Origin of the sequence: Arcobacter sp. CECT 8989 (genome assembly GCF_004116715.1) — a bacterium.
Lineage (GTDB): Bacteria > Campylobacterota > Campylobacteria > Campylobacterales > Arcobacteraceae > Halarcobacter.
In genome coordinates this window covers 288358-346028 of the sequence record NZ_PDKE01000001.1, presented here as the reverse complement: position 1 = coordinate 346028, position 57671 = coordinate 288358, and the positions used below count along the sequence as shown (strand labels likewise).

Below are 57671 nucleotides of genomic sequence, written 5' to 3'. Positions count from 1 at the left end.
GTTATAATTTCTGCTTTGGATATTTTTGTAAATGAGACTATCTCAAATGGTTCAAATATTTTAGATTTAAATGCTTCTGGAAATATATATTATGATTTAAATGAGCCGACAAATGAAGAATCTACAAATACAGATACTACATCTACAATTTCTGAAAATACTTATTATACAATTAATGACTTACCAACTTCAGATAATATAAACACTAAGCCTATATCTTCAACTGATAAGTTATTTGATTCATCTAGTTTTGAAGAAAATACTATTGATACAGAGTCTCTTAGTTTAAATGAAGTTTTTGGTGAAAAGATAATAGAAAAAAAGATTAACTCAAAAAGCTTTGTTTCAAACTCAAATAGTTCAAATAAAAACCTTACAGAACAAAAAACAGAGACGAAGAAAGATGTTACTTCGAACAAGTCAATTGAAAATAAAGTAAATATTCAAACTAAAAAAGATTCAACACAAACTTCAAATTCAAGTCAAACTGAACAAAGTAGTGAATCAAATACTTTAAGTGAGAATTCAACTGAAAATAAAACTAAAGAAAATAGAAGTTCAAAGAGTTCTTCAAAAAATTTGAGTGAAAATGAACCTACTCAAAATAGTTATGAGTTAGATGAAGCTCAAATTGAAATTCTTGTTGATGAAAATGGAAAAATAGTTTTCAGTAAATCTGAGATTGAAGTACAAGTTAAAGATACAGGAAGATTAATCTTTTCAAGTAGTACAAAAGATGTATTAGCCACAATGGGCTTAGCAATAAAGAAAATATCTTTAAAAGGCAATAGAATTGAAATTGCAATTACAGATAAAAAAGCTAAGTCTAAATACAGTGCAACTTTAACAAATGGTAAACCTTTACCAAAATATTTAAAACTAGATACTAAAACAGGGAAGATAATTGGAGTTTTACCTAAAGATGTGAAAGAAACAAAAATTAGTATAAAAGCAATAGGTAAAGACGAAACAGTTAGAGTTTTAAATTTAAATATAAAATTAGAAAAATAACATTTAAATAAAAAGCTTTGCGAAAAAACATTATTATATCAATATATAAAAAGTAAATTTAAAAATGGAGATTAAAATATGAATAGAAAAAATTATCTAATTTTTTCAGGAATTTTAATATTATGTATTATTGGTTTTGTATATTATAAACTTCAATATTCAAAAGATATATTTGCTCAAATTGTTTCTAAAGTAGGGGAAGTTAATTTAGTTGATGAAAATGGAGAACTACTAAAAAAGATTGAAACAGGGTATAAAATAAAAACAGGAGAATTTCTTGAAACAAAAGATAACTCTTCTGCAACAATAAAATTTGTTGATAACTCAATAGCAATTATTTCAGAAAAATCATTAGTTGAGATGAAGAAGTTAAAGTATGATGAAGCTTCTAAACAATCAATTACAAATCTACTGCTTTTAAAAGGGAAGGTTGAATCTACTGTAACCAACCAAGACACTTTTGGTTCAGAATATAAAGTTATAACTCCAACACTACAACTTGCAGTTAGAGGAACTATATTTAATGTAATAGTTGAAGGTGATGAGTCAAGAGCTTTTGTAACAGAAGGGAAAATTGTAGCTTCAGATGGAAATAAATCTTTAACTTTAAATACTGGATATGGTGTAGTTGTAAATGATAAGATTAAATTAGACTCACCAATTAAACTTCTAAATAAACCAACAGTTGATTTAAATGAATTAAGTATCAAGTATTATAAAAAGTACATATCATGGAAAGAGCTTGAAAATGCAGTTAAATATCATGTTCAAATCTATGCTGCCACAAAATACAAGAGTTTGATTCATGATAAATATGTAAATGGTACAGAGCTAAGTATAGATGATTTAAAAGATGGAAAATATAAAATAAGCATACAAGCTGTTGATAAGTATGGATTAGAAGGGTTTAAAATTGAAGAAGATTTTGAGGTAAAATCTAATCCTCTTCCTCCTAAAATAAAAAGTGCAAAAATTAATGAGCAAACAAGATTGACTCTATTTAACTGGGAAAAATCACAAGAAGCTAATAAATATATCTTAGAAATATCAAGAACAAGAAGTTTTGAAAATGTATTAATTAGAGTAACTAATTTAAAATCCTCATTAGATAGTATGTCATTACCTTTACAAAAAGGAAACTATTTTATAAGAATGTCTAGTATTGATGACGCAGGGATAAGAGGACCTTATAGCCAAATGTACCCTTTTAAAGTAGAAAAAAGATGAGAAAATCAGATAGTATATATTGGAAACATCAGCTTTGGATAGTACTTCTATCTTTAGCTATTACATATGTTTTTACTTACACTGCATTATATGATGGTTTAAAAAACTATTTTAATGATACAGTTCAGTACATATCATCAGAAGAAAAGTATTTTACTGATAGTGTAGTTGTTGATGTAAATGACAGCTCATTGAAAATCTTACAAAAAGATTTTGGGCATTGGCCTTATACAAGAGATAAGTACGCATTGATAATTGAGTTTTTACAATCAATGGGTGTAAAAAATATAGTTTTTGATATTAAGTTCGTAGACCCAAGAGTCGGTGATAATATTTTTAAAAGTACAGTTAATAAATATAACAATATTTTCTTTGTAACAAGTGCTTTATATGAAGATATTCCTATTAGTGTAGATGAAAAAAATAAATTAGAACAAATGGCTTGGAGCAAAGACTCTAATATTCCTGCACTAAGATATAGTAGTCTTCTTCTTCCTCATGAAAGTGTATTTAGTACTAATACAATCTACAAGCTTGGAATAACTGCTGTTTCAGAAGATAGAGATGGTTTAATTAGATCTATTCCTTTATTGTATAGTGTTGATTCTAATATTCTTCCTTCTTTACTTCTTAGGGTTAAATCACCAAATATAGATATACCAAAACTAAATTATAATTCAAATACAAATGAACTTACAGTTAATGATAAAACATGGAATGTTGATAGAGAAAACAGAGTTAAATTGTTTTACCCTAAAAATGCAAACTCTATTATCTCTATTCCTTTTTATAAAATTACTAAGGTAGCATTAAATAAAAAATCAATTTCAAATAAAGATTTTCTAAAAGACAAAACAGTTTTTATAGGTAGTTCCGCATTTTTATCTGATAGAATAAGTACTCCAAGAGGAGCAATGTCAGGTTCTTATTTACTTGCAATTGCATATGAATCACTAAAAAACAATCTAATAGTAAAAACTGATAATAAAGTATTAAACTCTATATTATTATTGATTGCTGTTTTATTCTCTTTTTATTTAAGTAGTAGAAAAGAGATTTACAATAAAAAGGTATTTATAGTTACATCATTAACTATAGTTGCAGTTTTTTTATATGGACTTATTTCTTTAAAGTACTTTTACCTAGAAACAAATCTATTCTTTTCTTTACTTGTAATTATTTTTTCAATCATGTTTACAGTGATAAACTATCAACTATCTTTATCTAAATATAATCAAAAGCTAATTGAAGAGACTAAAAAACTTTATAATGAAGCAAATTGTGATACTTTAACTACTTTATTAAATAGACGTGGTTTTGATGAACAGTATAGAAAATATAAAGAAATCATTGCTAAAACAAACTCTTCTCAATCAGCATGCTTAGCAGTTATGGATTTAGACCATTTTAAAAGTGTAAATGACACTTATGGTCACGATATCGGAGATATAGTTTTACAAAAGTTTGGAAAACTTTTAAAAGAGCATTTAAGAGATATTGATGTTCCTGCTAGATGGGGTGGGGAAGAGTTTGTGATACTTTTACGAAATACAACAATAGATGAATCAATCATTGTCTTAAATAGAGTTAGAGAACTATGTGAGCAGATGCAAATCCAAACTCCTCAAGGACAACTAACTGTTACAATTAGTATTGGAGTAACACATATAGAAGACCTAAATGAGACAATAGATTTATATGTAAAAAAAGCTGATATTGGCTTATACCAAGCAAAACAGAGTGGTAGAAATAGAGTTTGTATTTCATAAATATTAAATAATTTAGCACTTAGAAATAAAAAGTGCTAATTTTTATTAAAACTTTAGCTTCCTTTTATAAAGTTGTGATAAAATTCTTCTATAAAAAATTAAAAACTATAGGAGAAATTAGTATGGCAAAACATCAATTTCAGACTGAAGTAGGTCAGTTATTACATTTAATGACTCACTCTTTATACTCAAACAAAGAGATTTTTATTAGAGAGCTTGTATCAAATGCAAGTGATGCTATTGATAAATTAAACTATTTAAAATTAACAGATGACGAAATCAAGTCAAAGTTACCAGCAGATTGGTCAGGTGAGATTAATATTGCTTTTGATGAAGCAGATAAGTCTTTAACAATCGTTGATAATGGTGTTGGTATGAACCAAGAAGATTTAATCGCTTCTATTGGTACAATCGCAAAATCAGGAACAAAATCTTTTGTTGAAGCTTTAACAGGTGATGCAAAAAAAGACTCAAACTTAATTGGACAGTTTGGTGTTGGTTTTTATTCTGTATTTATGGTAGCTGATAATGTAGATGTTATCTCTAAAAAAGCAGGTGAAGAACAAGCATACAAATGGTCTTCAAATGGTTCTGGTGAGTTTGAAATTATCCCTGTAACTAAAGAGTCATCAGGTACAGTAATTTACATCAAACTAAAAGATGAAGAAGCAGAAGAGTTTGCATCTAAACCAAGAATTGAAAATATCGTTGGAAAATATTCTGACCATATCGCTTATCCAATCTTCTTAAACTATAGTGAAGAAGTAGAAGAAGAGCTTTCAGAAGAAGATAAAAAAGCTGGAAAAGAAGCTAAAAAAACAACTGAAAAAAGACACGAGCAAATCAATAAAGCAACAGCTTTATGGACTCAACCAAAAGCAAAAATCAAAGAAGAAGAGTATAATGATTTCTATAAATCAATCTCTCATGATTCACAAGATCCATTAGCAACTATTCACACAAAAGCTGAAGGTGTAAACGAATATACTACACTTTTCTATATCCCTAAAACTGCACCAATGGATATGTACAGAGCTGATTATCAGCCAGGTGTAAAACTTTATGTAAAAAGAGTATTTATTACTGATGATGATAAAGAGTTATTACCAACTTACTTAAGATTTGTTAGAGGTATTATTGATTCTGAAGATTTACCATTAAACGTTTCAAGAGAAATCTTACAAGAAAATAGAATCTTAGCAAATATCAAACAAGCTTCTGTAAAGAAAATCTTATCAGAAATCAAAAAACTTTCTAAAGATGAAGAGAAGTACAAAGAGTTTATTGAGCAATACAATAGAGCTCTTAAAGAGGGTGCATACCAAGACTTTACAAACAAAGATAAGTTATTAGAGCTTATTAGATTTAAGTCAACTAAAACTGAAAAAGATACAATGACTTCTTTAGAAAAATATAAAGAAAATGCAGATTCAGAACAAAAAGCTATCTTCTATATCGTAGGTGAAAATGAGAAGGTTCTTAGAAACTCACCACTTCTTGAAGCATACAAGAAAAATGATATTGAAGTTCTTATCTTAGATGACAAAGAAATCGATGAAATCGTAACTCCAATGTTTGGTGCATATAAAGAGTGGGAATTTAAAGATATCACTTCTTGTGAAGCTCCAAAAGTAGAGCAAACAGAAGAAGAGAAAAAAGAAGTTGAAGAGAAGTTTGAAGATATCACGAAAAAAATCAAAGATATTTTAGGTGAAGCTGTAGCAGATGTAAAAGTTACAAACAGACTTTCAGAGTCACCTTCTTGTGTAGTAAAAGATGCAGGTGATGCTCAAATGGCACAAATGGCTCAAATGATGAAAGCTATGGGACAAGAGATGCCAGAAACTGCTCCAATCTTAGAAATCAACCCTGACCATGAGATTGTTAAGAAGTTAAATGGTTGTGCTGATGATAAAATGATTGATGATGTATCATGGGTACTGTTAGACCAAGCAAAACTGTCTGAAGGTATGGAAATTACTGATGCCGTTTCTTTTGCACAGAGACTTTCTAGAATCACTGCAAAAGCACTATAAAATAATGATTTAGGTTCGTCTTCGTCGTCGAAGAGAACCTATCTCTCAGTCACTTACTTTGTGTAAGCTTCTTCAAACTAGAACCTCTTCTTCTAGAATTTAAACCAAACATTATTCTATATAAGCTTTTCTTTTTTATATCACAGTTTACTTCACTACTAGTATATTTTTGTTTTTTAATAATGTAATAATTTATATATAAAATTATTTATATTATAATTATGAAAATATTAAGGAAATTACATGAAAAATAAAATTATCTTGTTTGTGTTAGGTTTGAGTTTAGCAACATCCCTTTATGCAAAAGATTCTGGCTTCTACATAGGTGGTTTGATAGGTACATCTAAAACAAAAGATTATGGAAAAGAGACTTTTACTGCTACAGGTATAGATAATGGTTATAGCCAAAGCATTGAGGAAACTGATTTGATTTATGGTGGGTTACTTGGATATGACCAATATTTTGATAATTTCTTAATTGGATTAGAATTCGATGGTTATAAAGTTAATTCAGATGAAAAAAGAGATACTCAAGCAGGAGGTGCAAACCCTTGGCACTACACATCAGAAATTAATAAAGTTACTTCTTTGAAATTACGATTAGGCTATTTATTAAATGAAGAAAATTTATTTTATATTTCTCTTGGTAAAGCAAAAGCAGATATTAGAAGAAAAATGTATGACACTAATGGTATAACATTACTCAAAGAATTAAATGATAGTGTAGATGGAAACTTATATGGTCTTGGTATTGAGCATTTTTTAGAGAATAATCTTTCACTTCAAATAGATTTTAGATACATAAAGTATGATCAGGTATCATTTACAGTCCAAGATAAAACAGAATATGAAGATTTAACTGAAAGAGCCTTCACTTTATCTTTTAAGTATAAATTCTAACTCAGTTTTCGCACATAAAACCAAGCTGTTTTATGTGTGAAGATATTTTTATATTAATTCTCTTATTGACTTTTTTTTGATTTAGTTGTTATATATAATGATTATCAACCAATTGATTACTCTAATTACACCCTTTATAACTATATAAATGCTTCCATAGATTGTGTAAAATATGCAAACGAAACTTTTATGGAGATAGATGTATTAAGAAAATAATAGTTACTAACTTTTATTTTAACCACACACATAGAAAAATAATAATAAAATATGATTCAAAAGCTTTAGATTTGTATTTTGAATTAGTGAAAGATAAAAAAGATGAACTTATTTATTATGAAATTCTTACTCTTTTAGAGAAAGCTAATCACAATAAAAGTGTAGAGGAAAACTAATCTTAGATTAGTTTTCTAAAGTATCCTCATCTTCTTATTCAACTTCTTCAGTTTCCTCTTCTTCTTTCTCAGGTCTTTTTTCTGCTCTTGCAAGTATTTCTAAGTAAAAAGTTTCAGCTTCAGATTTAGCTGCTTCATCAATAGATTTTGTGATATCAATAAAATCAATCACTTTAGGCTCATCATCACCTATTGCAAATTTACAATTGAAAAACCAAAAATCTTTATCTTCTGGAAGAGTTTTTCTTTTTTCTCTTTTGATATATTTTCTTACTTCATATTTAATAGAATCTACAACTCTATCAGGGTGTTTGTTTTCTTGCTTTAATTTAAAAGTCTTTTTCAAGTCTTACCTTTGATTTTTTATATTTTTGCAATTGTATCTAAAGTTTTAGTGTATCGGAGTATTTTTGAATATATATTCAAAATTTTGTAAGTTTTTTATGTGAATACAATTATGACATAATAGATTTAAAATATTCTTTCAAATAATTTTACCTTATATAAATAATTATTTAACAAATAACTTAAGCTAATATTACATTTTTAAATTTGGAGAATAAAATGAACACATATACAAATATTGAACAAATAGAAAATTATCTATCTATATTAAAAAACAGTACATTTAAAAAAGAGCTATTTTTAAAAGAGTTACTTTTAAATGCAAACAAAGCTTTACATACAAAACAAAACTGTGAAGACAAAGAAGTAGACTTTGAAGCTATGATGGAAGTATATTTTGAACCAAGTGATAGTTCTATAACTATTGTTGATAATGGTATCGGTATGAGCAAAGAGGAGCTAAACTCTTTTGTAACTGAAAGCTCATATAAAAAAGTAGAAAAGGTACTTTTAGATAACTCTTTAATAGAAAAAGAGCTTGGTTTATATTTTATTTTTGCCTTAGCACAAAAAATAAGTATCATCTCAAAAAAACACAAAGAAGACACAGCACACAAGTTTATCTCAGACCTAAATAGTTTTGATATAGCACCTTGTATAAATGAAGATTATTCTGGAACTGTTATTTATATCAAGTTAAAAGATGAGTTTGCAAAAGAGTTTACAAACAAAGAAAATCTAATCACATATTTAAATGATATAAAAGAGTTTGTAGATTTTGATTTATTCTTAAGTTACTATGATGAGAACTTTCAAGAGAAAGTAGAAAAAATCAACTAACAAATTATATTTTAGGCTACCTTTATAAAACTCAGATATAATACTTAGTAATACTATTTGGTATTACTCATAGTTATATGTAATATTAAAGGTAGTCATATGGAAACAGATTTCATAATCGTTTTTACCCTAGTTATTCTTATCTCTTCTTTTATACATGGAAGTATAGGTTTTGGTTTTGGTCTTATTTCAACTCCAGTAGTTGCACTTTTTACAGATATTCAAACAACAATTACATACATAATAATCCCAACAATGATAGTAAATCTTGTAAGCATACTAAGCGAGGGCAAGTTTTTTGAAGCTTTACGGAAGTTTTGGCTTATCATTTTACTTATGGTTATAGGAAGTGTAGTTGGAACATATATCTTGGTTTATTACAACTCTGAGTATTTTAAACTTATTCTTGCATTTATAATATTCTTTTATCTTTTCCAATCACTAGTTAAACTAAGAGCTAGCTTTATAGCAGATTATCCTAAGTCTTCAACTTATGGATTGGGACTTGTAGGAGGAGTTGTATCAGGACTTACAAATGTAGTTGCTCCACTTACTATTATGTATACTTTGGAGTTAAAATACTCAAAAAAAGATACAATTCAACTATCAAATTTATGTTTTCTTTTTACAAAAGTAGGGCAGGTTGCTACTTTTGTTTATTTTGGAGAGTTTAGTTCCCAAGCAGTACAAATATCATTTGCAAGTATGTTTATAGTTGCTATTGGTCTTTATTTTGGAATAAAAATAAAGAAAAAAATAGATGCAAAATTTTATGCAAAGATATTAAAAGTCTTATTGTTTATTATTGCATGGGTATTAGTTTTTCAAACAGTTGAATTTTAAAGGTTAAAAATGGACTCAAATTTATTAAAAGTTTTTATAACAGTTGCAAATACAAACTCTATTTCACAAGCAGCTAAAGAGTTGGAGTTTACTCAATCAAACGTAACTTTACGAATTAAACAGCTAGAAAAAAATATAGGCTACTCACTTTTTCATAGAACAAACAGAGGAGTTATTCTTACAAATGAGGGAGAAAAGCTTTTCCCCTATGCCATCGATATCATAAAAAAAGTTGAAGAAGCTCAAGTTCATATGAGAAATATAGACTACCAAGAAGTACTTAAAATAGGGGCAACGCAAACATTTACAACAAGTAGCTTGATGCCATTTTTAGAAAAACTAAATAGTGACTTTAAAGAAATGAATTTAGAGTTTACCGTAGATAGTAGTTTAAACTTGATAGATAAACTATTGGATTATAAACTTGATGTAGCCTTTGTAAATGGAAACCCATATCATAAAGACATAGAGGTTTTAAATGTCTTTGAAGAGAAAATGGTTTTAGTAGAACCAAAAGATAAAGAGCCTCAAAAGACTTGTTTTGTATTTAAAAAGTCTTGTGCAAACTGTGCTACTTTAGAAAGTTATATTAAAAATACAAGAGATGAAAACTACAAAACAGTAGAGCTAGAAAACTTTGAGTTGATACTTGGTTGTATAAAAGCAGGTTTTGGAGTTGGCTTATTATCTCCAAAGATTATAGAAAAGTTTGGTTATACAAATAAAGTGAAAACTACAGATATAGAAAACCATCTTGATGCACATTTGATTTGTAGAAAAGATTATCTTCCTATTATCCATGAATACCTAAGAAATAGAAGTTTATAAAATAACTTTAAAATTATTTGATAAACAGTACAAAATCAGTCAAAATAATTTTTAGATAATAAATATACAATTTTATTGACAAAATGTAACTTTTACCTAGTAAAAATAGCAAATTCCAAGCTAGTTTAAAAAACTCTTGTTATAATTTTTCACATTTTATGACAGGGAGAAACATGAAATTATCTAAAATACTATCAATAGCTACTATTTTCGCAGTAGCAGTATCTGCAAATGCAGCTGAAAGATTGACACTAAAAGCAGCGAAATCTTCATCTTCATACTACCAAATGGCAGTACAAGTTGGAGAAAATGCAACTAGACTTACTAACAAAGAGTTAAGTATCACAATTGAAGAGAGTCAAGGTTCTGTTCAAAACGTAAAAGAAGCAAGAAAAAGAACTGGTAACTATGTGTTTACAACACCTCCTGTTTTACTTAAACTAGCTAAGTCACAAAAAGCAATGTTCAAAAGAGACAATCCTGCTGATTATGAAAAAGTAAGATCACTATTTCCTATTCCATACCTTACAATGCACATGGTTGTAAAAGCTGATTCAGGAATTAACAGCTTTGAAGATTTAAAAGGTAAGTCTTTACTTATTGGTAAAGGAAGTTATGGTGCAAGAGAAGCTAAAAAATATATAGAATTATTTGGTCTAAAAGATGATGTTAAACTTGTAGGTGCAGAACTTTCAGGTGCAGTATCAGCACTTAAAAATGGTCAAATCGATGGATTTGCAACATCAGGTTCGTATCCAGCTCCAAATGTTATTGAAGCAGCAGCAAGTACAAAAATCAAACTTCTTTCTATGAGTGATGAGCAAATTGCTCTTACAAAAAGAGATAAACTTATTATTCCATCGGGAACTTATTCTGGTGTTGAAGAAGAGATTGCAACAACAACTTTACCTGTTGGAGTTTATACAACTACAAATATGAGTGAAGAGACAGCATACAAACTTACAAAAGCATTTTGGGAATCAAAACCTGCATTAGAAAAACAAAATATCTGGTGGAAAGCTATTACTTTTAACAACCTAGATATGTTTAAAACTAAACTTCATAAAGGTGCATTAAAGTACTACAACGAAGTAAATGCAACTATTCCTGAGAGTATTAAATAAGAGTTTAGTATATGCAAGAAACAAATAAAAAGTTACTATCACCAAAGTACGTGATAGTAGCTGCTTTAGCTTTATTTACCGTTGGATTTCATATCTATTTAATTTTTACAGGTCTAATGCCAAATTTAGTAAGTAGACCTATTCACTTGGCATTAGTATTACCTTGGGTTTTTCTGCTTACAACTGATGAAAACATATCAAAGTTTACTAAATATATAGGATATATCTTATTAGTTTGTGCTATGTTTTCTTCTTATTATATAGTTACTAACTACTCTTATTTAGAAGAACAATATGGTTCACTAGAAGGCAATTTACAATACTTTGTTGCAATAAGTTTAATCTTAGCTGTTTTAGAAATGGCAAGACGTGCAGTAAAATTAGCACTTCCTTTAACTGCTGCAATTGCTTTAGCCTATGGATTTTTTGGTCATCTTATTCCTGGTGATTTTGGTCATCAAGAAATACCTATGGATAGTTTCTTAGGAACACTTGTTATTGCAGAAGGTGGTATTTATGGAAGTCTTACAGGGGTTTCTGTAAATGTTGTTGCAGTATTTGTTATCTTAGGAGCTTTTGTTGGAGTAGGTGAGGGTGGAAATGCTTTTATGTCCTTATCAACAAAAATAGCAGGAAGACTAAGAGGTGGAGCAGCTAAAGTATCTGTTTTAGCATCTGCATTTTTTGGTTCTATTTCTGGTTCTGCATCTGCAAATGTTGCTTCAACAGGAGCCTTTACAATTCCAACTATGAAAAAATTAAAATACCCTTCAAGCCTAGCAGGTGCTACAGAAGCAGTTGCTAGTACTGGTGGACAAATTATGCCTCCACTTATGGGAGCAGGGGCTTTTATTATGGCTGAGTTATTAGGAGTTCAATACTCTTCAATTATGGCAGCTGCAATATTTCCTGCTATTTTATTTTTCTTAACTGTATGGATTGGAATAGATGTTTTTGCAAAAAAATATAACTTAATAGCAATGAGCGATGAAGATATTCCAAAACTAAATATAGTTTTAAGACTTAGTCCATTTTTTGTGATTCCTTTTGGGATACTTTTATATGCACTTTTAGTTATTGGAAAAACTCCACAGTTTTCAGCTGCTTTAGCAATCTTTGCTTCAGTATTTTTATTGCTTGTAAATAGAGAGTGGAAAGTATCATTTAAAGATTTTATCATCAAATTTTTAGATGGTTGTATTACTGCTTCAAGACAAATTGCTACAATTGCTTCTGTTATCATTTGTGCAGGTATTATCATTGGAGTTTTAAACGTAACAGGAGTTGGAGTTAAGATTACATCTGCAATTTTGTTTTTATCAAATGGTGAACTATTTGCAGCACTATTACTAACTGCACTTGCTTGTTTAATCTTAGGAATGGAAGTTCCTACAACAGCAGCATATATTATATGTGTTTCAATTGCTGGACCAATACTTCAAGATTATGGATTAAGTGCTATTCAAGCTCACTTATTTATTTTCTGGTTTGCTCTTTTATCAACTATTACACCACCTGTTTGTGGAACAGTATTTATTGCTTCTGGAATAGCACAAACAAACTGGCTAAAAGTTGCAGGAAAAGCTATGAAACTAGGGATTGGTTTATATATTATTCCTATGGCATTTATTGTAAATCCATATTTAATCAAACCAGATACTCACTTCTCATTTGCTTTAATGTCATTTGTAAAAATAGCCCTTGGTTTATGGCTTATTTCAAATGCTTTAGTAAATGATAAACAAAAACCTCTATTAAGAGTTTTATTCGCAATTTTTGCTCTTATAATTATATTTATTCCATTTCAATAATAAGCTACTTTTTTAGTAGCTTATTTATAATAAATTAAGCATATAATGTTATATTTCCTTCATTAAAAATATGAAGGAAATTTATGTCAAATATTATAATTAGAGATGCAGTTATTGATGATTCTGCAACTATTTTAAACTTTATTACAGAACTTGCAATTTATGAAAATGCTGAACATGAAGTAAAAACTGATGTTGAGCAAATAAAAAAATCTATTTTTGCTGAAAACTCAACTGTTAATGCTTTTATTTGTGAAGAAGATGGAGTTGCAATTGGTTTTGCAGTATATTTTTACAACTACTCAACTTGGCTTGGTAAAAATGGTATTTATTTAGAAGATTTATATGTTAGCAAAGATAAAAGAGGAAGTGGTGCTGGAAAAGCTATCTTAAAACATCTTGTTAAAAAAGCGTACGATGAAGGTTGTGGAAGAGTAGAGTGGTCTTGTTTAGATTGGAATACTCCTTCAAGAGAGTTTTATGAAAGCATTGGTGCTAAGTCACAAGATGAGTGGATTGGTTATAGATTAGAAGGTGATGCAATAGCAAATTTCATAAATAGTTAAAAGGTATTTAATGGAAAATATAGATAGTTTTTATACTTTAATGGGTGAAGCTTCATCTTTAACAAAAGAGGCAAAATATGATGAAGCACTTATTTCTTATGACAATATTTTAGAAAAATATCTAGATACAAAAGATGAGTCTATAATTGAGTATTTGCCTTACACTTTTTATAACAAAGCTTTAATCTATGCACATAAAAAAGAGTATGAAAAAGAGTTGGAGGTTTATAATGAACTTCTTTCAAGGTTTATCTCCAATATCTCACAAAATAGTGAAATCATATTTGCTAAAGCTTATATGAATAAAGCTATTTGTATTCAAGAGTTAAAAGATGAGAAAGAGTCTTTATCTGTGTATAAAGAGTTTGTACAAAACTTTGAAAACTGTTTAGATGAAAAGGTTTTAGAAGATATTGTTCAAGCAAAATATAACATAGCTTATATCTTAGGAAACAACGAACAAATAGAAGAGTCTATAAAAGCTTATGATGATGTTATTGAATCATTTCAAACTAGTAAAGAGAAACATTTTTTAGAGTTTGTTGCTAAGTCTTTAGTAAATAAAGCAAATAAGAATAAAGAACTTTATGAGTATGAAAAGGCTATTGAGTCTTTAGATAAAGTTATAAATGAGTTTTCAATTTTTGAAAAACAAGTTGCCATTGCATATCATAACAAAGCAACTGTTTTAGCAGAACTTCAAAATGAAAAAGAGATGAAAAAAGTTTGTGATGAATTAATCCAAAAGTTTGGAAATGTCCATGATGAATTTATCATGAACATTGTTTCTTCTGCTGAAGTTTTAAAAGATAAGGACACTTTTAACAAAAACTGTTTTTAGTGACCTCTTCCTAACATCTCAGATGCTTCCATAACAATCATGAAAGCATCTTTGTCTGTTTCTTCAATGATTTGTCTTAATTGTCCTAATCTTTTAACGTCAATTACCATAAAAATAAGAGTTTTATCATCTTTCTTATTTAAAGCATCACCTTGAATAAGAGTACCTTCATGCTTTAGTTTTTGAGTGATTTGTTCCCCTAATTCTTGAGGTTTAGAAGTTGTAATATGAATAACCTTTGTTGTTAAAGTACCTGTTAAAACAATATCAATTGCTTTTGCTGTAACATAGATACTCATGATACTTAATACAGCTTTTTCAAAGTCTTTAAATACATAAATAGATGAAACAACAATAAGTACATCAATCACTAATATAACTTGTGCAGGTTTTATATGAGAATTTGATGCAATAATCTTTGCAACAATAGTTGAACCACCAGCACTTGAATGTCCTTTTATAATAAACCCAACCCCAAATCCAATAACAGCTCCACCAAAAATAGCAGCAACTAAAATATTTGAAATAAGTAAATCAAAGTTTAAAGAGTAAGAAAAAAAGTCTATAAAAATAGAGATAAGTGCAACGGTTATAATGGTTCTTATTGCAAACATCTTTCCAAAGTATTTCATTCCCCAAATAAGCAAAGGAATATTTATAGCAATAACCATAGTACCAATAGAAAATCCAGTTAGTTTGTGTAATAAAATAGCAGCACCAGGTGTTCCACCAGTTGTAAAGTTATGTGGTGTAAAAAACAGTACAACAGATAATGAAATAAAAAGAGTACCCAATATTAGGTAAAAAGTATTTAGAAGTTCTTTTTTACTAAAAATAGTTGGCATATGTTCCTTTCTAGTTTTTTTGGATTATATCAAATTAATTAAAATATTACATAATGTCTTGAAAAAGCGGGGTATTTATGATAAAGTAGTAATAAAAAAATAATTAGGTTTTATATATGGGAATCTTTCAGAAAATAATTAGTGCAATCGCTAATGCCTCAATGCCGATTTATAAGTTTGAAAACAATCAAATAGCCTTTAAAACGGACTCAGAAGAGTATGTTTACCATGACTTAGATGTTTATGATATGAAGACTAGACATGACCCTTTTGTAGTTGATGCCTATACAATAAATAACGACGAAATATTTTTAGAGTATGTAAAAACTGATACAAATACAACTTGGAACGGACAAGCTCTAAGTATGTATGAAGATTTTTTTAAACAGAAACTTCAAATAAAAGAGTTTGAAACTTTAGAGTCAAAGGATATTTCAAACTATACTTTTAAGGTAAAAAAAGTAGATGATGCTTTTGTATTGCACATAATTTATATTTGGGCTGCAAATACTGATGTTTTTATTGTTGATATGAAAGGAAACTTATATAAAAAGCTATTGTCAGAGTTTGAGAAAGAGTATACATATAGTTTTGATGAAAAAGAAAAAGGACATGTGAACTTTAATATCTCTCTTGTAAAAGAGAATTGTATTCAAGGCTTTTTTAATGCAAGTCATTAAAGTAATAATTCTTTGTTTTATAGCTTTGTTTTTTGTAGCTTGTAGTACTACAAGTTTGAATAACTATACTTCAAAGACTAAAGAGTTATCTTTTTATTCTAATAATAATCTTGTATCAACGTTAAAGTTTGATAATCCAAAACAAAGACACTATTTATCAACACCTTGCGTTATGAATTCCTATACAATAGAAGAAAAAAACAGTAGCTATGGAAAACTATTTTTTGAGTATATTGATTTAGACAGTAATTGTTTTTGGACAGGTTTAGCAAGTGGTTTTTTTGAAACAAGTTTAAATTATGAATTGAAGTTAAATTCTATAGAAATTGTTGAGAGTATCGATATAAATAACTATACTTTTAAAACATACAAAATAAATAATAAGAGCTATCTAAGTGTTATTTACTCTTATTATTCAAATACAAATATGTTTTTAGTGGATTATGAAGGAAGGTTTTACACAAAGCTTTTAAAAGAACTAAAACCAGAATATATTTCAAAATATCTTGATAAAAAAAGATTTGCAGGAAATTACAATAAAAGTTTAGTTAGAAAGAATATCTTTGAAAACTATTTTAGATATGAAAGATTAGACCTATAAGCTCTAAAAGAGCTTATAAGTTTTAGTTTCCAAATACTTTTTTAAGTATTGAAGTTGTTTGCTCAACAGGGTTTTCTCTAATAGAAGCCTCTTTTTCAGAAATCATTTTAAATAAACCATTAATAGCTTTATTAGTAACATAATCATCTAAACTTTCATCACTAGAACTTGGAATATACTCATCTACTCCAAAGTTTTTAGCTAAGTTCATTACAGAGCTATTTTCTACATACTCTTTCCCATACTGTTTATAATAAGTATTAAAAGTATCGTAGTATTTTGAAACACTATTTTCTTGCATAGTTTTATTTACTATTGGTTTGATTAACTTTTTTAATGCTTCATTTGTATTTTCTTTAAAATAGTTTGTTGCTGAGTGTTCATCTCCTGCTAAAATTTTCTTAGCATCTTCTAGGTTCATTTTTTCAATTGCATCTATAAAAATCTTTGCCGTTTCAGGTGCTGCATTTGTTGCTGCATTGTTCATAGACTTGATTAAGTCATCTGCAATTTTATCTCCTCCTGCACTTCTTATAAGTGTTTCTGCTTTTTGAAGATTTTCAGGTAGTGGGATTTTAACATCGGCATTATTTAAATAACCATTTTGTGCTCCTAAAGTTTTTGTAGCATAGTTTACACCAACTTTTAAGGCTTCTTTTAAACCCTTTGATACAGTATCTTGAGATAAAGAACTTGCAACTGTTTGGTCTTGTTTTGTTTCTGTTTTAGTTATGTCATTTACAATCTCTTTTGTGAAGCTATTTAAATCAAAAGCAAAAGATAAAGTACTGCATAGTACTAAAGATGAAAGAATTATTTTTTTGTTCATTTGTTTCTTCCTATAGTTTTTAATATTATATGCTAAAATGCTACAAATTAAAATTAGTGGGATAAAATGATAGAAGAGATTTCGCAATTTTTCTATAGCTTTAAAACAAAAGTTGTAGAATCAAATACTTTAGAAAAAGAGTATGCAAATACAATCTTTGATTTTGCACAAAAAATTAAAGATGAAAAACTAGATGAAGAGTTTAGAGAAAACTTTTTACTTATTTTAGGTTATACCTTAAGATTAGAAGATATTTCACAAAGACTTTTTTTCACTTTCCAAGAAGCAATTTATGCTATTGATTTAGATTTTCAAATGAGAAATGAAGAGTCTAAAAAACTTAACTCAATCGTTTATATCTTAGTTTTAGAAGTTATTTTAAAAGAGCTTCAAACAAAACAAGTTGATGAAAGCTTAAGACAAGAAGCAATTCTTGCTTATGAAAAATTAGAGAAACAAAAAGCAAAAGAGAATAAAAAATATCATATGTATCAATACTAGGTATTTTTATTCCTTGAGTTTGGATAATATCTTTTTTTAGGGATATTATTTATAATCAATGCAATAAAAAGCATTATAAAAGCACCTGTTGCAACAGGAATTAAAACATATAAAAAACCTAGGTTGTGAATCTGCTCACTTCCTATAACTGCAATCAAAGCAGTTGCTCCTCCTGGAGGATGTAAAGTTAATGTTACTTGCATCACTAAAATAGAACTAGCCACTGCTAGGGCTGAACACAACCATAAGTAATCACCTAAAAGTTTAAAACTAGTAACTCCAATAATTGCACTTAAAATATGTCCACCTACAAGGTTTCTTGGTTGAGCTAAAGGAGAGTGAATTGCACCATAGATTAAAACAGCACTTGCTCCAAATGAACCAATAACTAAAGAGAGGTCAGTATCATTTAAAAAGCTAAAGTGAATAAATGCAATAGCAATAATTCCTATAAATGAACCTATCCAAGACCAAATAAGATTTTCAAACTCTATTTTTTCTGTATTTATTTTTTTAAATCTTTTAAAAAACTTTTTCATAAATCATAGTTACCTTCAAAAAAATGAAGTATAACTATAATGATTAGCTTATTCTATGACTTGAATCAATAAGAACTATCATAAAATCAAGAAATGTGAAAAAAAGGGGAAAACTCAGAATTTCCACATTTTTTTTTAATATAATTATTTTTTTAGAAAGAGAGAATATGGAAGAGTTAAAAAATTTAAAGATTGTATATATTGATGATGAAGAACCAATTAGAGCCAATGCTGTTGAATATTTAGAGTTTCATTGTGATAATGTATATGAGGCAAAAGATGGTTTAGAAGGTTTTAATATCTATAAAGAAGTAAAACCAGATATTATAATTTCAGATATAAAAATGCCATTAGTTTCTGGCTTAGAAATGGTTAGAAAAATAAGAGCAACAGATAAATCAACTAAAATAGTTATTGCTACAGCATTTTTGGATACATCATATTTACTTGAAGCAGTTGAGTTAGGATTAGTAAAATACCTTATAAAACCTGTAACAGAAGATAAACTTTTACCAGTTTTAAAAACTTGTGTAAGTGAAATAAGTGATAAAAAGAGTATTTTTACCCTAGAAGATGATTTTGCATTTGATTATTTGAATAAGACTCTTTTTAAAGGAAAAGAACAAATTATCTTGACTAAGAAAGAGTTGCTTTTTCTTGAACTTCTAATAAAAAATCAAAAAAGAACTACAAGTTATGATGAACTAAATACTTATGTTTGGAATGGAAATATGAGTGAAGATGCAATACGTTCAGTTGTAAGAGATCTTAGAAAAAAGATTTCAAAAAGAGCAATAAAAAATATCTCCGGAATAGGTTACCAAGTAAATGTTCAAGAGTAGTATCAAAGTAATTTTACTTTTAGTAGCTTTGGGTCTTAATCTTTTTGCTGAAGTAAATAAAGATTCAATAATGAATAATCTATTTGTTTCTTCAGATGGAAAAAACTATAAAAACCTAAAAAGCTTTACAAACTATAGTTTTGCAAAAGAGTTTAAAAACTCTTTATTTATCAAAATTGATATAGATGAAGAACAGTTAGAAACAGACTATTATTTAGCATTAAAGGTTAAAGATGAGTTCTTTTTAGAAACAAATGTACCTTTTACTATTAAAGACAATAAAAAGATAATAAGACTTCATAAAGATATAAAAAAGGATTTGATCCTTCACTTTGATTTTAAAGGAAATATTCCTAATTTTAATATAAATATCCACAATGAGTTTGAGTATAAATATGTACTAAGTGATGAAAAACTCTTTTTTGGTTTAGTTTATGGAATAATGTTATGTGCCTTTTTATATAACTTTGTTTTCTTTTTATATAATAAAGAGAAATCTTTTTTATACTATTCTCTTTTACAGCTTTCAACTTTGATGTTGTTACTTGTAGTTGCAAGACCAACAAGTGCATTTGATTATTTTGAGTCAGTTGAAGCAGTATTGATTTTTTTGATAACTACAATATATGTTGTTTCTATTTTATTTAATATGGAGTTTTTAGATACAAAAAGAAACTCTCCTTTAATACACAATATTCTAAAGTTTTTATTAGTTCTGAATTTCCTTGATTTAGCTTTAATGTTTATTATTGAAAGGTCTTTTCTTTATGATTATGTACCTTCATATGTAATCATTTTAGCTTTATTAATTTCTGCTTTTGTAGTTTTAATAAAAGGTTATAAACCAGCACTTTTTTATATTGCAGGATGGGTAACTCTTTTTGTTTTTATTTTTATTTCAGAGAATAGTTTTTCTGAATACAATGAAGTCTATTTATTACATATTGGTATTGCTTTAGAGGCTTTGATTTTTTCTTTAGCTTTAGCATATAAAATGAGACAAGCAAGAATTGAAAAAGAGAAAAATCAACAAATAGCTATTAGTCAAAGTAAGTTAGCTTCAATGGGTGAAATGCTTGCTAATATTGCTCACCAATGGAGACAACCTTTAACTCATATTTCATATGTTTTAATGAATTTAAAAACAGCCCATGAAAAACAAAAACTTACAGATGAGTATTTCAAAAGAAAATCAGAAGAAGCAAAGGCTCAGTTAACTTTTATGTCAAATACTATTGAAGACTTTTCTAACTTTTTTAAAGTATCAAAAGAAAAAGAGTCTTTCTCTTTAAAAGAGGTAGTGGACGAAACATTAAATCTTTTAACTGCTAGTTTAAAACTAAATAATATAGAAGTTAAAATAGATTCAAAGGAAGATGTTTTTATAAACTCTTATAAAGGTGAGTTAGTACAAGTATTGTTTAATATTCTCAATAACTCAAAGGATGAGTTTATTAAAAAACAGATAAAAGAGCCTAAAATAGATATAGTTCTAAGAAAAGATAGAAAAAATGTTTTTATAGAGATTATTGACAATGCAGAAGGAATAAAGTTTAAAGATATAAATAAAGTCTTTGAACCATATTTAACTACAAAAGAAAAAGGCTTAGGTATTGGTTTATATATTTCAAAAACTATAATTGAAAACAGTATGAAAGGTCAGTTATTGGTTGAAAATATAAAAGAAGGTGCAAAGTTTATAATAAAACTTTGACCCTTTATATATTTAAAATTTGTATCCAATACTTACAAGCGCAAATTTCTTTTCTTTATCAAAGAAGTTTGCATTTGCTTCTTCTTTTATATAGCCATTTTGAAAGCTAAGATAAGTGTTTTTATAGTTAAATGGTTCATTCCATTTAAATGTACTCATAAAACCATAAATATCACTACTAACTTTTTTATCAACAAAACTATTGTGTTCTTCATAATCTTTTCTTGCAAAGCTATTTAGTAGTGTTAAGTCAAATCTTTTGTTTATTTGTAAGTTTGCACCTATAGCAAAAGATGCTTTTTTATAAGAACTTGCTTTCCCATCAGCATCATAAATTTTATATGCAACATTTGTTAAATAAGTTATAGGTAGGTTTTTTATATTTGAGCTAAAATTGTTATCTACTGAGATAGTATGTTCTTTTGCATCTCTTTTTAGTTTTTTAGTTAAAGTATCTTTATCATAATCTACTTCTTTATACTTGTGAGTAATTGAAAATTCATGTGAAGCAAAAAAGCTTTTTCCATAAGTAAAATAAGTTCCATTCTTTTTAACTTTAGTTTTTTCTCTTTTTTCATTTGTTAAGTAAGGATTCTCCCATGCTTCATCATAAAAGTTTGTAGTAAATCCAAAATCAAATGAACCGTGAGGCGTTTTTATATTAGAACCTAAACTGAAATCTCCTAATTGACTATTTACATAAATAGAAGAAGTTTCATTTAAATTGTAGTTAAAATTAAATCCTACATAAGGGAAGTAAAGTGTCTCTGAGTCAGCTTTTCCTAAAGAAGAGATAGACTTGTCACTCTCAACAGAGAAGTTGTCTTTTTCTTTTAATTGTCCAAAGCCTAATTCAATATAATTAGTTTGCTCACTAGCATATAGTGAACAAACCATAAGAGAAAAAAGTAATCTTTTTTTCATTTATAATCCTTTTTTTTAGATTATAAAAGTATAAAAGTAAAAAATGTAGATATTTAGGTATTTTACTTTTTTATTAAATTTTTACAATTTCTTCTTTTACTTCATTGATATCATCAATTACTTTGATAATATCTAAGTCACCTGGGTCAATCATTTTTTCATCTATTAAAGTAGTTTCAATAAATTTCATTAATCCACTCCAGAATTCACTTCCTACAAGATAAACTCTAAACCCATCTCTCATTTTTCCAGTTTGAGTTAAAGTTACTACTTCAAATAGTTCATCTAATGTCCCAAACCCACCAGGGAAAATAACACAAGCTTTTGAGTATTTTACTAACATATATTTTCTAGAAAAGAAATAGTTAAATGTTAAGTGTTTATTTGTGTATGGATTAACTGATTGTTCAAAAGGAAGGTCAATACTTAATCCTATTGATTCTCCATTTGAAGATTTAAATGCACCTCTATTTGCAGCTTGCATAATTCCATCACCACCACCTGTGATAATATTGATACCTTCTTTAGCTAAGATATATGCTAACTTTTGTGCTTGCATTGCATATACATTTGTTTGTTTTGTTCTTGCACTTCCAAAAATAGTAACGTTGTTTTTTAAACCTTTTAAAAGTTCTCTACCATTTGTGAAGTCATCATTTATTCTTGGACTATATATTACATTGTTTTTTTCCATGATTAACTCCTTTAAATCAAAGCTATGATTATATTTATATTTTCATTATAAACCTTGTAATCTTTTAGAAAACTATAGAGTTTTATATAATTTTAGATTTAATACTCACTTTTATCTCACTAATTTTGGATAAAATGACATTTTAATAAGGAGAAATTATTGTTTGACGAAAAAAATATACCCAAACTTATTATTTTTACACCTATAATTACAGCAATATTAATTGCTTTTTTTACAATCTATTTTTTTATTGACAATCAGAACAATTATTTTGAAGAAGAGAGTTTAATTGTTGAAAAAGAGTATTTACAAAAACAAAAGAATATTTTAAAAAAAGAGATTGATTACGCAATAAATTACATAAACCATAGAGTTAAAAACAATGAGTTACTAAGTGAAGAAGAGTTAAAAAAAGATATTTTAGAGTACTTAGAAACTATTAGATATGGGAAACATGGATATTTATGGATACATGATACAAACTACTATTTAAGAGGACATCCTTTTAGACCAGATAGTATAGATACTTTTGATATTGATTTAAAAGATGCAAAAGGTGGGCTTATTACAAAGAGGTTTATTGATGAGACAATCAAAAACCCAGAAGGTGTTTTTATTGAGTATTATTGGCAAAAACCACAAGAAGTTAACTTCTCAAAGAAACTTGGTTTCTTTAGGCTTTTTGAAAAATACAATTGGGTAATTGGAGCAGGGCTTTATATTGATGATATTCAAGACTCAATAAATGCAAATAAAAAACTTTTAGAAAAGAAAATTGATAAGCACATTAGACTTGTAGTTACAGTTTCATTTTTAGCTATTTTGATAATTGGTGTTTTATCTTTTATCATGTCAAAAAAGATTACACAAGTTTTTAATGCTTACCAAGAAAATGTAAAAAGAAAAGAGTTATTACTAGAAGATTTAAATAGAAACTTAGAATTAAAAGTTCAAAAGGCTATTAAGGAAGTAAAGAAAAAAGATAGAGCAATGCTTCATCAATCAAGACTTGCAAGAATGGGAGCAATGCTTTCAATGATTGCTCACCAATGGAGACAACCTTTAAGTGAAGTTTCTGGGATATTGATGGAACTTGAAACAGCAAATAAGTTTAATAAAGTAGATTCTTCAATGATTGAAGAGACAGTAAAAGAGTCAAATAAACAAATAGAGTTTATGTCAAATACAATTGAAGACTTTAGAAACTTCTTTAAACCTGATAAATTAAAAGTTGATTTCTATATTGAAGATGCTTGTAATGAGGCTTTAACTTTAGTTGATGCTTCACTAAAAAACTTTAATATCCAAGTGGAAAAGAAAATAAAACATAATCCTTTAATTCACGGTTATGAAAGGGAGTTTGCACAAGTTATTCTAAATCTTTTATCAAATGCAAAAGATGCTTTAACTCAAAGACAAATAGCAAATCCTACAATTAAGCTTATAGTTACAAAAAAAGATAATAATGTTATTATCAAAGTAAAAGATAATGCAGGTGGAGTAGAAGAGGATTATCTTGATTTAATTTTTGAGCCATACTTTACTACCAAAAGTTCTTCAAAAGGAACAGGACTTGGTCTTTATATGGCAAAAATGATTATTGAAAAAAATATGAATGGAGAAATCACTGTGGATAACAAGAAAAAAGGTGCAAACTTTTTAATTGTACTTCCTATAGAAGAGGTTTGAGTATGGATGAGAGTATAATAAAACAACTTCAAGACTATACTGTACTTTGTGTTGAAGATGAAGACGGTATTAGAAAAAGATTAGTAAACACTTTAAAATACTACTTTGGTGGTGTATATGAAGCCAAAAATGGTGAAGATGGATACTATTTATATAATGAGTACAAACCTGATTTAATCATCACAGATATTGAAATGCCTTGTAAAAGTGGTATCTCACTTGTTGAAGATATTAGAAAAAAAGATAGTGATACTTTAGTAATCATGGTAACAGCTTACTCAAATGAAGAGTATCTTTTAGAACTAATAAACCTAAATGTAAATCAATATATTTTAAAACCCATAAACTCTGATTCTTTATTAACTGGTATTGTAAAAGCCTTTGGAAAAAGATTAAAAGAGAAAATACAGTTTCATAAAGATTTGTTTTTTGATATGCAACAAAGGGAACTATATTATAAAGATGAGGTAGTAACTTTACGAAAAAGAGATAAAGAATTCTTGCTTTTACTTCACAGAAATAGAAATGTAGTAGTATCTTATGATTTAATAGAAGAGTATTTATGGCGAGATAAGTCTATGAGTATCACTGCTTTAAAAACATTTATTAAAGAGTTTAGGAAACGTATTCCTGTAGAGATTATTACAAATAAGCCACAAGAGGGCTATAAATTAATTAATTTTTAATAAAAACTCACTTGAAACTCACTTGATTGTTTTATGATGAATTTCATAAACTAAAAAAGGAGTCTTAAATGTTTAAGAAAAGTTTACTTTTAGCTGCTCTTGCAAGTGTTGCATTAGCAGGTAATATCAAGATGGATTTAAATGCCAAATATGGTGCAAATAACTTCCATACAATCGGTGCTGTAAAGTATGCAGAACTAGTTAAAGATTACTCTAAAGGTTCTGTAGACATTACAGTACATGCAGGATCTGCACTTATCAAAGGGAACCCACTAAAAGCAGTAAAAGATGGAACAGTTGCAATGACTGATATGTTCATTCCTTTTACTTCTGGTGGAGGAAAAGTGTTCGGAATCTCTGCTTTACCATTTATTGCTAACTCATATGAAGATGCATTCAAGTTATATCAACTTGCAAAACCAGCTTATGACAAAACTGCAAAAAAATGGAATCAAAAGATTCTTTACTCTGTAACATGGCCAGCTTCTGGTTTTTATTCAAAAAAAGCAGTTACAAAATTATCTGACTTTACTGGTGTAAAAACAAGAACTTATGACAAAAACTCAGCTGCATTTATTAATAAAGCAGGTGGAAATGCTGTTGCATTACCTTGGGGAGAAGTTTATTCTTCACTTAGAACTGGTCTAGTAGACTCTGTAGTTACTTCTTCAGCATCTGGAAAAGATGGTAAATTCTGGGAAGTATTATCAAACTATACAAAAATTAACTATGCATATCCTTTACAAGCAGTTTCAATAAACTTAGATTACTGGAACTCTTTAGATAAAGCACAACAAGATGCTATGTTAAAAGCAGCAAAAGAGATTGAAAAAGCTCAATGGGAAGCTGCAAAAGAAGAAGATAGAGTTGCTTTAGAGATGCTTACTAAGAATGGAATGACTGTAAGTGAAGCAACACCTGAATTAAAAGCTCAATTAGACAAAATTGCTAATGAGTTATTAGAAGACTATTTAGATGGTGCAAATTCTCAAATTAAAGCAATTTTTGAAGAATATAGAAAGTAGTTAGAACTTATGAATTTTATTTCTAACTTTATAGATAAGCTTACCAAAATGGGAGCTTATCTGTCAGCATTTATCTTAGTAGCATTGGTTTCTTTGATTCTTATTGAAATCTTTATTAGAGCATTTTTTGATATGTCTACAATGATTGCAGATGAGTATAGTGGATATTTTTATTTAGCATCTATATTCTTTGGATTAGCATATACTTTTTCAAGTGATTCGCATATAAGAATTAACATAATTACTTCAAGGTTATCAAAAAAGACTAATAACAAGATTGATATTCTTGCAGCAGTTATTACATTAGCTGTATTAGCTTTTGCTCTTTATAGAACAATTCTATTTACTTATGATTCATATGAATTAGAGATGTTATCAGAAAATGTTTCTGAAACACCACTATATTTAACACAACTTGCAATGCCTATTGGAATTACAATGTTCATGTTAGCTGTAGTATTATTTATTTTCAAAGGATTTACAAATGATTAGTGATCCTTTAGTATTATCAGTTATTTTAATTGCCGTAATGTTTGTATTTTTATTATCATCATTATGGATTGGTGTTTCGTTAATGTTAACAGGTATTATTGGTATGTTACTGTTTGATCACAACTTACCTCCTGTGATTTCTGTTTATGACAAGATTGGAGATTTATTAGCATCTTCACTTTATGATGCATTAAACTCTTGGTCCCTTGCAGCTTTACCAATGTTTATTTTAATGGGTGAGATTTTATATAAATCATCTATTTCAACAAGATTGTTAAATGGTTTAAAACCTTGGCTTGCATTTATTCCAGGTGGATTACTTCATGTTAATGTTGCTGCATGTTCTTTATTTGCTGCTGTTTCTGGTTCGTCTGCTGCCACAACTGCCACTGTTGGTAAGATTACACTAGAAGAGTTAAAAAATAGAGGATACTCTAAAATGTTAGCTATGGGTTCTTTAGCTGGTTCTGGTACATTAGGATATTTAATTCCTCCATCATTAATTATGATTATTTATGGTGTACTATCTGATGTATCTATTGGTAAGTTATTTGTTGCAGGACTTATTCCTGGTCTTTTACTTGCGTCTTTATATTCCTTTTATATCATGTATAGAGCCAAAGTTGATCCAAGCATTTTACCAAAAGAAAAAGAAGTATTTACAACTAAAGATAGACTAAATTCATTTAAAGATTTAGCACCAATTTTCTCACTTATTGGACTTGTTTTAGGTTCTATTTATGGTGGATTTGCCACTCCAACTGAAGCTGCCGCTCTTGGGGTATTAGGAAGTTTAATCTTAGCTTTCTATTTTAAATCTATCTCAATAGAGATTCTAAAAAATGCACTTTTAAATTCTGTTAAAACATCTGTTATGATTGGGTTTATTATTGCTGGTGCTGTTTTCCTTTCTCAAGTAATTGGATTCTTAGGAATTGCAAGAGCTATGAGTGAGTTTATTGCAGGTCTTGGACTTTCTCCAATGATGCTGATTTTATTAATTGGTGTTATGTATATTATTTTAGGAATGATTTTAGAAGCTATTTCTATTGTAGTTATGACTTTACCAATTGTTTTACCAATTATCATTTTAGCTGGATTTGATCCACTATGGTTTGGTATTTTCTTAGTATTCATGGTTGAAATGGCACAAATTACGCCACCAGTTGGATTCTCACTATTCGTGATTCAAGGAATTAGTAATGAAAAGATACAAACAATTTTAAAAGCAACATTCCCATTCTTTATCCTTATGATTGTTACTGTTGTATTAATTACTGTATTCCCAGAAATAGTGTTCTTCTTACCAGACCAAATGATTAAATAATATTTTTGGTAAAATAAGGTTATCTAAATGGAAGGTAATGAAATGAATATTCGATTAAATTGTGACATGGGTGAGAGCTTTGGTATTTGGAAGATGGGAGCAGATGAAGAGATTATGCCGTACATTAGTATGGCAAATCTTGCTTGTGGATTCCATTCAAGTGATCCTTTAACAATGAATCGTTCAGTTGAACTTGCAAAAAGACATAATGTAACTATTGGTGCACATCCTTCATACCAAGACCTTGTTGGTTTTGGTAGAAGATCAATCCAATGTACACTTGAAGAGATTAAATCAAAAGTTTTATATCAATTAGGTGCTTTAAGTGCTTTTTGTAAGTCTCATGGAACAACTGTATCTTATGTAAAACCACATGGGGCTTTATATAATGATATGATGAGAGATGAAAATATTTTCAAAGCAATTTTAAGTGCAATCTCTTCATATGATAAAAATGTAAGGTTAATGATTTTATCAAACCCGAATAATGAAGCTTATGCTTACACTGCAAAAATGTATGGAATAGATTTAATCTATGAAGTATTTGCAGACAGAAACTATAATGACGATGGAAGTTTAGTTTCAAGAATAAAACCAAATGCCGTAATTCACGATGAATTATTAGTATTAGAGAGAATTCAAAATCTAAAAGATAGAGGATTCTTAGAGAGTGTAAATGGTCAAAGACTATTTCTAAAAGCTGATACTGTATGTGTTCATGGTGATGGTGAAAATGCCCTTGCCTTTATACAGGCTTTACAAAAAGTAGTGAGTTAGATGGAAATAAAAGTAGCCTCTGTTGATTCTGTAATTATTTATTTTGATAAGAGTATCTCAAAAGAGATCTCTAATAAAGTAAAAGCTTCATATGCCCATTTAAAATCTTTAAAAAATGAAGCTTTTATTGACATAATCCCGTCTTATAGCTCAATTCTAATTTCATACCAATTATTAAAATATGATTTTGAAACAATTAAATCATATTTAGAAGAAGAGCTAAAAAATATAAAAGTAGATGAAGAATCAAACTCAAAACTTGTAGAAATTGATGTATATTATGGTGAAGATGTAGGTTTAGACTTACAGAGGGTTGCTACAATAAACAATATAACTTGTGAAGAGGTAATAAGTCTGCACTCTTCTAAAGTTTATGATGTTTATACAATTGGTTTTTTACCTGGTTTTGCATATTTGGGTGTAGTTGATGAGAAAATTGCAACTAAAAGATTAGAAACTCCAAGAAAGAAAATCCCAAAGGGAAGTGTTTCCCTTGCTGATACTCAAACTGCTGTTTATCCAAAAGATAGCCCAGGTGGTTGGAATATTATTGGAAAAACTGCTTTTGAGTTTTTCGATAAAAATTTAGAACAGTTATCGCAAATAGATATTAATACAAAAATAAAATTTAATCCCATTACAAAAGAAGAATTTTTAAAACAAGGTGGAACTCTATGAGAGGCTTTGAGTTAGTAAAAGCTGGAATTTATACAACTATTCAAGATAAAGGAAGATTCTCTTTCATGCATCTTGGTGTTACAAATTCAGGGTTTATGGATGAGTATTCTGCCAATGCTTGTAATAAACTTTTAGATAATAACCTTGAAACAAATCTTCTTGAAATCCTTTTTGCTGGTGTAGTAATAAAAGCACATCAGAGTACAACTATTGCAATTACTGGAGCTAAATGTGATTTTTATATCAATGGTATTTTAAAAAACTGTTGGGAAACTCATAAAGTAAGAGTAGGGGATGAGCTAAAAATAGGTAAATTTCATGAAGGTCAAAGAGTTTACTTAGGTGTAAAAAATGGCTTTAATATTGAAAAAGAGTTTGGAAGTAATGCTACATCTATGAAAGAAGGCTTTGGTGGTCTTGATGGAAGTAAACTTAAAAATAATGATATATTAGCTTTTGAAGAAAATTCATCTTTTGTAAAAAGAAGATGGAAAGAAGCTTTTATTCCTAAATATGAAAAAGAGTTAACTTTAAGAGTACTTCTTTCTTACCAATGTGATGACTTTGAAAAAGAGCAAGTAGAAAAGTTCTTCTCAAGTGTTTATACTATTACCCCTGATTTTAACTCTATGGCTTGTAAACTTGATGGAGAGCCTATTGAGTGTACTATTTCAAATTTAGTTTCAGAAGCTATCGCTTTTGGAAGTATTCAAATCCCTAAAGATGGTAAACCAATAGTTCTTTTAAAAGAGAGACAAACAATAGGTGGATATCCAAAGATAGGAACAGTTTTAAATATAGATTGTTTTAAATTAGCTCAAATGAAACCTGGAAGTAAAATAAGATTTGAAAAAATTGAAGTTAAAGAAGCAAGAGAAAAAGTTCTAGACTTTTTAGAGGCTTTCTCTTTTTAAGCTTCTTGGTTTTTCATAAGTGAATTAAGTACTTCATGGAAAGAATCATCTTTTTTAACTGCAAGTGTTGAGTACTTATAGTTTGGCTTAATCATAACCCCTGAATTACTTTTTAGTGTTGTTCCAAATAGAACAGATGAAGTGTTTTTAATTAAGTTTGAAATACTACTAAAATTATTGTTTTTAACTGAAATAATAAATTTACTACTTAAATATCTACAAATCTCAAAATCAATATCTTCTTTTTTAAACTCTTTATTTATAAACTCATAGATAAAGATTAATAAGTTATTTGAGATAAGTTTATTGTATGTTTTCTTTATATATTCAAAATCTTTTACATCAATAAGAATGATAATAGCATCTTCTTTTATTTTAGAATTAGCAGCTAAATACTTGTGATAAAGCCACTTTTTGTTATAAGCACTGGTTAAATAGTCTTTATAGATATTCTCTGTCATATCTTGAAGTTCTTCTTGAAGCTCTTTTATTTGTGAATATAGTTTCTTTAAAGCTGATGAATTGTTCTCTTCAATTGCTTTTTGTGCATCTAAAGTTAATGCTGCTGCGCTATCAATATTTTTTGTTGCATTTTTTACATAGTTATTGATACTAGTAATTTCATTTAGAAGAAGTTCATCAACTTCTTTTTCAAAGCTTTCGTCATTTAATTCAATTTCTGAAAATTTTGCATGTTTATCAAAACACTCAAAGTATACAGAAGGAAGAATTACTTCTTCTTCAAGTAGTTCATTAATTGTTAAGTCAGTAATCTCTTTTAATTTTTCTTTCATTACATATCTTCCATCATTTCTTTAATAGGCATTGGTTTTGCTATATAATACCCCTGTGAATAATCAATGTTAAGTGATTTTACATATCTTAGAATTTTTAAATCACTTACAAACTCTGCTACTACTTTTATGTTTTGCTCTTTAGCAAACAGAACAATACTTTTTACAAGATTATAATAAACATCTTCATCAAGTTTTTTAACTAAACTTCCATCAAGTTTAATGTAATCAGTATTGATATTTAATATATGTTCATAGTTCGAAAAACCACTTCCAAAGTCATCAATGGCAATAGAAACATTATAGTTTTTTAAGTCTCTAATAAACTCATTTACTAAATAGTAGTTTGATATTTTTTTGCTTTCTAAGATTTCAATTGTTAAGTATTTACCAATGTCATTATTTTTAATATTTTCAATAATTAACTCTTTCATAGAAGGGTTTAGAATATCATTGTAGTCTAAATTTATACTTACATTAATTTTGTATCTTTTAATATATTCAATTACTTTTAGAATCATCACTTCCATAAGTTTATTAAAGAGCCTATATTTTCTCGATTTATTAATAAATACAGCAGGCATTAGAACTTCACCTTCATGGTCATAGATTCTCATTAATGCTTCGTATTTAATATTCTCTTTTGTATTATTATCTTGTATTGCTTGAAAAAATGGTTCAACAGTTTTCTCTTCAATATTTTTTCTAAGAATTGATAGAAGCTCTCTATTCTCAAAATGATTCTTATAAAGATTAGCATCATAATACATAAAATTTATGTAGTTCATTTTTGCATTATGTAAAGCTTTTTCTGCATAAATTAATAGTTCTTTATCTTTTCCTTTAGAGCAACCAATTGTTATATCAATATCAATAGTAAGATCAGAGTTTAAAAGTGAAAACTGATGAGAGATAATTGTATTAAATATAATATTTTTAATTTCAATAATTTCTACTTTTGATAGGTCATTATAAATTATTAAATTAAAAACATCAACATGGGTATTTTCAACTGTAATATTAAGACTTCTTTCCAGATTAAAAAGAATCTCATCTTTAATATTTGAAGTTAAAAGTTTTTTTAATTGCTTTATTATGTAGTCGCCATTATCAAATCCATAGACAGCATTGATATCTTTCATATATAAAATATCAATTAAAAAAGTTGTCTTAATATTATTTTTATAAAAATATTTGCATAAACTATTGTATATGGACATTTGGCCTTCTTGATTTTGATTATTAAGTATATAAGATAAACTCTTTAATAAAAGTCAAAATAGTAAGAAAAGTTGTTAAAATTGTGATAAATATAGTATTGATTATACACGATGTATAATAACCCTTAATTTATGATACTTTAGTTAAAATCACGTCCAAATAGTAAAGGCAAAAAATCTTACCTTTATCTAAATATTTATTAAGGCTTTTAAGTGGAAGAATTTATTAGGGAATGGGGATATATTGCTCTTTTTGCATACTCATTTGGTGGGGGATTTGTAGGACTAGTTATTGCAGGTGTATTATCTTACGCAGGTGATTTAAATATTTATATTGCAATATTAGTAGCTGGTATCTCAAACTTTTTAGGTGACCAATTTTTATTTACTCTTGCAAGACAAAATAAATCTTATGCAAAAGACATGATGAAGAAGTATGGAAGAAAAGTTGCTTTAGCTCATGTTCTTATGAGAAAGTATGGTTCTTTTGTTGTAATTCTTCAAAAATATATTTATGGAATAAAGACTTTAATTCCTTTAGCAATGGGACTTACAAAATACTCTTCAATGAAGTTTGTTGTATTTAATGCTGTTGCTACTATGCTTTGGGCTTGTATCGTTGGATTTGCAAGTTATACGGCTGGTGAATATATTTTAAATAGTACAGAAGAGTTTAAATATGTAGGAATTGCAATTGTTGCTGCTATTTTAATAGCTGTAACTTACCTTTTCAAAAGGGTTTAATTTTTTTGAGATAGGAAAGCTTAGAAGCTTTCCCACTCGTCACTATCATCATTTGTACTACTAATTACCGTAGCTTCTTTTTTAGGTTTAATAGGAGCTTGTCTTTGTTTTACATGAGTGTGCTCTTTTCTCATAGTTTTTTCAATACTTCTTTTTTCATTTCCATTGTATGAAAGGTCAGTTGTACTTTTTCTGATTTTGATATCATCTTTTCCATCAAACTCTTTTGCATCTGCATGGTCAATAATCATATTTGAAATCTCTAAAGTTTTTTGTGCAATAGTATCAGCTTGTGAAGCATTTTGTGCATTTTCTTGAGTGATTTTATCTAGGTTATTTACAACATCATTGATTTGTACCATACCTGCTGATTGTTCTTTACTTGCAGTTGTAACATCATCAATTAAATCAATAGTACTTGAAATATTAGCATTAAGCTCTTCATAACCATTTATCATATTAGAAGCAATTTTCTTACCTTCATTTGTTTTTAACTGTGCATTTTCAACTAAATCTTTAATCTCTTTTGCTGCTTCAGCTGATCTATTTGCTAAGTTTCTAACTTCTCCTGCAACAACTGCAAAACCTTTTCCAGCTTCACCAGCAGTAGCTGCTTCAACCGCTGCGTTAAGAGATAGAATATTTGTTTGGAATGCAATTTGGTCAATTACTGTAATTGCTTCATTAATAGCAGTTGTTTGCTCATTTATATCTTCCATAGATTTCGCAGTATTGTTTGCTAATTCTTGACCTGTTAATACAGAGTGTTTTACTTTATCTCCATATTCTGCCATTTTTACTGTAGTTTCTGAGTTACTTCTAATATTTGAAGTAATCTCTTCAAGTGCAGCAGCTGTCTCTTCTAGTGAAGCAGCTTGGCTATTTGCAGCATTGGCAATTTCATCCATGTTTCTAGTTAATGTATTTGCATTTTGGCTTAAGATTAAACCACTTCTTTTGTTTTCAATTAATGTCTCAGTAATTACATTTCTTAAAATATTTACATCATCTTCAAGCTCTTTAATAATACCTTCTAAATCATTCTCTTCAAGTTGTGGTCTAAAGTCTAGTTTAGAGTAAGAGTTAAGAACTTTCATAATATTCTCAAAGTTTTCATTTAGAGTATGAAGCATTTCATTAATAATATTTTTAAGTTCACTTAATGCAGGGTTATTAGAATCACTTGTAATTCTAGTATCTAAATGACCTTTGTTAATCTTATTTGCAACTTCAATAGTATTTGAAATAAGGTTTCTATCTGCTTGAATATTTGCTTTTGTTTTATTAATATTTTCATTAATAAGTTTAGACATTTTTCCTAGTTCATCATCTGATTCAACAACTTCTAAATGAATATCTTCTTTTTCGTAGTTAATGAAGGCAAAGAAGTCATCTAAACCTTTTCTAACTTGGTCAACATCTAAAAGAATTGTAAAGGCGATTGTTCTTGCTAATACCAGAGTTAAAATAATACCAATAGCACTTAAAATACCAAAAAGAATAACTTCAAAAGTAGCATTACTCATCTCTTCATCAATTGTCAAAATAAGGTGCTTCGCAAGATAGTTTTCTACTTCTTTTAGAAGGTTGATTTTATTTGTAATTGTACTAAACCAATAAGAAGAGTCAACTCCAAAGTTTGAATCTAAACCTTTGAATAAAGCAATCTCTCTCATTTTATTTACTTCTTCAACTGGTTTACCTTTTACAGTATTGTTATAAAACTCTTTTGATGAATCATCAGATACTTTTAAGAAGGCATCCATATAGGCATTTTGAGCTGCAATAAGAGTATAGAATTTTGCTTTCATTCCTTCACCGAAGTTATCTCTAGCAAAAGTATTTGTACCTACTGCTCTTTCAATTCCGGCTCTCTCTTTTGATAATAAGAAGTTTAAGTATGCAATGATATCTTGCGAAACTTTTGCATTTGTAGAAAGTTTTGAAATACTACTAATAGTATTTAATAAAGAAGTATTAACTCCTGTATAGTATCCAATTGCTTTAGAAGTTTGGATATTTAGTCCTGTAACATTTGATCTAATATTTGAAAGGTTTGTTAACATATCTAAACTCTTTTCTAGATTGTTATTAAACTCTTTTCCATATGTAGAAGCATCAAAGGAAGATAAGAAGCTTTTCATTTCAGAAAGTCTATTATTTGTAAGATCTCTTTGATTTGGTAATTTATCGTGAAATTTATTTCCTTTACTTCCTAAGTAACCAGCAGTCATTCCTCTTTCTTTTTGAGTTTCATGCACTAATGCACCAATTTTGGTTGATAAGACAATTACATTATCTAAACTTTTTAAATTATTGTAGTACATAAAAGAGTTGTACCCAAGTTTTGCCGCTAATAATATTACAATACAAAGTGGTATTGACATTATTAAAATGAGCTTTTGCTTGATAGACATTTTTGAAAGCATTTTGTCTCCTTTGAGGTAAAATAATATAAAAATAATTTTTATAAAATTATAAAAAGCTTATAGTATTTATACTTTAATATAATTTAAATTGTAACAAAGCAAAAATATAATTTTATTACATTTATAATAATTTCGTTATAATGCATTTAAAAAGAGGTTATCATCAAAAAATTTAATGAACTAAAATTATCAGAAAAGTTTTTAGAAAACTTACACTCTTTAAACTATAAAGAAATGACCAAAATACAGGAAAAGTCTTTACCTATTTCTTTAGAGGGAAAAGATTTAATTGCACAAGCAAAAACAGGTTCTGGAAAAACTGTCTCTTTTTCTATTCCAATTGTAAAAAAATTGAAAGTAAGAAAGTTTACAATTCAGTCTTTAGTATTAGCTCCAACAAGAGAATTAGCAAATCAAATTGCACAAGAAATTAGAAAAGTTAGTAGGCATATTCATAATGTAAAAGTTTTAACTTTATGTGGTGGAGTTCCTTATAAGCCTCAGGTAGCTTCATTAAGGCATGGTGCTCATATTGTAGTTGCTACTCCTGGACGAATACTTCAACATATTTTTGAAACAAAAATTGATTTAAGTGATTTAGAAATGCTTGTATTAGATGAAGCAGACAAAATGCTTGATATGGGCTTTTATGAAGATATTATAAAAGTAGTTGAGGCAATTCCAAAGAATAGACAAACTATGCTTTTTTCAGCTACTTATGAAGAGGATATTGAAAAACTAGCAAGTTTGATTACAAATGAACCTGTTTTTATAGAAGATAATTCAGTACATGAAAAACAAGTTATTAATCAAACTCTTTATGAAGCGAGTGAGGGAGAAAAAGATTTATTAATTCCTTCTCTTATTGAATCTAGAGAAGCAAAAAGTGTATTGATTTTTTGTAATACAAAGGTTAAATGTGATGAGTTAGCTGACATTCTTTACGAAAATGATATTGATGTTTTAACATTACATTCTGATTTAGACCAAAGAGAAAGGGATGAGACTATTATTATGTTTTCAAACAAGTCTTATCCTGTTTTAGTAGCAACTGATGTTGCATCAAGAGGTTTAGATATTGATGATATTGATTTAGTTATCAATTATGATTTAGCAAAAGATGTAAAGACTCATATTCATAGAATAGGGAGAACTGCTAGAGCTGGAAAAAAAGGTTTAGCAATATCATTTTATGATGAAGACTCAAAATATAAATTAGATATGTTAGAAGAGAGATTTGATGATTTAATTTTTGGTAAAAAAGAAGAAATAGAAGCTTGCAATTATGAAATTGACTGTGATTTTAGAACACTTTTTATAAATGGTGGAAAAAAACACAAAGTTAGAGCAGGGGATATTTTAGGAGCATTAACTGCTGGAATTGGTTTACCAAAAGATGCAATAGGAAAAATTGATATTTTAGAATTTGTTTCATATGTTGCAATTAAAAAAGAGTATATTGATAGGGCTTATGAAGGACTTTGTAAAAATAAAATAAAGGGAAAATATATTAAATGCTATATTAAGTAATTATTCTGTTTATGACGAGTTTAAGATAGAATCTAATACTATTTTTACAAAGGAGACTATTATGAAAATATTATCTTTATTATTGTTTTTTGTTACATTTGCTTTTTCTTCTAGTATTAACTTTGAAAGTTCTTTAAAAGAAGCAAAAGAAGAAGCTATTAAAAAGAATAGACCATTAATGATTATGTATTCAACTCCTACTTGTCCTGAGTGTAATTACATGAAGAAAAAGGTTTTTAAAGATAAGGAAGTTAATTCTTATGCAAATAAAAATTTTGTATCTGTGGTGATGGATATAAATGAAAATAAAAAAGAGCTTCCTTTTAAATTTATTGGAATACCTAGTTTCTTTTTTGTAGATGCTCGAACTATGACTTTACTTGATAAAAGTTTAGGTGGTATGAGAGAAAAAGAGTTTTTATCAGTATTAAAAAAAGTAGATAAATAAAGGATACTTTATGAAATATTTTATTTTAATTATTTTGCTTATCTCCAGTTTGTATTCATATAATCAAGAAGATTTAGAGAAGTATTTATCAACAAAATCTTGTGAAGAGTGTGACTTATCAATGGCAAACCTTAGTAATAAGGATTTGCAAAATTCAAATCTTGTAGGTGCAAATCTAACAGGTGTAAACTTTCAAAACTCAAATTTACTTAAATCAAATCTTTGGGGTACAACATTAGAAAACGCGAACTTAAATAATACAAATCTTAGAGCTTCAAACCTTGAAGCTTCTATTCTAATCAACGTTCAATGTGATAATACAATTCTAAAAGGTGCAAACCTTTCAAACGCAACACTTGAAAATCTTAAGTGTGAAAACCTATCTCTTTGGGCAACAAAGTTTTTAGATACAAGCTTTGATAATGTAGATTTTTCAAATGCAGGGGCTGCTTATTCTATATTTGATTCTGTTAATTTTGCAGATTTAAAAATTGATGGAGCTATTTTTTGGAATGCAAAAGTCTCTAACTCAACATTATCAAAACAGAAGTGTGAATACTTAGAAAAAGAAGAAGCTTTAACTTATGAAAATAGGTGTGAAGATTAATCTTTCTTTATCCCTTTGCTAAGTTGCTGTATATTTAGTTTATGACACATTTTTATTCCATATAAATAAATCACCCAAGATATATAAATCCAGAAAAATGAAAATAGTAAAATAGCTAAAGAACCATAAATCGTTGTATATGTTTTATTATAAACAACATAATAGATAAAAAGGTTTTTAGTAATAGAAAGTACTACTAAAGTAAATAGTGATGAAATAGCAGCTGCTCTTGTATGAACAAATCTATTTACACTAAGTTTAAAAAGTCCAAAAAATACTAACCAAGCAAATGAAAAAGTAATTAGCCAATTAAAAATTGTATTATCATAAAAGGATAGGGCAATATTAAGTGCAGCTAACATTAAAGGTAAAGTAACTAAGAAAAACAGGTAAAAGAAAAATGAAGCTAATAGAGGTTTTCTTTTTGCATGATGTATTTTATTTACTATATATTCATAATCTTTAAAAAACATAATAAATACAAACAACATATATAAAATCCCTAGCCAACCTAGTTTATTTGAGTTTGAGATATAGTTTTTAAAAGTTTTGATAAAGTCTTCAGAGTGAGTAGGATTTAAAATATCAAAGGTATATTTGATAAATATATCAGCATAGTTTTGTACAACATCTAAGCTTGAAATAATAGCAATAAGAAGTGCTATTATTGGAAGAATAGAAAAGATTGTAAAGAAGCTAAGACTTGCTGCATAATAAGTTGTGTCATCATTAAAAAATGAGTCTAATGCTTTAAGTAAGGTCTTAACTGGACTCTTTACAATTTCTGGTTCTTCCATTTTTATTCTTTTTTAGATAAGCCCCATTTTAAAAGGATTTAAAATATTTTTAGGGTCAAATGCTCTTTTGATACTTTTAAATAGTTCTATTTCTGCATCATTAAAAGCAATGTTCATAAATGGTGCTTTAGATAAACCAATTCCATGTTCACCTGATAAAGTACCACCCATATCAACAACAAGTTGGAAAATCTCTTCAATGGCTTTGTGTCCATCTTCCATCTCTTTTTCATTTGTTTTATCTTTAACCATTACATTTACGTGAATATTTCCATCACCTGCATGTCCAAAACAAGGAACATTAAAACCATACTTTTCACCAATTGCATAGATTGAATCTAATGCTTCTGGAAGTTTAGAACGAGGAACAGAAATATCTTCATTTAACTTTTTAGTTCCATAAATCATAGTTGCTGGACTTGCATTTCTTCTTGCAAACCATAATTGATTTCCATGGGCTTCATCAGTAGCTTCAATAAAATCAATTGAACCATATTTTGCAAATGCTTCTTTAAGTGTAGCTATTTGTGAATCAATTTCAGCTTGGCTTGAACCATCAACATCACCAACTAAGATTCCACCTGCATTTTCAGGAAGTTCAATTTGAGGAAATTTTTGTTTTAATGCTTTAATTACTAAGGCATCTAAAAATTCCATTGCAACAGGATTTGCACCAGCAGCAAGTGATTTAAATACTGCATTCATAGCTTTATTTACATCAGGGAAAACACCCATATATGTTTGCTTGAATTTTGGTTTTGGAATTAGTTTTAAAGTAATCTCCGTAATAACAGCAAGAGTTCCTTCACTAGCAATTAAAATACCAGCAGTGTTATATCCAGCAACATCTTTGATTGTTTTTTTACCAGCAGTAATTATCTCTCCATTTGGTAAAACAGCTCTTAATGCAACTACATAATCTTTTGTAATTCCATATTTAGCAGCTCTCATTCCACCTGCATTTTCAGATACATTCCCACCTAAAGTAGAGTACTCTTCACTTGCTGGATCTGGTGGATAAAATAGTCCTACTTTTTCAACAGCTTTTTGAAACTCCATATTGATAAGTCCTGGTTGAACAACTCCAACCATATTTTCCATATCAATTTCAAGTAGTTTATTCATATGTCTTTCTAATGAAAGAATGATTCCACCATTAGCTGGTAAAGAACCACCTGTGAAACCACTTCCTGCACCCCTTGGTACAATTACTATTTCATTGTCATTACAATATTTTAGTACTTTTGAGATATCTTGCTCATCCCTTGGGAAAACAACTGCATCTGGCTCAAATCTCTCTTTTGTTGCATCATAACAGTAAGCGATTAAATGTGCTTTGTCAGCTTTAACATTCTCTTCACCTACAATAGATTTAAAATATTCAATATGTTCTTTATTTAGCTGCATCTTTTAAACCTAAAATTGTTTTGTAATAGTTGTTATAAATCTCACCTTTAACTTGTAAAGCACCAGATTCAAGTTCATCTTCTAATAAAATTTGTTCTTCAGTTCTTTCATCATCACCTAAGAAAGTTTTTAAGAACCCTATCCAGTTTTCATAATCTAACACAGAATCAAATGCATTTTTTTCAATCTTTTCAATTCTTGTATAAAATGGCATTTTCTCATCTTGTGTAAAGTTATATGAAAGTGAACCTTTTTCTAAAATAGCAAAAGTTTTACTATCTACAATATAAGTAGTACTTCCAATTACGAAGAAAATAGTTCCAATATTTTGAGTTGCAGCAAACTCTTGAATAGTCTCTTTTGAAGGTAATGGTTCCCCTTGAACTTTTAGTTTTGCAGCAAAAATATCAGCATGTAAAAAGTCATTATCTTTGTACTTTTCTCTTGTAGCTAAAAATGCATCTTGTGAAGGAGCAATAATCATCGAAGAATCATATAAGTAGTTAACAGTTACTTTATCTCCATTTACAGGTTTTCTAGTAGAAGTAGGGATTGCATTTTGTTTAATATCTAAAAATGGAATAATTTTTAGTGTTGAACTATTTGCATTTGAGGCTGTAACATAAGCATTTGCTACAATAAGAGATTTACCATTTTTATAAGTATGCTCAATAATTGCACTTTGACCAACTCTTAGATTTCCTACATTTATAGATGCAGTATCACCATTAATATTAGAGATTTTTGTTGTAATTGGATTATACTCTAGTTTTGTATATTTGTTTTCCATGAATTTTGCATTATCAATTGAGATTAACTCTTTATCCGTTAAAACATAAATATAGTTTAAACCTTTTTCTCCATTTTCAATTTTTAAATCTTTTAATTTCCAACCATTTTTTTTCATTTGAGCAAATGAAAATTCACCTTTACACTCTCCACCTTCAAGTTCAGTTGTTTCAATAGTAGAAGGAGATTTCCAATCTTTTTTATAACAAATTGTAGTTTGTGCATTTAACCCTTGCGCAAGGACAAAAGTAGATATTGCTGCAATTAAAGTTTTAGATAATAGTTTCATTGTTTTCCTTAGTTTGCTTGTTGAAGTTCTTGAAGTCTTTGTTTTACTACATCAGAGTGTAAAACTTCAATCTTTTCACCTTTTACAGTTTTTTTCTTTCTAACATTTACTTTTTCCCATTTTTCAGCAATCTTACCTTCAGGGTTAATAATAAATGTACTTCTTACTACACCCATATTTTCTCTTCCCATGAATTTTTTAAGTTGCCATACTCCATAGTCTTCACACATTTTTTTATCAGTATCAGCTAATAAAGTAATAGATAGGTCATATTTTTCAATAAATTTTCTATGTTTTGCACTATCATCAGGACTCACTCCTAAGATAATTGCATCTAAGTCATCAAACTCAGGTTCAGCAGCTGTAAAGTCACAAGCTTCATTTGTACAACCTGGAGTTAAATCTCTTGGGTAGAAGTATAATACAATCCATTTACCTTTTAAGTCTCTAGAACAAATTTCAATATCATCTTGGTTTGGTGCACAAAAGTCTGGTGCTACTTGTCCAACTTCAATCATCTTTTTTCCTTTTAAATCTATTTTTTTATTGCAATAAATGTAGCAAAATTCACCCATTTGAAAAGTGTTTCACAATGTTCAAATCCTGCATCAAGTATCATTTTTTTGTTTTCTTCATCCGTATAAGGTATAAGTACATTTTCTAACGCTTCTCTTTTTTGAGAAATCTCATATTCACTATAGCCTTGAGTCTTCTTAAATTCATAATACTCATCAATGTATTGTTTTCCTAAAACTTTATCAGATGAAATTACTTTTTCACTAAAAATAAAAACACCACCAGGTTCAAGGCTTTTATATATTTTTTTAACTAGTTTTTCTCTTTGAAGAGGTCTTATAAATTGAAGTGTATAGTTAGAGATGATTAGTTTTGCATTTGGATAATCAATAGTATGTAAATCTTCATTTAGAAGTTTAATATCTACTCCAAAAGCTTTACACTTATTAGCTGCTCTTGCAAGCATTGCAGGAGAGTTATCTATACCTATTAAGTTTAACTTCTTAGAAGTATGCTTTGATAGTTCTATTAGCGTCGAAGCTGTAGAACATCCTAAGTCATACACAGTATCATCGTCTTCTAAATAGTTTAGAGCAAAATTTATTGTTAATCGTTGCATCTCTTTGTAAAAAGGAACAGAACGATTTAACATATCGTCAAATACTGATGCTACTTCTTCATCAAACTCAAATTGTTTTGTTATTGATTTTTCAAATACCTTATCTGTCATAGAGATATTTTAGCTAAATGAAGTTTAATTATAATTTATCAATTGATTCAATTACTTTATTTAAATCAATATCATAGTAAAAACATGTTCTTTCATCGCAGGCAAGATAGTTTTTTGTATTTTCTACTTGAGTTAAAAGGTAAGGATATTTTATTGTTTCAATAAGCTTTTTATTTTTTAAAAGATTATTTTTATTAGTTTTTAGAATTACATCTTGATGTTTTATTTTTGTAAATAGTCTTAGTGCATTTGGTGCCCTTGAAATATCATTTAGTATTTTTTGTTTTTGTTCTTGAATTTTTATTTTAGTACTCTCTAAAAGTTTTAAATCATAGTTTAGGTTTGCTATTGAATATAGATTGTTTAGATGTATAGAAATTGGGGAACTATAATGTCTATCACTAAAATAGGCTTTGTAGTTTTTTTCTTTGTCATAAAACCAAGTTTTATCTTTATAGAAATTCTCATTTACAAAAAAGGATAATTTTTTTGCTAAGTCTAAATATTTATTTTCATAGGTTTTTAAAAAAGCGTTTATTAAAGCCTCACTTAAAAATACATACTCTTCTAATAAAGCTTCTTGCAAAGGAGTTTTGTCTTCTATTTTTTGATGGTAAAGTGTATTTTTTACATAAAGATTTTTAAGTAAAGAATCAAGGGCGTTAATAGCTTGTTTTAAATAGTTTTTATCTAAAGTAGAAACTTTAAATAGTGAGCTTATCATCATAGCATTCCAAGAAGTGATAATCTTTTTATCGATAAAAGGAAAGTTTTCTTTTTCTCTAAACTTTTTTAGTAAAGCTTTTAAATCTTTGTTTAGAATCTCTTTTTTTACTAGGTTTAGATTATTGCTTAGATTTCCAAACTCATCAAAAGCAATTTTTTCTAGCTCTTCTTCAATGTCTTCAAACTCATTTTCTCCTAAAAAACTATATAACTTTTCATAATCATATAAATAGTATTTCTCCTTTGCATCTACTGCACTATAAAATAGGTTTTGTTCATTTGATAAATAATTATTTGTAAAAGCAATTGTATTTTTAATAGCTTTTAAATAAGTTTTATCCTTTGTATTTAAATAGAGTCTGTAAAAAAGAGCTAAGAGTTCTGCTTGGGTATAAAGCATCTTTTCAAAGTGGGGAAAGGTGAAGTTTTGATTTACTGAATATCTATAAAAACCACCTTGAATATGGTCTTGTAAAGCATTGTTTATTAAAGTTTTACTTGTATTTAAAACAATTGTTTTAAGAGTTTCATCTTTATTTAAAAGGTAAAGGTCAAAAAGAAAGTTCAAGTGAGAAGTTAGGGGAAATTTATTTTGCTTATCAAAACCATGAAACTTTTCATCATATCTTTCAAGCATAGTTTTTACAAAAGCTTCTTCGTGATTTGAGATAGTTTTCTTTATATTTTGATTGCTTTTTTTCAAAATTTTTAAACTGTTTTTCTCATTTTGTTTTGCATACTTTTGTAGTGTTTCAATTAGCCCAACTATTTCAATTAAACTATTTTTTGGAAGATAAGTTCCTAAAAAAACAATCTGCTTTTTATGGTTTAAAATAACAGTTAAAGGCCAGCCTCCATTTTCATTTTTGAATTCTCTATATTTCTCTTGGTATTTAAAATCTATTTGAGGAAGCTCTTCTTTATCAACTTTTATACTAATATAGTGTTTATTTAAAATCCTTGCAACTTCAGTATCTGAAAAAGACTCTTTATTCATTTCATGGCACCAATGACAAGTACTATATCCGATTGATAAAAAGATTAGTTTGTTTTGTTTTTTTGCTTTATTAAATAGGTTTTCATGGAATGGTTGCCAAAAAATTGAATTAGTAGAATGTTGTTTTAAATAAAAAGAGTCTTCCTTTGCAAGTTCATTTGCAATCTCTTTTGTAGTGCTACTAGCAAAGGAAAAATCTATTAAAAATATAAAAAGAATAATTTGTTGTAAAAATATCTTTTTCATAAAGATATTCTATCTAAGTTTGAAGATTTTGTTAAGCTAAAATATCTCTAGCTTGGTTTATATCTTCATCAATTTGTTTTTTTAATTCTTCAAAAGAGTCAAATTTTTTATTGTCTCTAATTTTATCAATGAACTCAACTTGTACAGTTCTATAGTTATTTTTAATAGTTTTATCTAAGATGTGAGTTTCAACTGCAAAGCTACCATCTGTCGTAACTCTATGACCTAAAAATGTCACTGAATTGAATTTCTCTTCCGCAATAATTGTACGTGTTGCATAAACACCTTCATTTGGAAGTAGAAAATCTGATATGTTTAAATTTATTGTTGGAACAAAGCTTTTACTACCTAAGCCTTGACCTTTAACTTGGTCACCAAAGATTTTGTAGTTTTTTGCTAGAAGTTTGTTTGCAAATTTGATATTTCCATCTTTTAGGTATTCTCTTATAATTCTTGAGTGAACACCTACTTCATCGATTTTGATTTCATCAATTACTACTACTTCTCCATGAAAAAGCTCTCTTAGTTGAGGAATACAGTTTTGTCTATTTTTCCCAAAACAAAAATCAAAACCTACAACTATCTTTTCTAGGTTTGGAAACTCTTCTTTTATTAGATTTAAAAACTCAATTCCACTTAGATGTTTTATATTTTCAAGCTCATAGTAATAAATAGGATAAATAGAATACTCTTGTCTATAACTTTTAGGTGTTAAGTTTGCAAAACCTGATTCTATTGAAAGAACTGCACCGTTCTCTCCTAGGTTTTCAAATAGTTTTTGGTGGGCATAATGCATACCATCAAAACCACCAATTGCAATTGCTGTTATGCTTTTTTTATTTATCAAAATAGAAGAGCTCTTCTTCATTTCCATCTTTTCCTTCAAGTTTACTTTTTGCACAAGCTTTTAGATTCCAACCTAATAGTTTACATTCATCTAAAAACTTATCCCTTGATTTAGTGATAGCTTTGCTGTCTTTTACAACACCTTTTTTATCTCTTTTTACATTTGTTCCAACTTCAAATTGAGGTTTAAACAAAATTATAATTTCATTTTTTGCTTGTAAATCTATATGCTTGATAATATTTAAAATAGAAATAAATGAAACATCACAAGTTACTACTTCAAACTTTTTTTCACTTTCAAAAGTTCTAATATCTTGGTTTTCATAAAAAGTAATTCTTTTATCGTCTCTTATTCTTTCATGTAGTTGGTTTGAACCAACATCAACGCAAATTACACTTTTAATACCTTTTTCTAAAAGTATTTGAGTAAAGCCTCCTGTACTACTTCCAATATCTAAAGCCTCTTTGTCTTCAAGGTTTATATTAAACTCTTCTACAAAATACTTTAGTTTATAAGCAGCACGACTTACATAAAACTCATCTTCTAAAAGTTCTACATTGTGTTCTTGAGAAGTTATAAAAGATGGTTTTGAAATAATTTTTCCATCTACTTTTACTTTTTTGGCTTTTATAAGTTCACTTGCTTTATTTCTACTTTGAATATCAAAATAGTTCGTAAGATATAAATCTAGTCTCATCTCTTTCATTGAGGAATTATAATAAAAAAATACTTCTTATTTGATTATTTATGCCTTTATTAGTCATTTTGAGTAAAATAGGAAAATGTATTTTGTAAAAGAAGAAAGCTCTCATACTTATGAAGAGAAAAAATCAAAGTTTATTGCCCACCTAGCTCCTTTCAGTGAATTTGAATCACTTATGAAAAGATTAAAAGATGAACATCCCAAAGCAAGACATTTTGTATATGCCTATAGACACTTAAATGAGTTTAATCAAGTAGTTGAAAACTCTAGTGATGATGGAGAACCCCGTGGAACAAGTGGAAAACCAGCATTAAATGTATTAGCTGGAAATGAGCTTATTAATTCTGCTGTGATTATAATAAGATATTTTGGTGGAATAAAACTTGGAACTGGTGGTTTGGTTAGAGCTTATAGTGATGCTGTTAATTTAGTTATAAATGAAAGCAAGCTAATAAAATATGAAGACAAAGAGAAGTTTTCTTTGACCCTTGATTATTCAAGACTTTCTAAGATAGAGTATCTTTTAAATGAGTTAGAAATTGAAATTGCAAACAAAGAGTTTGTAAGTGATGTAACTTTAACTCTTCTTTTAACTAAAGAACAAAAAGATGAACTTGAGGTTCAACTTCCAATTGACTTGAAACTAAATAATTAAAATAGTTATAAATAAAGTTTCATTATAATAATTTAATTTATTATTTTGGAGCTTTTATGAAAACTTTACTTCTTACTCTTGTATTCGCAACTTTTTTATTTTCAAAAGATAAAATAGATGTAAACTTCAACAATCTTGAGCTTTTACAGCTTATTAAAATTACCTCAAAAACTCTAGATAAAAATATTTTAGTCTCCCAAAATATAGATGCTAAAGTAAACTTTGTATCAAATGAACCTATATCTAAAAAAGAGTTATTGGATATTTTAAAACTCTCACTTAAAGAGAATGGTTATACCCTTGAAGAAGAGAAAGGTCTTTTAAAAGTTGTAAAGATAAAAGAAACTAAACTAAAAGCAGTTGAAGAAAAAAAACAAAAAAAAGAAAAAAGAAAAATAGAAGTAGTTAAGTTAATAAATCTAGATGCAAAGCATATTCAAAAAATACTATCTAAAATGTTAGAAGAAAGAAAAGGTAAAAACTCTAATAAAACAGCTGTAATTTATGAAGAAAGCTCAAACTCTATTATCTTAGATGGAAAAATAGATGATGTAAACTCTATGTTAGCAGTTATAAAAAGTTTAGATAAAAGAAAAAAACAAATATATGTAAAGGCAAAGATTGTAGAGCTTGACGATTTTTTGTTAAATGATATTGGATTTAAGTTTGGAATATTAGGTGCTAAATCTTATAGTTCAGGACTTTATACTTTTAGTTCAAATTTAAATAATGGCACAGCTCTTACTTTTGATACGTCATCTATTGGCTTAGAGATTCCAAATCTTACTTCTTCCCTTGCCCTTGGTGCTTCTTTGAATTTACTAAATAAAACTTATGCCCTTGATATTGTTTCAGAACCAACTTTACTTTGTCTAAATAATAAAGCAAGCTCAATTTATGTTGGTGAAACAGTATCAATTCAAACAGGAAGTACCACAACTGATGGAGGTACAACTAAAAATGTTTTCGAAAGAGAAGATATAGGATTAACTTTAAAAGTAAAACCTAGAGTTGATTCAAACAAAGTCTTATTGGATATTGAAGCTATTTTAGAAGGAATAAAAAACAATAATACAAACAATAACCCTGATACTTCAAAAAAGCAAATTAAAACAACTGCTTTTGTAAATAATGGAGAAAGCATTGTCTTAGGTGGACTTATTGAAGAAAAAAGTGAAAAAACAATAGAAAGTGTTCCTTATGCTAGTGATATTCCACTTATTGGAGAGCTTTTTAAAAATAGGAATAAAAATAGTAGAAGAAAAAATTTAATCATAATTATCACTCCTTATATTGTTCCAAAAAATAAAGACTTAACATATGTGACAAATGAGTTAGCAAAAATAAAAGCCTTGGAAGATAAGCTTTTAGAAGAGTTACTTCTTGACTTAAAAAAGAAAAAAGATAGTTCTGTTTCTAAAGAAGAGACTTCCTTATCCCATGAAAAAAGGCTCAAAATATTTTTAGGTTCATAGAATATTAACTATTAGTTAATTTTATCAAAAATAAGATAACTGATGATTTGCCTTGAACAAGTAGTTGAATAATCCATCTAAGATTAATTGATATTCTTTTTAAAGTATAAAAAAGCTATTATGAATCCTATAAGATAAGGAATATATAGTGTTTAAATCAGATGGATTAAAGAGTTTATATATAAGAAATATAGTTCTAACAATATTATTTGCAGTTATAGTTACAATAATAACTTCTATTGTAAACTATAATATAAAGTATATAGAAATCAATGAACAAATAAAAAAAGATGTAGAGTTTGATTCAAAAAAAATCAAATTATCAATAAAAAGCTATTTAGATAATATTGAGAATACTATTGATGCAATATTAGTTAACAAAATTTTTACAAATTATTTACAAAAGAATATTGAAAAAGATAAAAAATTAGTAGCAAGTTTATTTGAAAGTTTAATGTATAGTCATAAAAGTTTATTTCAATTGAGGTTTATTGATAAAGATGGTTTTGAAAAAGTTAGAATAGAAAAAGAAAGAAATACTGACTATATTTATGCTGTTCCTGAAGAATTATTACAAAATAAATCTAGTAGATATTATTTTAAAAAAACAATTAAAAACAAAGAAGGTTCTTTTTATTATTCTAATTTAGATTTAAATGTAGAAAATAAAAAAATTGAATTACCATTAAGACCTACGATAAGAATTTCAACAAATGTTTTTTATAAAGGGAACTTTTATGGAATAATAATTGCCAATGTTGAAATGGATAATTTATTGTCAATAATAGAATCAAATAACAATTTTAATATTTATTTAGTAGATAATGAAGGAAACTTTATAATTCATCCAGAAAAGGAAAAAAGGTGGAATAAGTATTTAAGCAATGGACATACTATTTTTTCAGAGTTTAATTCATCAAATACTTTAGAAGCAATAAATACACAAACAGATAGATTTATATTTCCATTAAAAAGTTATTTTAAAAATGAGGAAGAAATAAAGCTAATATTAGAAGCTGAGAATGAATATGTAAATAATGTTAAAAATAGTAATCTAAAATATCTAATAATTCTTGCAAGTTCAATTCTTATTATTTCCATAGTACTTGGATTTATAATCTCAATTCCTATCTCAAAAATATATTTGAATTTTAACAAATTATACAAAGATAATCTAAGATTTATGGATATTATAGATAAATATGTTATCACAATGAATGTAGGCTTGGATAAAAAAATCATTAGTGTGAGTACTGCTTTATCTAAGATTAGTGGTTATAAAAAAGATGAACTTATTGGAAAAGAACCATCTATATTAAAAAGTGATGATACATCTGCAGAATTATATAAAAATTTATGGAATAATATTTCAAATGGATTAGTCTGGGAAGGAGAACTGAAAGATAAAGGTAAAGATGGTACTTTTTATTGGTTGAAATCTATTATTTTACCTAATTTTAATGATAATAAAAAAATTACAAGCTTTACTTCAATAAGTGAAAATATTACAGATAAAAAAGTAATAGAGGAATTATCTCAAACAGATAAGCTTACGCAGTTAGCTAATAGATTTATGCTAGATAAATCTTTAGAAATTGAGTTTGAAAGGTACAAAAGAACTGGAAGACCTTTTTCTATTTTGTTAATAGATATAGATAAGTTTAAAGAAGTTAATGATACTTACGGACATCAAGTTGGTGATGTAGTTTTAATTGAATTATCAAAAATATTAAAAGAAAATTCAAGAAAAATAGATACTGTTGGCCGATGGGGTGGCGAAGAGTTCTTAATTGTTTGTTCTAATACAAAAGAAACAGGAGCTTTATCTTTTGCAGAAAAAATAAGAAAAGAAGTGGAATTAAATACTTTTACTTATGTAAAAAATAAAACAGTGAGTATTGGTTTAGCAGAGATAAATAACAATGATACAATTTTAACACTACTTCAACGAGCAGATCAAAAACTTTATTTGGCGAAAGAAAATGGAAGAAATCAAGTTGTAAGTTAGATTTATGGATAGTTCAAAAAACAAAAGTATTTTTAAAAACAATATAAAAGCTGTTAAATATCTATTTATTTTGACTTTTATATGTTTTGGAATTTTAATTACGGTAATAACTCTTTATATAAATTACTACTACCAGATTAATAAAATATACTTAGATTTAAGAACTGAAGCCCAAAAAGAAACTTCTAATAAAATAGAAGAAATAAATACTTATATTGAAAGTCATATTGACATAATATATTCATTAAAAAATAATGAAATATTTCGTCAATATATTAGTAACCCAAATAATAAAAACAGTCTCTTTTTATTTAGACAGGCAATTGAGTCAAATAAAAATATTATGCAATTAAGCTTTATTGATAAAAATGGTTTTGAAATAATTAAATTTCAAAGAGGTTCTAGATTAAATAAAGTAGAAAATGTTGAAAAGATTCTTTTACAAGATAAAAAAGACAGATATTATTTTAAAAAGACTAAAGAATTAAATACTAATAAATATTATGTCTCAGATATTGATTTAAATGTTGAAAATAGTAAAATACAAAAGCCTGTAATTCCTACTGTTAGATTAGCAACTCCAATTAAAGTAAAAGGAAGCTTTGAAGGAATAATTATATTAAATCTATTTGTAGAGAATTTACTTAAAGAAGTAGGAAAGTCAACTTATTTTAATACTTTTATTATCGATTCAAATGGAAATTTAATATTTAGTAAAAATAAAAAACAAGATTTATCTTGGTTAGAACAATTAAAAAAAACTGTGAATATTGAAGATTATTTAGGAACATCTTTTGATACAATTTTTGAAATGGATAACTATTCTTCATCAATGATTTTTTCTAAAAAAATTAGTTCAAATGTGATACATAATCAAAAACTATTCATGATACTTCAGGCAAAAGAAGAGTTGATTTACAATAATAAACAAATTATTAAAAATAATATATTAAAGATAATTCTAATAATAATTTTTTTTAGTACTGTTATTGGTTTTTTATTATCTTTTATTCCTATAAATCAAATAAGAAAAACTTTAAGTTTAGAAGATGAAGTAGTTGATAATAAAAATTTATTAGATGAATATATAAAAGCTATGAATATTCATAATATTATTTCAAAGTCAGACTTAAAGGGTAATATAACATATGTGAATGAAAATTTTTGTAAAGTAACAGGATATAAGAAAGAAGAAGTAATAGGCAAATCACACTCACTTTTACGTTCAAATGAAACTAAAAAAGAAACATTTGTTGATTTGTGGCAAACTATACATAATAATAGAGTTTGGACAGGTATTTTAAAAAATAAGAAAAAAAATGGAGATTTCTATTTTGTAAATATTGCTATTGTTCCTATTACAAATAAAAAAGATGAAATAATAGAGTATGTTGGAATAAGACATGAGATTACAGAGTTAATAAAACAAAAAGAGGAAGTTTTATTTTCATTAAAAAATGATAACTTAACAAAATGCCCTAATCGAGTTAAACTTGTTGAAGATTTAGAGAAATTTAAGAATAATAATTTAGCAATTATTGATATTGATGATTTTTCTTCAATTAATGATTTTTATGGGCATTTAATAGGAAATGTAGTAATTGTACAATTTGCAAAACTTATTCAAAGTTTTTTAGATAAAAACTTTAAGTTATATAGATTACATGCAGATAAATTTGCGATATTAAATAACTCTTTATCTAAAAAAGATTTTATTAAATTTATGAATTTAATAAATATAAAAATTGTTGATTCTAAAATAAATATTGATATTAAGTCTTTTGATATATCTCCTTCAATTGGAATTTCCTTTGAAGATAAATATGAGTTGTTAATAACTGCAGAAATTGCAAATAAACATGCAAAAAAGATTAATAAAGATGTATTTATATATCAAAAAAAATTTCAAATAGAAAAAGATGTAGAAGATAATCTTATTTGGATAGAAAAAATCAAACGTTCAATAAAAGAAAATAGAATAATAGTTCTTTATCAACCAATATATAATAATAGAACAAATAAAGTAGAGAAATATGAAGTATTAGTTAGACTTAAAGAACTTGATGGAAAATTAATTTCACCATATTATTTTTTAGAGATAGCAAAAAAGTATAAACAATATATTAAACTTACAAAAAGAGTTATTGACCTTTCTTTTGAAAAATTTAAAAACTTAAATTATGAGTTTTCAATAAATCTTACTGTCGAAGACATTTTAAATGAAGAGATTAATTCTTATTTAATAAAAAAAATAAATGAATACAATATAGGGAATAAACTAGTTATAGAATTAGTAGAATCTGAAAATATTGAAAACTTTGATCAAGTTTTAAACTTTATGAATTTAATAAAAACATTTGGTTGTAAAATAGCAATTGATGATTTTGGGACAGGTTATAGTAATTTTGAGTACTTACTTAGAATAAATGCAGATTATTTAAAAATTGATGGTTCTTTAATAGAAAATATTGATTCAAATAAAACTTCTAAAGAAGTTGTTCAAACAATAATAAACTTTGCTCATAAAATGGGTTATAAAGTAATAGCTGAATATGTTTCTACAAAAAATATATTTAGTGAAGTAAATCAATTAAAAATTGATTATTCTCAAGGATATTATATTGGTGTACCGGATGAAGAGATTTCAAAAGCAATATGTATATATTAACTAGCTACAATAACTTATCCTCCATTTGAAAAGGACTACTTATGATAAAAATAGTATTTTTAGTTTTTTTTATATCAAATATATTATTTGCAAATGAAAAAGTTAATCTTCAACTTAAGTGGTTTCATCAATTTCAGTTTGCAGGATACTATGCAGCAAAAGAAAAAGGTTTTTATTCTGACTTAGGTTTAGATGTAGAAATAAAAGAAAGAGATTTAAAATATAATAACATAGAACAAGTTATAAATGGAGAAGCAAACTATGGAGTGGCAGATTCAGTTCTTATGCTTTATAAAGCAAAAAAAGAACCAGTTGTTATTGTTTCTCCTATCTTTCAACATTCTCCAAATATTTTAATTTCATTAAAAGAAAGTAGAATCAACTCTTTATTCGATTTAGAAGATAAAGAACTTTTATTTTATTCTAATGATACTGATGGGTTGTCAATTCTATCAATGTTAAAAAATTTTGAAATTAAAAATATAAAGCTAACTAGAGAACGAGAAAAAAAAGATTATTTGAAATTAATAAATAGCGAAACTGATTTGATGGTAGGATATATATCAAATGAACCTTTTTATTTTTTAGAAAAAGGTATAGATATTAATATAATTAACCCTGCTCATTATGGATTTGATTTGTATGGAGATATGTTATTTACTAGTGAAAAAGAAGCATTAAATCATCCTGATAGAGTTAAAAAATTTAAAGAGGCTTCTCTCAAAGGTTGGCACTATGCTTTAAGTAATAAAGAAGAGATTATTAACCTTATATATAATAAGTACACAAAAAGAAAATCACTTAAACATTTAAGATATGAAGCAAATGCAATAGAAAAAATGATTTCCAAAGATATTATTCCTTTAGGTACATTTGATAAAGGAAGAATTAAATATATTACTGATTTATACAAAAAACAAAATTTGTTAAATGAAATACCTAATATAAAAAATTTCATATTTGAAGATTTTATATCAGATATAAATTCAAAATTAACTAAAGAAGAGAAAGACTATTTATCTGAAAAAAAAGTACTAAAAGTTGCAAATTTAAAGTCTTTTCCTCCTTATAACTATAATATAAATGGCAAACCTAAAGGATATATCATTGATTATTTTAATCTTTTAGCAATGTCACTTAATTTAAAAGTTGAGTTTATTACAAAGCCATGGAATGAATTAATTGAAATGCTTCATAAAAAAGAAATAGATCTTATCCCTCACATTGCCATAAATGAAGAAAGATTAAAGTATGTAGATTTTACAAGCTTTACTCCTATTGTATACCAGTCAGCTATTGCTGTTCCTAATAATTCAAGTATTAAAAGTTTAAAAGATTTATCAGAGAAAAAATTATCAATATTAGATAATTCATTCCTTGAACCTATTATAAGAAAAGAGTTTCCTAGTATTCAATTAATTACAACAAAAACAATTGAAGATGCAGTAAAATTAGTTTCTGAAAGAAAAGTTGATGCTGTAATTGATGAATTAACAATTCTTGAATACCATATTAATAATAAGTGGATAAGTAATGTAAAAACTTTTAAAATAGATGGTTTAGATAATATACCTTCTATCACACCTTTATATGTTGGTGTAAAAAAAGATAATATATTATTAAAAAGTATTTTAGAAAAAGCAAATACTTCTATTTCTGATAATAATATAATTTCTTTAAAAAAGAAATGGTTAGATAAGGCTTATATTAATAGTATTGATTTTTCAAGAAGTGAATATGAGTACTTAAAAAGAAAGAATAAAATTAATTATTGTTTGAATGATAATAGAATGCCCATTGAAAAAATAAAAGATAATCAACTTATTGGAATAAGTTCAGAGTTTATTAAAATATTTGAAAAAAATACTGATTTAAAGTTTAATATTATAAATTCAAAAAATATCCATGACTTTAATAAATCCTGTGATGTTATTTCCTTAATGATAAAGCAAAGAAATAGCCCATATCTATTTTCTAAAAAATTTTTATCTTTTCCTTTAGCTATTGCAACAAAGTCTGATGAACCTTATATTTCTTCTTTTAAAACATTAAATAATAGAGTTATTGGATATGTAAAAAATAGTATTGACATTGATAGCCTTAAATTAAAGTATCCGCAAGTGAAATTTAAAGAAGTATCTTCAAGTGATTTAGCTTTAACACTTATAAGTAATAATAAACTGTATGGCTTATTAGGAACTCTACCTGAATTAGGCTATCAAGTACAAAAAAATCATGAATTAGATTTTAAGGTATCTGCAAATCTTAATGAGATAGTAGAATATTCATTAGCAATAAAAAAAGATAATACTTCTTTACTTGGTATTATTAATAAAGTTTTAAAATCAATTCCAAAAGATGAAAGAGAAAATATTTATAACAAATGGAATACCGTAAAATATGAAAGAAATATTGATATTAAAAAGTTATTAATAGGTGTTTTTATTATTCTTATTATTATTTTAATTGTTATATATAAAAATAGGCAAATAAAAGTAATTAATAATAAAATGAAAAGATATATAAAGATAGTTGATGAACATGTATTAACTTCAACAACAGACCTAGAAGGGAATATAACATATGCATCAAAAGCATTTTGCAAAATAAGTGGTTACAAAAAAGAAGAAATCTTAGGAAAAAATCATAATATAGTTAGGCATGAAGATATGCCTGATAGTCTTTTCAAAGAAATGTGGGACACAATTAAAAGTGGAAAAAGATGGAATGGTGAAATAAAAAATAAGAAGAAAGATGGAACTTTTTATTGGGTAGAAATAAATGTAGAACCTGTACTTAATACTAGTAATAAAATAGATAGTTTTATGTCAGTTCGGCATGATATATCAGATAAGAAAAAAATAGAAAAGATATCTATTACAGATGAGCTTACAGGATTATACAACAGACGATATTTTAATCAAATATTACATCAAGAATTAAATAGAGCAAAAAGAGATAATTATGCTTTTGCATTAATTATTTTTGATGTAGATTTTTTTAAACAATATAATGATAATTATGGTCATCAAAAAGGAGATCATGTATTATCATCTATTGGTAAAGAGTTAAAAACAATTTGTAAAAGAAGTACGGATTTCACATTTAGAATTGGAGGAGAAGAGTTTGCTGTAATATTTAAACCTCATTCAAAAGAGAATGCAATTAAGTTTGCTTCAATTTTAAATAAAAGAATAGAAAATCTTAATATAGAACACTCTTTTAGTAAAGTTTCAAAATATATAACAGTTTCAGTTGGTTTATATAGTGATATAGGAAATAATTTATCTGATGAAGAAAGTGTTTATAACTTTGCTGATTTGGCGTTATATGAAGCTAAAGAAAAAGGAAGAAATCAAGTTATACTTTATAGTACTGGTACTTAAATTTTTTATATTTAATGAGTGAGAAAGTCTAAAAACTTTCCCATTCATCAGAGTTTGATTCTGACATAAATGCTTTACTGCTATTATTATTATTATTATTATTTTGTATAGTTTTTGCTGTAGAAGTTTCTTTTACTTTTTGTGAACTTTTCTTTGATTCTTGTCCATCAAATTTATTTTTATTAACATTTTGAACAACATCAATTGCAATATTATTTGTTTCTTGTGCAATTGAATTTGTTTTATCTGCTACAGATGCATTTTCTTGTGTAAATTTATCTAATTGACTTACTGCATCTGCAATTTGATTCATTCCAATACTTTGTTCTTTTGCAGCATTAGTAACATCATCAATTAACTTACTTGTTTCAACAATTTTTTCTTCTAATGATGTAAAACCTTCTATCATTTTACTACTAATATTTTTACCATTATCTGCTCTTGCAGTGGCATTTTCAACTAATTCTTTAATTTCTTTAGCTGCTTCTGCTGATCTATTTGCTAGATTTCTGACTTCTGCTGCAACTACTGCAAAACCTTTTCCTGCTTCTCCAGCTGTTGCTGCTTCTACGGCAGCATTTAAAGAAAGAATATTTGTTTGAAATGCAATTTGATCAATCACAGAGATAGCTTCATTAATATTAACTACAGTATCGTTTATCTCTTCCATAGCTTTTGCTGTTTGATCTGCAAGATTTTTCCCCTCACTTGCAGAGCTTTTTGTATTATTTGAAATAGATAACATCTCTTGCGCTTTTTGAGATGTATGTTGAATATTACTAGTAATCTCATCAATAGATGCTGCTGTTTCTTCCAATGAAGCAGCTTGTGACGTTGCATTATTACTTAATGTTTTCATATTTACACTTAAATCATTTGCACTCTCTTGAAGCATTAATCCATCTCTTTGATTATCAAGAAGCATATGTGTGATAATTCTATTCATTTCAATAATTTCATTACCAATTTTTCCTGCTGAATTTGCATCTAATTTAGCTGTAAAGTCTCTTTGCATATATTTTGATAATGTTTCACTAAGTTTATTTAAATCTTTTCCTATCGTAGACTCTAAATTATTTAGCATGTCATTTAATAAATTTTTTAATTCATTTAATGACTCTGTTTTAGTTGATTTATCTATTCTTTTTTCTAAAAAGCCCTGTCCTACATAGTTCACAATTTGTTTCACATCTTCTATTAATGCATTGTCTTGTTCTATTCCTAATTTAATAGACTCAACATTTCCATTTATACTTTTAGCCATTGCACCAAATTCGTCTTGAGATTTTAAAGTTATCTGTTTAGGATTATTTGTTTCTTTGTTAAGATATTTAAAGAAATCATTTAGCCCAGCACTAATTGAATTAAGA

51 protein-coding genes and 1 pseudogene (2 of these 52 only partly in view) are annotated in these 57671 nt (G+C 27.3%); 34 read left to right on the top strand and 18 right to left on the bottom strand.

What is annotated here, in order from left to right:
- The 5 genes from CRV02_RS01600 to CRV02_RS01580 form a co-directional block, all read left to right on the top strand.
- Positions 1 to 1011 carry the 3' portion of a filamentous hemagglutinin N-terminal domain-containing protein gene (locus CRV02_RS01600; protein WP_164968946.1) on the top strand. 2052 nt of this gene lie to the left of the window's left edge, so only the last 1011 of its 3063 coding nucleotides appear in the window; its start codon lies beyond the left edge, outside the window; its stop codon occupies positions 1009 to 1011.
- A 78-nt stretch (positions 1012 to 1089) separates the two neighbouring features.
- Positions 1090 to 2238, top strand: coding sequence for a FecR domain-containing protein (locus CRV02_RS01595; protein WP_129088876.1), 1149 nt, complete (start codon positions 1090 to 1092; stop codon positions 2236 to 2238).
- Positions 2235 to 4007 (top strand): diguanylate cyclase, encoded by a 1773-nt coding sequence (locus tag CRV02_RS01590; protein ID WP_129088875.1) that lies wholly within the window; start codon positions 2235 to 2237, stop codon positions 4005 to 4007. Before CRV02_RS01595 ends, CRV02_RS01590 begins: the two co-directional genes overlap by 4 nt.
- Positions 4008 to 4129: 122 nt before the next feature.
- Positions 4130 to 6043, top strand: coding sequence for a molecular chaperone HtpG (gene htpG, locus CRV02_RS01585; RefSeq protein WP_129088874.1), 1914 nt, complete (start codon positions 4130 to 4132; stop codon positions 6041 to 6043).
- A 243-nt stretch (positions 6044 to 6286) separates the two neighbouring features.
- A complete protein-coding gene (locus CRV02_RS01580) occupies positions 6287 to 6943 on the top strand; it encodes an outer membrane protein (RefSeq protein WP_129088873.1) in 657 nt (218 codons plus the stop codon).
- Between the two features lie 426 nt (positions 6944 to 7369).
- Here CRV02_RS01580 and CRV02_RS01575 read toward each other — a convergent pair whose 3' ends face one another.
- Positions 7370 to 7681, bottom strand: coding sequence for a DUF6172 family protein (locus CRV02_RS01575; protein WP_129088872.1), 312 nt, complete (start codon positions 7679 to 7681; stop codon positions 7370 to 7372).
- Between the two features lie 218 nt (positions 7682 to 7899).
- Here CRV02_RS01575 and CRV02_RS01570 point away from each other — a divergent pair, with 218 nt between their 5' ends.
- From CRV02_RS01570 to CRV02_RS01540, 7 genes are all read left to right on the top strand, one after another.
- Positions 7900 to 8520, top strand: a complete 621-nt coding sequence (locus CRV02_RS01570) for an ATP-binding protein (protein ID WP_129088871.1) — start codon at positions 7900 to 7902, stop codon at positions 8518 to 8520.
- 99 nt (positions 8521 to 8619) lie between these two features.
- Entirely contained in the window at positions 8620 to 9363 is a 744-nt protein-coding gene (locus CRV02_RS01565; protein ID WP_129088870.1) for a sulfite exporter TauE/SafE family protein, read from the top strand.
- A gap of 9 nt (positions 9364 to 9372) precedes the next feature.
- Positions 9373 to 10191 carry a LysR family transcriptional regulator gene (locus CRV02_RS01560; RefSeq protein WP_129088869.1) on the top strand — a complete coding sequence of 273 codons (819 nt, stop codon included), beginning with the start codon at positions 9373 to 9375 and terminating at the stop codon, positions 10189 to 10191.
- A gap of 173 nt (positions 10192 to 10364) precedes the next feature.
- On the top strand, positions 10365 to 11315 hold the full coding sequence (locus tag CRV02_RS01555) for a TAXI family TRAP transporter solute-binding subunit (protein ID WP_129088868.1): 951 nt from the start codon (positions 10365 to 10367) through the stop codon (positions 11313 to 11315).
- 11 nt (positions 11316 to 11326) lie between these two features.
- A complete protein-coding gene (locus CRV02_RS01550; protein WP_129088867.1) occupies positions 11327 to 13126 on the top strand; it encodes a TRAP transporter fused permease subunit in 1800 nt (599 codons plus the stop codon).
- Positions 13127 to 13209: 83 nt separating this feature from the next.
- Positions 13210 to 13692: a GNAT family N-acetyltransferase gene (locus CRV02_RS01545; RefSeq protein ID WP_129088866.1), complete on the top strand. Its 483-nt coding sequence runs from the start codon at positions 13210 to 13212 to the stop codon at positions 13690 to 13692.
- Between the two features lie 10 nt (positions 13693 to 13702).
- The gene (locus CRV02_RS01540) at positions 13703 to 14533 is read left to right on the top strand and encodes a tetratricopeptide repeat protein (protein ID WP_129088865.1); all 831 of its coding nucleotides are present in this window, start codon (positions 13703 to 13705) and stop codon (positions 14531 to 14533) included.
- Here the strand turns inward: CRV02_RS01540 and CRV02_RS01535 are convergent.
- Positions 14530 to 15378, bottom strand: coding sequence for a YitT family protein (locus tag CRV02_RS01535; protein ID WP_129088864.1), 849 nt, complete (start codon positions 15376 to 15378; stop codon positions 14530 to 14532). The two genes, CRV02_RS01540 and CRV02_RS01535, sit on opposite strands and share 4 nt — an antisense overlap.
- 116 nt (positions 15379 to 15494) lie before the next feature.
- On the opposite strand from CRV02_RS01535, the gene CRV02_RS01530 reads away from it, so the two are divergent.
- Both CRV02_RS01530 and CRV02_RS01525 read left to right on the top strand, forming a co-directional pair.
- On the top strand, positions 15495 to 16058 hold the full coding sequence (locus tag CRV02_RS01530; RefSeq protein WP_129083850.1) for a hypothetical protein: 564 nt from the start codon (positions 15495 to 15497) through the stop codon (positions 16056 to 16058).
- A complete protein-coding gene (locus tag CRV02_RS01525; RefSeq protein ID WP_129088863.1) occupies positions 16045 to 16659 on the top strand; it encodes a hypothetical protein in 615 nt (204 codons plus the stop codon). The genes CRV02_RS01530 and CRV02_RS01525 overlap by 14 nt, the downstream gene beginning before the upstream one ends.
- Before the next feature lie 22 nt (positions 16660 to 16681).
- On the opposite strand, the gene CRV02_RS01520 is transcribed toward CRV02_RS01525, so the two are convergent.
- A complete protein-coding gene (locus CRV02_RS01520) occupies positions 16682 to 17488 on the bottom strand; it encodes a DUF4197 domain-containing protein (RefSeq protein ID WP_129088862.1) in 807 nt (268 codons plus the stop codon).
- A 66-nt stretch (positions 17489 to 17554) separates the two neighbouring features.
- On the opposite strand from CRV02_RS01520, the gene CRV02_RS01515 reads away from it, so the two are divergent.
- Positions 17555 to 17989 (top strand): hypothetical protein, encoded by a 435-nt coding sequence (locus CRV02_RS01515; RefSeq protein WP_129088861.1) that lies wholly within the window; start codon positions 17555 to 17557, stop codon positions 17987 to 17989.
- On the opposite strand, the gene CRV02_RS01510 is transcribed toward CRV02_RS01515, so the two are convergent.
- On the bottom strand, positions 17986 to 18528 hold the full coding sequence (locus CRV02_RS01510; RefSeq protein WP_129088860.1) for an HPP family protein: 543 nt from the start codon (positions 18526 to 18528) through the stop codon (positions 17986 to 17988). The two genes, CRV02_RS01515 and CRV02_RS01510, sit on opposite strands and share 4 nt — an antisense overlap.
- A 167-nt stretch (positions 18529 to 18695) precedes the next feature.
- Here CRV02_RS01510 and CRV02_RS01505 point away from each other — a divergent pair, with 167 nt between their 5' ends.
- Together CRV02_RS01505 and CRV02_RS01500 are read left to right on the top strand one after the other, a co-directional pair.
- Positions 18696 to 19370, top strand: coding sequence for a response regulator transcription factor (locus tag CRV02_RS01505; RefSeq protein WP_129088859.1), 675 nt, complete (start codon positions 18696 to 18698; stop codon positions 19368 to 19370).
- Entirely contained in the window at positions 19357 to 21084 is a 1728-nt protein-coding gene (locus tag CRV02_RS01500) for a sensor histidine kinase (RefSeq protein WP_129088858.1), read from the top strand. Before CRV02_RS01505 ends, CRV02_RS01500 begins: the two co-directional genes overlap by 14 nt.
- A gap of 12 nt (positions 21085 to 21096) precedes the next feature.
- Here CRV02_RS01500 and CRV02_RS01495 read toward each other — a convergent pair whose 3' ends face one another.
- Both CRV02_RS01495 and CRV02_RS01490 read right to left on the bottom strand, forming a co-directional pair.
- Positions 21097 to 22008 carry a DUF2860 family protein gene (locus CRV02_RS01495; protein ID WP_129088857.1) on the bottom strand — a complete coding sequence of 304 codons (912 nt, stop codon included), beginning with the start codon at positions 22006 to 22008 and terminating at the stop codon, positions 21097 to 21099.
- 73 nt (positions 22009 to 22081) lie between these two features.
- On the bottom strand, positions 22082 to 22702 hold the full coding sequence (locus CRV02_RS01490; protein ID WP_129088856.1) for a TIGR00730 family Rossman fold protein: 621 nt from the start codon (positions 22700 to 22702) through the stop codon (positions 22082 to 22084).
- Between the two features lie 159 nt (positions 22703 to 22861).
- Between CRV02_RS01490 and CRV02_RS01485 the strand changes: the two genes are divergently transcribed.
- The 8 genes from CRV02_RS01485 to CRV02_RS01450 all read left to right on the top strand — a co-directional run bounded on the left by CRV02_RS01485 (position 22862) and on the right by CRV02_RS01450 (position 30290).
- Positions 22862 to 24391, top strand: coding sequence for a cache domain-containing protein (locus CRV02_RS01485; RefSeq protein WP_129083841.1), 1530 nt, complete (start codon positions 22862 to 22864; stop codon positions 24389 to 24391).
- A gap of 2 nt (positions 24392 to 24393) precedes the next feature.
- Positions 24394 to 25077, top strand: coding sequence for a response regulator transcription factor (locus CRV02_RS01480; RefSeq protein ID WP_129083840.1), 684 nt, complete (start codon positions 24394 to 24396; stop codon positions 25075 to 25077).
- 68 nt (positions 25078 to 25145) lie between these two features.
- The gene (locus tag CRV02_RS01475) at positions 25146 to 26102 is read left to right on the top strand and encodes a TRAP transporter substrate-binding protein (protein ID WP_129088855.1); all 957 of its coding nucleotides are present in this window, start codon (positions 25146 to 25148) and stop codon (positions 26100 to 26102) included.
- A gap of 9 nt (positions 26103 to 26111) precedes the next feature.
- Positions 26112 to 26594 carry a TRAP transporter small permease subunit gene (locus tag CRV02_RS01470; protein WP_129088854.1) on the top strand — a complete coding sequence of 161 codons (483 nt, stop codon included), beginning with the start codon at positions 26112 to 26114 and terminating at the stop codon, positions 26592 to 26594.
- On the top strand, positions 26587 to 27921 hold the full coding sequence (locus CRV02_RS01465) for a TRAP transporter large permease (protein ID WP_129083837.1): 1335 nt from the start codon (positions 26587 to 26589) through the stop codon (positions 27919 to 27921). The genes CRV02_RS01470 and CRV02_RS01465 overlap by 8 nt, the downstream gene beginning before the upstream one ends.
- A gap of 27 nt (positions 27922 to 27948) precedes the next feature.
- A complete protein-coding gene (locus CRV02_RS01460) occupies positions 27949 to 28698 on the top strand; it encodes a 5-oxoprolinase subunit PxpA (protein ID WP_129083836.1) in 750 nt (249 codons plus the stop codon).
- Positions 28699 to 29376, top strand: coding sequence for a 5-oxoprolinase subunit PxpB (gene pxpB / locus CRV02_RS01455; protein WP_129088853.1), 678 nt, complete (start codon positions 28699 to 28701; stop codon positions 29374 to 29376).
- Positions 29373 to 30290: a biotin-dependent carboxyltransferase family protein gene (locus CRV02_RS01450; RefSeq protein WP_129088852.1), complete on the top strand. Its 918-nt coding sequence runs from the start codon at positions 29373 to 29375 to the stop codon at positions 30288 to 30290. Before pxpB ends, CRV02_RS01450 begins: the two co-directional genes overlap by 4 nt.
- On the opposite strand, the gene CRV02_RS01445 is transcribed toward CRV02_RS01450, so the two are convergent.
- Complete coding sequence (locus CRV02_RS01445) at positions 30287 to 31084, bottom strand: diguanylate cyclase domain-containing protein (protein ID WP_129088851.1); 798 nt, start codon at positions 31082 to 31084, stop codon at positions 30287 to 30289. The genes CRV02_RS01450 and CRV02_RS01445 overlap by 4 nt on opposite strands.
- A complete protein-coding gene (locus CRV02_RS01440) occupies positions 31084 to 32304 on the bottom strand; it encodes an EAL domain-containing protein (RefSeq protein ID WP_129088850.1) in 1221 nt (406 codons plus the stop codon). Before CRV02_RS01440 ends, CRV02_RS01445 begins: the two co-directional genes overlap by 1 nt.
- A 213-nt stretch (positions 32305 to 32517) precedes the next feature.
- On the opposite strand from CRV02_RS01440, the gene CRV02_RS01435 reads away from it, so the two are divergent.
- Complete coding sequence (locus tag CRV02_RS01435; protein WP_129088849.1) at positions 32518 to 33048, top strand: DedA family protein; 531 nt, start codon at positions 32518 to 32520, stop codon at positions 33046 to 33048.
- 209 nt (positions 33049 to 33257) lie between these two features.
- Here the strand turns inward: CRV02_RS01435 and CRV02_RS01430 are convergent.
- A pseudogene (locus tag CRV02_RS01430) lies at positions 33258 to 35477 on the bottom strand (methyl-accepting chemotaxis protein); the annotation flags it as partial.
- Between the two features lie 159 nt (positions 35478 to 35636).
- Between CRV02_RS01430 and dbpA the strand changes: the two are divergent.
- The 3 genes from dbpA (at position 35637) to CRV02_RS01415 (ending at position 38062) form a co-directional block, all read left to right on the top strand.
- The gene (gene dbpA / locus CRV02_RS01425) at positions 35637 to 37007 is read left to right on the top strand and encodes an ATP-dependent RNA helicase DbpA (RefSeq protein ID WP_309109245.1); all 1371 of its coding nucleotides are present in this window, start codon (positions 35637 to 35639) and stop codon (positions 37005 to 37007) included.
- A 61-nt stretch (positions 37008 to 37068) separates the two neighbouring features.
- Positions 37069 to 37455, top strand: a complete 387-nt coding sequence (locus tag CRV02_RS01420) for a thioredoxin family protein (protein WP_129088846.1) — start codon at positions 37069 to 37071, stop codon at positions 37453 to 37455.
- 10 nt (positions 37456 to 37465) lie between these two features.
- Positions 37466 to 38062 carry a pentapeptide repeat-containing protein gene (locus tag CRV02_RS01415; protein ID WP_129088845.1) on the top strand — a complete coding sequence of 199 codons (597 nt, stop codon included), beginning with the start codon at positions 37466 to 37468 and terminating at the stop codon, positions 38060 to 38062.
- Here CRV02_RS01415 and CRV02_RS01410 read toward each other — a convergent pair.
- From CRV02_RS01410 to CRV02_RS01375, 8 genes are read right to left on the bottom strand one after another with little or no spacing between them, the layout of a single operon-like run.
- Positions 38059 to 38859 carry a YihY/virulence factor BrkB family protein gene (locus tag CRV02_RS01410; RefSeq protein ID WP_129088844.1) on the bottom strand — a complete coding sequence of 267 codons (801 nt, stop codon included), beginning with the start codon at positions 38857 to 38859 and terminating at the stop codon, positions 38059 to 38061. The genes CRV02_RS01415 and CRV02_RS01410 overlap by 4 nt on opposite strands.
- A 12-nt stretch (positions 38860 to 38871) precedes the next feature.
- Positions 38872 to 40266 carry an FAD-binding oxidoreductase gene (locus CRV02_RS01405; protein ID WP_129083825.1) on the bottom strand — a complete coding sequence of 465 codons (1395 nt, stop codon included), beginning with the start codon at positions 40264 to 40266 and terminating at the stop codon, positions 38872 to 38874.
- Entirely contained in the window at positions 40253 to 41344 is a 1092-nt protein-coding gene (locus tag CRV02_RS01400) for a plasminogen-binding N-terminal domain-containing protein (RefSeq protein WP_129088843.1), read from the bottom strand. The genes CRV02_RS01405 and CRV02_RS01400 overlap by 14 nt, the downstream gene beginning before the upstream one ends.
- Positions 41345 to 41352: 8 nt before the next feature.
- Positions 41353 to 41862, bottom strand: coding sequence for a peroxiredoxin (locus tag CRV02_RS01395; RefSeq protein WP_129088842.1), 510 nt, complete (start codon positions 41860 to 41862; stop codon positions 41353 to 41355).
- Positions 41863 to 41879: 17 nt separating this feature from the next.
- Entirely contained in the window at positions 41880 to 42590 is a 711-nt protein-coding gene (gene cmoA, locus CRV02_RS01390; protein WP_129088841.1) for a carboxy-S-adenosyl-L-methionine synthase CmoA, read from the bottom strand.
- A gap of 28 nt (positions 42591 to 42618) precedes the next feature.
- Positions 42619 to 44559 carry a thioredoxin domain-containing protein gene (locus tag CRV02_RS01385; protein WP_129088840.1) on the bottom strand — a complete coding sequence of 647 codons (1941 nt, stop codon included), beginning with the start codon at positions 44557 to 44559 and terminating at the stop codon, positions 42619 to 42621.
- A 31-nt stretch (positions 44560 to 44590) separates the two neighbouring features.
- Positions 44591 to 45427, bottom strand: a complete 837-nt coding sequence (locus CRV02_RS01380; protein ID WP_129088839.1) for a bifunctional riboflavin kinase/FAD synthetase — start codon at positions 45425 to 45427, stop codon at positions 44591 to 44593.
- Entirely contained in the window at positions 45396 to 46103 is a 708-nt protein-coding gene (locus CRV02_RS01375) for a TlyA family RNA methyltransferase (protein ID WP_129088838.1), read from the bottom strand. Before CRV02_RS01375 ends, CRV02_RS01380 begins: the two co-directional genes overlap by 32 nt.
- Positions 46104 to 46188: 85 nt before the next feature.
- Here CRV02_RS01375 and CRV02_RS01370 point away from each other — a divergent pair, with 85 nt between their 5' ends.
- From CRV02_RS01370 to CRV02_RS01350, 5 genes are all read left to right on the top strand, one after another.
- The gene (locus tag CRV02_RS01370) at positions 46189 to 46764 is read left to right on the top strand and encodes a YigZ family protein (protein WP_129088837.1); all 576 of its coding nucleotides are present in this window, start codon (positions 46189 to 46191) and stop codon (positions 46762 to 46764) included.
- A 56-nt stretch (positions 46765 to 46820) separates the two neighbouring features.
- Positions 46821 to 48239, top strand: coding sequence for a type II secretion system protein GspD (locus CRV02_RS01365; protein ID WP_129088836.1), 1419 nt, complete (start codon positions 46821 to 46823; stop codon positions 48237 to 48239).
- 148 nt (positions 48240 to 48387) lie between these two features.
- A complete protein-coding gene (locus tag CRV02_RS01360) occupies positions 48388 to 50247 on the top strand; it encodes a diguanylate cyclase (RefSeq protein WP_129088835.1) in 1860 nt (619 codons plus the stop codon).
- A gap of 4 nt (positions 50248 to 50251) precedes the next feature.
- On the top strand, positions 50252 to 52915 hold the full coding sequence (locus CRV02_RS01355; protein ID WP_258239202.1) for an EAL domain-containing protein: 2664 nt from the start codon (positions 50252 to 50254) through the stop codon (positions 52913 to 52915).
- A 41-nt stretch (positions 52916 to 52956) separates the two neighbouring features.
- Positions 52957 to 56301, top strand: a complete 3345-nt coding sequence (locus tag CRV02_RS01350) for a diguanylate cyclase (protein WP_129088834.1) — start codon at positions 52957 to 52959, stop codon at positions 56299 to 56301.
- Positions 56302 to 56329: 28 nt separating this feature from the next.
- On the opposite strand, the gene CRV02_RS01345 is transcribed toward CRV02_RS01350, so the two are convergent.
- On the bottom strand, positions 56330 to 57671 hold the 3' portion of the coding sequence (locus CRV02_RS01345; protein WP_129088833.1) for a methyl-accepting chemotaxis protein. It continues 1046 nt past the right edge of the window; only the last 1342 of its 2388 coding nucleotides appear in the window; the start codon falls outside the window, past its right edge; the stop codon is at positions 56330 to 56332.

What these genes read in the sequence shown, in the direction of transcription:
- CRV02_RS01500 (WP_129088858.1), top strand. Translation starts at nt 19,357, where the DNA reads ATGTTCAAGAGTAGTATCAAAGTAATTTTACTTTTAGTAGCTTTGGGT.
- CRV02_RS01525 (WP_129088863.1), top strand. Translation starts at nt 16,045, where the DNA reads ATGCAAGTCATTAAAGTAATAATTCTTTGTTTTATAGCTTTGTTTTTT.
- CRV02_RS01385 (WP_129088840.1), bottom strand. Translation starts at nt 44,559, where the DNA reads ATGAAAAAGATATTTTTACAACAAATTATTCTTTTTATATTTTTAATA.
- CRV02_RS01510 (WP_129088860.1), bottom strand. Translation starts at nt 18,528, where the DNA reads ATGAAAAAGTTTTTTAAAAGATTTAAAAAAATAAATACAGAAAAAATA.
- CRV02_RS01365 (WP_129088836.1), top strand. Translation starts at nt 46,821, where the DNA reads ATGAAAACTTTACTTCTTACTCTTGTATTCGCAACTTTTTTATTTTCA.
- CRV02_RS01370 (WP_129088837.1), top strand. Translation starts at nt 46,189, where the DNA reads ATGTATTTTGTAAAAGAAGAAAGCTCTCATACTTATGAAGAGAAAAAA.
- CRV02_RS01580 (WP_129088873.1), top strand. Translation starts at nt 6,287, where the DNA reads ATGAAAAATAAAATTATCTTGTTTGTGTTAGGTTTGAGTTTAGCAACA.
- CRV02_RS01490 (WP_129088856.1), bottom strand. Translation starts at nt 22,702, where the DNA reads ATGGAAAAAAACAATGTAATATATAGTCCAAGAATAAATGATGACTTC.
- CRV02_RS01410 (WP_129088844.1), bottom strand. Translation starts at nt 38,859, where the DNA reads ATGGAAGAACCAGAAATTGTAAAGAGTCCAGTTAAGACCTTACTTAAA.
- CRV02_RS01590 (WP_129088875.1), top strand. Translation starts at nt 2,235, where the DNA reads ATGAGAAAATCAGATAGTATATATTGGAAACATCAGCTTTGGATAGTA.
- CRV02_RS01495 (WP_129088857.1), bottom strand. Translation starts at nt 22,008, where the DNA reads ATGAAAAAAAGATTACTTTTTTCTCTTATGGTTTGTTCACTATATGCT.
- CRV02_RS01560 (WP_129088869.1), top strand. Translation starts at nt 9,373, where the DNA reads ATGGACTCAAATTTATTAAAAGTTTTTATAACAGTTGCAAATACAAAC.
- CRV02_RS01445 (WP_129088851.1), bottom strand. Translation starts at nt 31,084, where the DNA reads ATGAAAGAAAAATTAAAAGAGATTACTGACTTAACAATTAATGAACTA.
- CRV02_RS01480 (WP_129083840.1), top strand. Translation starts at nt 24,394, where the DNA reads ATGGATGAGAGTATAATAAAACAACTTCAAGACTATACTGTACTTTGT.
- CRV02_RS01415 (WP_129088845.1), top strand. Translation starts at nt 37,466, where the DNA reads ATGAAATATTTTATTTTAATTATTTTGCTTATCTCCAGTTTGTATTCA.
- cmoA (WP_129088841.1), bottom strand. Translation starts at nt 42,590, where the DNA reads ATGACAGATAAGGTATTTGAAAAATCAATAACAAAACAATTTGAGTTT.
- CRV02_RS01570 (WP_129088871.1), top strand. Translation starts at nt 7,900, where the DNA reads ATGAACACATATACAAATATTGAACAAATAGAAAATTATCTATCTATA.
- CRV02_RS01565 (WP_129088870.1), top strand. Translation starts at nt 8,620, where the DNA reads ATGGAAACAGATTTCATAATCGTTTTTACCCTAGTTATTCTTATCTCT.
- CRV02_RS01520 (WP_129088862.1), bottom strand. Translation starts at nt 17,488, where the DNA reads ATGAACAAAAAAATAATTCTTTCATCTTTAGTACTATGCAGTACTTTA.
- CRV02_RS01375 (WP_129088838.1), bottom strand. Translation starts at nt 46,103, where the DNA reads ATGAGACTAGATTTATATCTTACGAACTATTTTGATATTCAAAGTAGA.
- CRV02_RS01440 (WP_129088850.1), bottom strand. Translation starts at nt 32,304, where the DNA reads ATGTCCATATACAATAGTTTATGCAAATATTTTTATAAAAATAATATT.
- CRV02_RS01400 (WP_129088843.1), bottom strand. Translation starts at nt 41,344, where the DNA reads ATGAAACTATTATCTAAAACTTTAATTGCAGCAATATCTACTTTTGTC.
- CRV02_RS01450 (WP_129088852.1), top strand. Translation starts at nt 29,373, where the DNA reads ATGAGAGGCTTTGAGTTAGTAAAAGCTGGAATTTATACAACTATTCAA.
- htpG (WP_129088874.1), top strand. Translation starts at nt 4,130, where the DNA reads ATGGCAAAACATCAATTTCAGACTGAAGTAGGTCAGTTATTACATTTA.
- CRV02_RS01555 (WP_129088868.1), top strand. Translation starts at nt 10,365, where the DNA reads ATGAAATTATCTAAAATACTATCAATAGCTACTATTTTCGCAGTAGCA.
- CRV02_RS01395 (WP_129088842.1), bottom strand. Translation starts at nt 41,862, where the DNA reads ATGATTGAAGTTGGACAAGTAGCACCAGACTTTTGTGCACCAAACCAA.
- CRV02_RS01405 (WP_129083825.1), bottom strand. Translation starts at nt 40,266, where the DNA reads ATGCAGCTAAATAAAGAACATATTGAATATTTTAAATCTATTGTAGGT.
- CRV02_RS01470 (WP_129088854.1), top strand. Translation starts at nt 26,112, where the DNA reads ATGAATTTTATTTCTAACTTTATAGATAAGCTTACCAAAATGGGAGCT.
- CRV02_RS01535 (WP_129088864.1), bottom strand. Translation starts at nt 15,378, where the DNA reads ATGCCAACTATTTTTAGTAAAAAAGAACTTCTAAATACTTTTTACCTA.
- CRV02_RS01505 (WP_129088859.1), top strand. Translation starts at nt 18,696, where the DNA reads ATGGAAGAGTTAAAAAATTTAAAGATTGTATATATTGATGATGAAGAA.
- CRV02_RS01550 (WP_129088867.1), top strand. Translation starts at nt 11,327, where the DNA reads ATGCAAGAAACAAATAAAAAGTTACTATCACCAAAGTACGTGATAGTA.
- CRV02_RS01540 (WP_129088865.1), top strand. Translation starts at nt 13,703, where the DNA reads ATGGAAAATATAGATAGTTTTTATACTTTAATGGGTGAAGCTTCATCT.
- CRV02_RS01350 (WP_129088834.1), top strand. Translation starts at nt 52,957, where the DNA reads ATGATAAAAATAGTATTTTTAGTTTTTTTTATATCAAATATATTATTT.
- CRV02_RS01595 (WP_129088876.1), top strand. Translation starts at nt 1,090, where the DNA reads ATGAATAGAAAAAATTATCTAATTTTTTCAGGAATTTTAATATTATGT.
- CRV02_RS01420 (WP_129088846.1), top strand. Translation starts at nt 37,069, where the DNA reads ATGAAAATATTATCTTTATTATTGTTTTTTGTTACATTTGCTTTTTCT.
- CRV02_RS01465 (WP_129083837.1), top strand. Translation starts at nt 26,587, where the DNA reads ATGATTAGTGATCCTTTAGTATTATCAGTTATTTTAATTGCCGTAATG.
- CRV02_RS01460 (WP_129083836.1), top strand. Translation starts at nt 27,949, where the DNA reads ATGGAAGGTAATGAAATGAATATTCGATTAAATTGTGACATGGGTGAG.
- CRV02_RS01515 (WP_129088861.1), top strand. Translation starts at nt 17,555, where the DNA reads ATGATAGAAGAGATTTCGCAATTTTTCTATAGCTTTAAAACAAAAGTT.
- pxpB (WP_129088853.1), top strand. Translation starts at nt 28,699, where the DNA reads ATGGAAATAAAAGTAGCCTCTGTTGATTCTGTAATTATTTATTTTGAT.
- CRV02_RS01475 (WP_129088855.1), top strand. Translation starts at nt 25,146, where the DNA reads ATGTTTAAGAAAAGTTTACTTTTAGCTGCTCTTGCAAGTGTTGCATTA.
- CRV02_RS01355 (WP_258239202.1), top strand. Translation starts at nt 50,252, where the DNA reads ATGGATAGTTCAAAAAACAAAAGTATTTTTAAAAACAATATAAAAGCT.
- CRV02_RS01530 (WP_129083850.1), top strand. Translation starts at nt 15,495, where the DNA reads ATGGGAATCTTTCAGAAAATAATTAGTGCAATCGCTAATGCCTCAATG.
- CRV02_RS01380 (WP_129088839.1), bottom strand. Translation starts at nt 45,427, where the DNA reads ATGAAGAAGAGCTCTTCTATTTTGATAAATAAAAAAAGCATAACAGCA.
- CRV02_RS01545 (WP_129088866.1), top strand. Translation starts at nt 13,210, where the DNA reads ATGTCAAATATTATAATTAGAGATGCAGTTATTGATGATTCTGCAACT.